Source organism: Chitinimonas sp. (assembly GCF_036568685.1).
Classification (GTDB): domain Bacteria; phylum Pseudomonadota; class Gammaproteobacteria; order Burkholderiales; family Chitinimonadaceae; genus Chitinimonas.
Window position 1 is genome coordinate 1 of record NZ_DATCSC010000067.1, and the last position, 56,924, is coordinate 56,924.

A 56,924-nucleotide genomic window follows, 5' to 3' on the forward strand; every position below is an offset into this window, starting at 1 on the left:
CCTCCCCACCTGGCAGCGTGCCGCGAAAAGCGACAGCACCTGCCTCATTCATGGTCGGGCCTAAGGGGCCTATGCCCTTGAAGCTATCCTGCACGCCGGTCGCGGTCATCTCACCGCCCGCATACAGCAGCAGCGCTTCCTCGCCCCCCTTGAGCTCGGCATAGACCGAAAGCACGCCGGCCCGGTTGATATCTGGGTGGCTGGCAAAGCGCTGCACCGGGCTATCTGCCGCCGTAGTCACGGCGATATCGGTCGTCGTTGTGCCATTGCTCACAAACACCCCGCTATGACCATCCGCCAAGGTCGCCTGAAAGGCCACCACACCTTGGTCGTTGATCGAAGCCACGTAGGGTGCGAAATCGACAAAGCGGCCGTCGTTGGCGGCGAGGATGGTCAGGGTATAGGGCGTGTAGCGCACGGCGGTTCCTGGCTAGCGGGGAGGTATGGCCAGAATTGAACCATACTTTCGGTTTGCGTTTCTGGTTGGCCAGCTACGTCGTGCTACCAGATGCCATAAGCGCCGCTAGAACTTCTCGCTGACCACTACCCCTTCATAGCGCAGGCAGTCTTCCACCCGCCGCCGCTGTACCGGGGCCAGCTCATCCAAAGGCGCATAGCGGTACTCGGTGTGCTCGCTACTGAGCGAGATGCCGGCGCTTGCCGGCAAGCGGCAGCGGAAGATAAAAACGTGCGAGTTGTGCGAGGCGTGGTAGTACACGCCGGTCAGGTGCTGGATATCCACCGCCTGCCCCAGCTCCTCCTGGCATTCCCGCGCAAGGCACTCATGGATGGTCTCGCCAGGGTCTATGGCCCCACCGGGCAGACCCCAGCTCTGGTTGGCGTAGTTGGCCTTGAGCAGCAGGATGTTGTCCTGCTCGTCGGTGATCACCGCGTGCACGCTCAGGCGGTAGTGGTCGCTGTAGGCCATCGTTTTCCTTGGTCAACGCAAGCGAGGTTGGGCTGGGCAGAGTCAGCCAGGCTAAGCGTAGACATAGTAGACCACGGCCAGCCGCCAAGAAGCGAACTGCGCGTACAGCCATACCTCCGCTAAAGAGGGAGAAATGGCTGTACGCGCCGGCGGTCACTCACGGGCCAAATATGGGCGCTCGAAGTACCGCGATGGTTTTACTTCAATGGCCCACCCGGTATACCCGGCCGCTCTGCACGCCTTCCACGCTACGTCGATAGGCCTTGGCCACCATCGCCGCCGGCACACCTTCGTAGCCGGGAAAGAATGGACCAAACCTGTCCATGGATTCGATCAGCACGGTCGGGCTGACGGCGTTGATGCGGATGCCCCGGTGAAAATCGCAAGCTGCCGCACGCACGAACCCTTCAATTCCGGCGTTCGACGCTGCAGCGTTGGCGCCCTGCGCAATCGGGTCCTCGACGGCGACACCGGAGGTCAACGTAATGGACCCACCATCGCTCAGGTAATGCTGACCAATCAACGCGACGCGCACCTGGCCGAGCAGTTTGTCTTGCAAGCCCCTATGGAAATCGGCCGTGGTCATTTCCTCAATGGGCGCCAGGATAACGTTGCCTGCGGCAACAACGATGGCATCGACAGTGCCGATCTGCTTGAACAGCGCGCTCACGCTGTCATCGCGGGCAATATCAACTTGATGGTCGCCCCGGGTTCGACCGACACGAATCACTTCGTGTTTGCCCTCACGCGCAAGCTCATCCGCCACAAAACGACCCACATCCCCGCCAGCACCGATTACGACAATCTTCATAAAGTACTCCTTTTCGAATTCAGGTTGAAACGCCGCCATTCTTCCTCGAACCAAAACAACCATAAATGTGCTTTAATTTTTGATACTACTAATCAATAGTTCGTAATATGGACAGACTACGTGCCATGGAAACCTTCGTGACGGTCGTGGAGGGAGGCAATTTCACCGAAGCGGCGAAGCGGCTGGACATATCGGCGGTAATGGTCGGCAAATATGTTCGCGAACTCGAAGAGCGTCTCGGTGCTCGCTTGCTGGAGCGCACCACACGGCGCCAGAATCTGACCGATGCCGGTCGCGTTTTTTACGAGGACGCAAAGCGTGCGCTCGAGCACATGCGTATCGCCGAAACATCAGTCGAGCAGCTACGTGCCTCACCATCCGGCACCTTGCGTATCAGCGCACCCATCACCTTTGGCGCCTGTGTCATCGCGCCGTTGGCCGCGACTTTCCGGCAGCGGTATCCGCTTGTGCGCGTAGAGCTGGAATTGAGCAATCGCAACGTCGATCTGATTGACGAAGGTTTCGATCTGGCGATCCGCATTGGTGAATTGGGCGATGCCGACCTGATTGCAAAGCCCTTGACCATGTATCGCATGGCGATCTGTGCATCGCCAGACTATCTGGCGCAATACGGGCGTCCTGATACGCCGCAGGATCTTAGCGCCCATCACTGCCTGTCTCACACGCTGTGGAATAGCCGTAGCGGTTGGAAGCTCGGGGATGAAGGCAACCTGCGCTGGCCGACGGAATCGGTGTTCACGTGCAACGACGGCAACGGCTTGCGCATGGCTGCCATCGCAGGCGCAGGGCTGTTGCTGCAACCAGAGGTTCTGGTGGCACACGATCTGGCAAATGGAACGTTGGTGCAGGTGCTGCACGCCCATACACCCAAGCCCCGCCCGGTCCACATCGTGTATCGACACGACCGGCGCCCCCTGCCTAAGCTCACCGAATTTGTTGCACACCTGCTCGAGCATGTGGCGGAGCAAGAAACGCCCTAGCGAGTCCCTTCTGGCTTGATCCCTACCCAGTACCTTGCGCAAGGGCGGGTAGCGCGAGATAGCATGAATGCCGGCTCAGGCGGGGCAGCACACCTACGGCGCGCCATTCAGCCAAACTCGTCGTACCGTGGCAGATCGTCGGTAATCGTGTACCAGGGCGCCTTGGAGCCAACAAAGATATGCGCCGAGGGGCGGATGCTCGGGGTATCCATCAGGGTGCCGAGGGTCACGTGCACATACTCGCCACCCCGCACCACCGAGTACAGCAGCGAGCCGCAAGCGCGGCAGTGCACGTCGTGGTCGGCCGTGGCATCGCCATAGACCATGGCCTGTGCCTCGCCCTGGGTGATGCGCAGCGCAGAGCGAGCTATACCGCCAAAGGGCTTGAAGGCCGAGCCGGTCGCCCGCCGGCACTGGCTGCAGTGGCAGTTGAGGGCGTAGCCGAAGTCATCAAGCACCTCGTAACGGACTGCGCCGCAGAGGCACTGCCCGGTGAGCTGGCGAGGTTGGGTCATGGCTTACCTCTTACCGATAGGGATTATTCATCCTAGTCGACCGGCATGGCCGCCAACCGGTTTGCTTGCTGTTGCATGCCGTCAAAGATGGCCTCTGCCAACCCGGACGGGAAACCGGCCGGCAACTTGGCAAGGACCATCTCAATAGCGCTTGAAGTTTGCGCCAGCACTTCGGCCACCAGCGCTTCGCCATCCAGCCCGAAGCGGGTTGCCATGGCATTCCAGTGGCGGCGCTGAATCTTGCTGACCAGGTAAAGGTTGTCACCGCCCTTGCCTTTAACCGCCATGGCAAGCTTGAGTTTCTGTGGGGCGATCTGGCGCGCGCCACGGCCGGTGATGGGGTGGGCGGATAGCACATCGTAGAGTGGGGTGGCCTGGTAGCGGCTGCCGGGCAGATGGGCAATGCTGAAGTTCTTGGCGTGGCCATCAATGGCAGCCAGCAGCCAGAAGACGAGCTGGGCCTTAAAGAAATTGCGTCTGTCCTGCTCTGCCTGTTCAGAACCCAGCAACACATCCATGATATCGGCCACGCCGGGGCCGCCATCGGCCTGGTATTTGAGGTGCGGCGGCAGGCCCGTTGCCTGGCACAGGTCCTCCTGCGGCAGCCGTACTATCCCTTCCCCCGTCGGGGCCAGTCGCCGGTCAAAGCGCTCGACTACCAACACCTTCTGGTCCTCGAAGTGGGCGATCTCGCATTGGGCGATAGGCAGGCCAAAACCCGCCACCAACTGCGCGCACAGCCATTCATTCTCTACCGAGGTGCGCATATCGGCCTGCATGCCACCCACCAAGCCCATAGGCAGCTTGAAGATATGGGTGGTGGGGGTGCTTCCCCGCGGCAATCGCCATTGCCCACCATGCCACAGCAGTGCGGTCTTCTCCTGTGCCCCAGCAATGGAGAGCCGCAGGTCTTCGCCCGCCTCGCTATCGCGCCCTAGTGGTTCACTGGAAAGCGTACTGCGCAGCAGTTGTGCGATTGCCGCTTCGCTCATGGGGTGGGCCTGGATGGTGGCCACATCGCCCGGCTGCTCGCCCTCCGGCAATAGCTGCACCGCACCCACGCAGTCGCGGCCCAGGGCAGTCAGCAACTCGAAGGGCGCCTCACCCTCGGTACGGTAGCGTTGCGCCAGCCGGCGGCGTATGGCGGCGCTATCGGGCAGCAGGTTGTCGAAATAGCTGCCGACCAGCGGCCCTTGGTAGGGCCTGTTACCCGGCGTGAAGGGCAGGGAAAGCGAGAGCGGTCGTCCCTGAGGGCTTTGTACCCATTCTTCGGCATAGGTCAACCGCTCCCCTGCCCGCTCGCGCAGCCAAGCGCCCACGCGCACGCCGTTCATCCAGATATCGAGCTGCCGTACCGCTCCCCGCCGCGCCATGCTTACCAGCTCCCGAGCTTGTCAGCGCCGGAGGCGGGCGGCGGGGGCGTTGTACGGCTGGCGGGAGCCAGCGCCACATTCACGTCCAAGAGGCGCAGCACCGTGAACACGCGCTCAAAGCTCGCCGTGCCCGGGTTGGCTTCCAGCGCCGCATAGCTTTGCTGGCTGATGCCCAGCTTCTGCGCCATGGCGGCCTGGGTGAGCCCTGCCTGCTTGCGAAAGCCCTGCAGCAGCGGCCGTAGCTGGCTGATGGTTTTTACCGGGTAATCCATGGCGGGCCTCCTGGGGGCAATACTTACAACTTATAGGCTGCAATCAAAATACATACTATAGCTTGTATTTCGCAAATACAAATCAAAGACTGTATTTTCAAAATACAACCCTAAGACTGTAACTAGCACTCACCCCCGCGCCGCAAGCGCCTGGGCAACAACAACCGCTGGCTCATTGCCAGCGTCAACTCGGTACTGTGCGTGGGGGTGGAATACGGGCTCAACCACATTGGCGCGCTTACCTGGGAATGGCCCTGGTGGAACTCCGGCGCCCCTACCTGATCTGGCTGCTGGGCTATATGCCCTTCTTTATCGTGGGCTACTGGGTGCACGACCAGCCCTCCCGCCGCAAGCAGGTGGGTGTGGTGGCGGGCCTGGCTAGCGTGGTGGCAGCGGGGCTGGTGGTGTTTGGTGGGGTGCTGGGCTGGATTTAGAACCGTCGGCGGAATCTAGCACCGCTAAGACAAGGCCAGCAAAGCTGGCGCTTAGGCCGCGGGCTGCACCAGGTTGATCAAGTTCCCGCAGGTGTCCTCAAAGATCACCGCGGTGATCGGCCCCATGGCCTTGGGTTCGCTGCGGAACACCACGCCCCTGTCCCTCAGGCGCTGGTACTCGCCGGCAATGTCCTGGGTCATAAAGGCGGTGGCCGGGATACCGGCCTCGAACAGCGCCTGCTGGTAGATATGTGCCGGTGCAAAGCCCAAAGGCTCCAGCACCAGCTCCACCCCGGCTGCGCCCTCGGGCGAACTCACCGTCAGCCAGCGGAAGGGGCCCATGGGGATGTCGTGCACCTTCTCAAAGCCCAGCACGCGGGTGTAGAAATCCAGCGCCTTGTCCTGGTCGTCTACGGTAATGCTGGCGAGTTTGATCTGCATGCTTGCCTCTCCTCCTCGGGGCGTCCAGCGCCCTCGGCGTCTACGCGCGTATCCGCAAGCAGCGTAAGACACAAAACCGGCAGCGGTCTAATCAGCGCACCGTTTCAGTATGTCTGGCTGGCGATTTCCCTGTCTTCACAAAGCCGTTGCCGCTCAAACGAATCCCTTACCTGGTAATGACGGGGAAATCGCCAACCTGCATAAGGAAGGAAACGCTTGGCACTATGGCGCTCAGAAGGCGAAATTCGTCGTCACGGTGACGTTGGAATTGATGGTGATGGTGGCTGTCTTGCTCACACCGCCCATGCTCGCGTTGAGCGTGTAGTTGGTCAAGGCCTTGGCATCAGGCGTGAACATGTAGCCGCTAGCGCTGGCGACGAACTGGGCCACGTTCGGCGGAACTGCCGGCAGACTCATGCCATAGGCGCCAGAGATCGAATCTGCCGTCGTCTCCGCGACGTTGATCATGTCACCGTTGGCCAGCGTCTGCATAGCGCTCACCGAGGCCAGGATCGGTGAACTTGATGTGGTGATGAGGCCGGCCGCCGTGCCGGATGCCGCATTGACCAGGGTCAGCGGTGCACTGCTTGCGCTGATCAGCGTGACCGTATTGCTACCCACTTGCACGCCAGTGATCACGGTCGTTGCCCGGCCCGGTGCGCTGAGGACGAAGTCATACGTCCCCGGCGCCACTGGTGCGAGCAGGAACTTGCCGGCACTGTCGGGCACCGTTGCCTTCACCACGGTACCGGACTGCTGCACCGTGACCACGGTGTTGCCGTTGCCCAAGGTGGCATCGACGTAGCCGCTTACGCCCGAAATGAACTTCGGCGTGACGGCAATGACAGGCTTGAGCAGGTACTGACCCGACGCACCGGCACGCACCACCGACTTGCAGGCGTTGAAGTCCAGCACCACATCGGTAATCTGGTTCGCCGCTATCGCGATATCAGCTTTGAGCTTCAATCCACTCTGTTGCGCACTGGGGGTCGTCAGCGGCAGTTCAGATCCACCGCTCGGCACCACCGAATTGGCCAGCGGCGCGGTCGAGTTGTTGGCTGCCAGCACAAGAGCTATCTGCGAATAGTGGCCCGGTGCCAAGGGCGTCTGGCCCAAGCTGGCCAGTACGCCGTTGCTGAGCGACAGTAGGTCGAAGCGTTGCGTGGGGCTGACTGTAATCTCGGTCCAACCCGAATCGGTATCGGCCGCGGTGGCACTGGCGTGGATACGCACCTTCTGGATGGTGACGTTGACATGGTCGTAACCGCAGGCAGGCGCATCTGTCAGGCTTACCGATAGCATCCCCATGCTACTGGGCACGCTACCCCCGCCGCTATCGCTGCCGCCTCCGCAGGCCACCAGCACCATCGAGAGAACTGCAGCCATGGGCAGCGCTAGCAGCGACTTCACGGTTTGCATGTCCATGGACGTACTCCTTCTATCTGGCGGCACCTTGGGCGACGGACAACCCCACGCTTTGGCCTTGCCAACACAGTGGTCCTCGCAATGTGCTTCTTGCTTTAGACCGCAGTGATCTTCGAAGTATTTGTCTCACAGCTCATGCTGTTCAATATTGCGTGACAGGCGGTTCACCGCGAAACGGAGAGGGTATGCGCGGTCGAGGCAATTCGTGTCGAGGGGGGAATATCGCCCTCAACTTGAATGCAGGCCTCGGTCTGGGAGCGCCAAGGTGCGCGAATGGCCGAAGCCCATCTCAACTGCCAAGTGTTCCCGGGGCTGGTCGCACTGGCATCCGCAGGTCCACCCGGCATTGCCGTCAATGGGTGTAGCGGTGCCAGCCGTCGAAATCTGCTTTGCCAACCGGCACGCCCTGCTGCCGCAGGATGGCGTAGGCCATGGAAAGGTGGAACAGATGGTTGGGCAGGCCGTATTGCAGCAGGTAGTCGCCGGCGGCGATGGTAAAGCGCGCCTCGCCAGCTTCAGCCTCGATGAGGCGTTCCCCTGCCAGCTCAAAGTCTGCCGGCGGCAAGGTTGCCAGCAAGTCCTGGCTACGGGCGATATGCGCCCTTAGGCTCGCCAGATCGGCCGGTACCTCGCCATAGGGCGGGATGGCCCGCCCGGCCAACGGGTAGCAGACGCGGAAGCTGAAGTTGGCGGCGATCTCCACCTGCTTGCTGAAGGGCGCCATGTCCGGCGCCAGCCGGCATTGCAGCAGCTCGGCCACATTGCGGCCAGTGGTCTGGCAATGGGCCTCGGCGCGGTCCAAGAGGCCGGCGAGCTGGCCCAGGTAGCGTTGGAAGGTAGGGACGGCGGCGGAATAGAGCGAGAGCGACATCCCCACACACTGACGTGTGCCGCGCCGGAACGCAATCCTGGCGCTTGGCATATGTGGCGGGCGGGCTGCCGTTCATCACCCAAGCCATTGATTGCTTGGCAATAAGCCCGGGCAGGCATATACCACACCACAAAGCAGACCCGCCGCCTTTGAGGCCGGGCGCGACAAGAAACAGGGGCTCAGGAGGAACCATGCCAGCTTTGCTTTGGCCTGCGCCCCGCCATGCCCCGGGCGTTCCACCTTGCGCGCGCACCGCCCGCCCACCACCACGGTGCGCCAGCCTCAAGCACCCAGACCTTGGCAGCCACATGGCAGCCGGTTCGCGCCTGTGCGCCTACCACCGGCCTGCCAACAGGAGGAATGCACCATGAGCAATCTGTTTACCGGTATTGAAGACGTCAAACGCCTGCAGCGGGCGCTGCAGCAGGCCGGCTTTCCACCGGGCGAGATCGACGGCGTATATGGTGAGGGCACCCGCGCCGCGGTACGCGCCTACCAGCTGAGCAAGAACCTGCTGGCCGATGGCGTGGCCGGCCCGGTCACGTTGACCGCGCTGGGCTTGGTCCAGGACACGCCGCTACCGAGCGTGACCGGCAGCGTGAATGCACAGATCGTGGCCAAGATGTTCCCCAGCACGCCATTGGGCAATATCAACGCCAACCTGCCCATCGTGCTCGATGCCCTGCAGCGCTACGGCCTGCAGGACAAGGTAATGACCCTGGCGGCGCTCGCCACCATACGGGCAGAGACGGCCAGCTTCCGGCCGGTGACCGAGGGCATCTCGCGCTTCAACACCTCGCCCGGCGGCCATGCCTTCGATCTTTACGACAACCGCGCCGACCTGGGCAACAAGGGCGCACCGGATGGCGCAAGCTTTGCCGGGCGGGGGTTTATCCAGCTTACCGGCCGCGCCAACTACGCCCACTACGGCCCGCTGCTCAACCCGCCGGTAGACCTGGTGAACAACCCGGACGCTGCCAACGACGCCGCCACGGCAGCCAGCCTGTTGGCACTGTTCCTCAAGGACCATGCCCTGGCGATCAAGACCGCGCTACTGGAGGGCGACTTCAAGGCCGCCCGCAAGCAAGTGAACGGCGGCACCCACGGCTGGGAAGATTTCCAGTCCGCCTACCAGATCGGGGACAAGCTCCTGTCTTGAACCAGCCGGCCTGCGCCCTGCAGCAGCCTGCCGGTCTAGCAACTTGCGTGGGGCGCCCCAAGGCGCACCCACGCTATCCAACCTGTATCCCTTCGCAGTGGCTGATCGGCTCCAACCGACAACTGCATTGCCACACGGTCAGCGGCTGACCAGCACCCCGCTTCACGAAGGCCAGAGGCGCATAGTGGTGCAAAATGCCCTCTGGCGGCAGCGGCTGCGGGTTCAGTGCGCCGGTTTCTTCCCTGGCCCGGGGCCACTCGATCTCCCCCGTCGCCACGCGTGCCGGAATCAGCCAATAGTCTCCACAGCGATAATCGCCCAGCGGGGCAAAGGCCACGCGCAGGCCATCTTCAATCGCCACCCAGGGGTTGGCGTTCAGCGTAGCCGTGCTGACCTGGATCACGCCACCAGTCAGCGCCTGCTGTTCGTTGGCAGTCTGGTTCCAGCGCCGGATCTTGGGGTGGGTGAGCGCGAAGCTCGATTGCCAGGTGCCCGGAATTCCGTTCGGCAAGGTATCGGCGGCAGCGAGCAGGGTATTGCCATCCACGCCGGCCAATTGGAACACCCAGCCAGGCTTGCCCAGCAGGTCATGTTCATCAAAGGTCATTTCTACCCAGTCACCGGTCTCAAAACCCCGGCTGTCCGTCACCTCGAAGCCCCCCTGCGCCAGGCCGACCACCCCGGCCGCCACACTGCCATTATCACGGGACCACTTGAAGGTGAACACGCCATTCGCGCTACCGTCGTGTATCTCAACTCGGTAGAGCTGGTTCTCCAAGCCGCGATAGCGGGACTCCGGCGCGGTAATACAGGCATTCACGGGACCAGCCACCGGGTCCAGGTCGGCCGTCAAGGTGGCGCCTGCCCTTCGGTTGACTTCCGCATTGGTCAGGCGAGCATATTCGCCGGTACAGAGCTTCAAGGCCCCCTCGCCATTCACCGGTGCCGGGTTGGTGGTATAGGCCTCGGCCTTAAGCTGCCAGACCACCTGGCTGCGGCTACAGGTATCCGGACCACCCAGGGCCACCTCGCGGGTGTTTGGCGCCTCGATGGCCGTGACATGCCGCTCCCACACGTCCAGGTACAGCAGGAAGGTGCGATCCGGGTTTCCATTGCCGGTTAGAAAAGCCCCCAGCCCATCTGGATCACTCTTGCTCACGTCCAGATAGGGTTGCTGGCGCCAACTGGGAGCCTCCGCATCATTCTCGACCAGAAAGCCATCCACATAGCACCGGCCACGGGAGATCTTGATGTCCTGGCCATTCTCGCTTGGCGTCAGGGCAAAGCCCCCCTCGGCCGAGACAGGGATGCCAAATGGACCGATCAGGTCCTTGGCCAAGGTGCGCAGATAGTGCAGCAGAATGGCTGCCTGCTCGTTGTAATCGGCATCCAGGGTGACCCGCCCCTGCTGCATCAGCACCCGGCTGAAGTGGTGCTGGGGGTCAAAGGTATTGCGGGTGAAATCGCCTTTCATCGCCTTCTTCCTTCTCTCGCGTGATTTGCCTGGCTCTGCGCCATTCCCACCCCCCAAGCAGATCGGTAGCGGGGCGAAATCCCAAGCCATGCCTTATTGTCAGGTCACAAAGAACATCCCTACTTCATAGTCCGCTGGCGTGTATTCATCGAGCCGCGCGCGCAGATTGGCCTCCCGCTGCGGTTGGTACAGATCGTGGAAGGCCCCCATCTCCGATTCGTCCTCCGCCCCGCGGCAGATCTCCTCGGCACAGTGTTCAGCCAGCTGGGCATAGCCTGGTTTGCCGTAGCGCACCGCCGTAAAGCGCGGCACAACGCGCACGCTCTCCAGCGCGATCAATGCCGCCTCTACGGTCGGGTCCAGCTTGCGCTCCCTGGCCGCTGCCACCACCCCGTCGGGCTGGCAGTGATAACGCCGTGGCGTGCGGCAACGAGGTGGTACATAGCAAAACCGCATACACCCCAGCTGCCGCCGCGCCACGTTGACGCAGCTGGTAAAAAGCGTGTTCTCCGCCAGTACCACGGCATGCACGTTCACAATGCCGAAGACCGTGCTGTTGCGCAGGGTGAGCAAGGCATGCGCCACCGCATCGTCGTCCGTGCCTATCGCCACACCATCGGCACCCGTGGCATCCACTATGCTGTCGCTGATGCTGACCGGGATGGGGTCGGTATGCACCTCATCTTCACTGATCTGGACGGCACCGACGATGCTGCGGGTGATGGACACGGCAGCACGGACGTTGACCAGCACCAGGCTGGGTTCCTCGGGCTCGTCCGGCTCGCAGTTGCAGTCCATACCCCAACCAGGCACCAGGGTGCAGTGGCGTATCACCACCTTGCCGTCACAGCGGGGCAGGGCCGGGCAGGGCTGAGCCTCGCGGTTGCCAATCTCGTCTGGCGCCGCACCTTCAATGCGCAGCGGGCGGCCTGCGATCAGCAAGCCGTCGAGCGTGAATTGCGCGCCGGGCGCCAATGTCACCAGCAAGGGATCGGGCCGGTCGGTGTTGTAGTCGAGCAGCCGCAGCGCCGGCCTGGCTCGGTTGGCGGCCCGGATCTGCAGACGCTGCGCTGACGCGACCGAAATATTCAGGGGCTCGGCATAAACATTGCTGTCCAGCAGCTCGATCACCGCATCGTCCGGCGCATCTGCCCTCCAGCGGGCAAGGGCCGCCCCCAGCGTGGCATAGCGCCGATCTGCAGGGACGTTCTGCGCGCGGCTATCGACGGTATAGCGCACCAGTGCTTGAGGCACCCCGTCTGCATCCAGCCGGGGAGATGGCTCGTAGAGGGTGCGGCCATATTCGCCACCACCCATGTCAGTACTGAAGCCGTAGTGGTAGCTCACCCGGACCCCCTGCTTGGGCGGTTGCCGGCGAGGAAAGGCAAAGCGGCCCAGCTCAGGGTCAATCGCCACCTTGCCGTGCGGTACGGTGTAGCGCCAGTCGCTGAGGTCCGCCGCCACAATATGCTGCAAGGGCACCGGCGTCTTGCCGTCAGCACCGAGCCAGCCCTCCGCCCACAGCGCCAGGCTTTTGCCGGCACCATAGTAACGCTCGGGGTGCTGCGAGAAGGCCAGCCGGCTGATCGGCACCGGCATCTGCAACTCACCCGGCAGTACCCCCTCTTCCCGGCAGGGGCCGGGCCGGTTGAACAGTGGTGTATCCTGCCCCAGGAAGCTGAAGCTGTAGCGCGCTTCCGCCCGCTCCAGACAACATGGAGGCACTTGGCTCAGGCCGTAAGCCTTGAGCCGCCACAGAAAAACACCCACCGAGGGGATGTTGTAGCGGCCGGGCTGCCGATGCGAGCGCGGACGGCGCACCTCTACCGTATGCGCCAGGGTATCGAAGGGTCCGTTGAGCGTGGCCGCGCGGTCCAGCTGCCGCAGATCTACCGTACGGGCCCGTTCCCGGTGCAGGTGGTTGATGTTCTGGTGCCAGCCCAACAGCCGGTAGAACTCCACCGCCTGTGCCGGCCAGCCTGCAATATCGTGCGCCAGCTGCGTCAGCAAACTGAGCGTGCCCTTGCGCCGGCGGTAACGGAGGGAATTGGCCACCTCGCGGCGCGGCACCAGCACCCGGTTGAGTGCACGCCCAGCCGGCGTATGACCATCGCCGGCATTGCCAGCCCCTTCGACCGGGCGGTAACCCACCAGATCGGCCACATAGGGCACAGCCCAATCCTGGGCGGTTTCGATAAAGAAGTTCTCGTAGAGCTGGGCGATGTTGTCTTCGACCAGATCCGCCTGTTCATTGATCACCCGCAGCAAGGCTTGCAAGGGGTAGCCTTGCTCGGCGTCCCGTATCTGGTAGATAGCGGGTAGCAGGTGATAGAGGCGGTCGACACGCGGCACATTGCTCATGGCGGCTATCCGATCTGATTGAGGATCAAGGTATCGGGTACATCAGGCGTGAATAGCGCCAACTGGGCCGGCAAGCTCTGCCCGCCCCGTTGCTGCGCACCGTATACGGGCACATAGGGTTTAGGCAGCCCGGACGGTACGTTGGCGGCGTTGGCCTGCCCCTCGCTGCGCGTGGTGTTCTCCGGCGTGCTGGTAAAGGTGTCCACATCCACATAGGCCACCCCTTCAACCCCCTGGATCAGGCTGATCACCTGCCCCAGCGAAACAGACTGGCCCAGTGCCTGCCGGGCAAAACCGAAGCGCGCCAGCAAGGCCGCGCGTATCTTTGCTGCGACTGGTTCCCACAGGTAGTCCGGTTTGAGCCGTACATTGGCGCTCAGCACCAGAACAAGCAGTTCACGTATCGCCAGACGTACCGGTAGCGAGGGGTCACCAAAACGCCGCAAGGCGATCTGCAGATTGAGGTACAGATCGGAATTCGGGTCGATGGGAATATCGTCGACACCGGCGATGGTGACCAGCACCAGGGCACGACCACGGTCGTAAAGCCGGCTGGCAGCGGATTTGCCGATCCCGGCGAAGGTACGGGCAAAATCGGCGTAGTCCTGGGTCGATACCAGGCGGTCCAGCGCCAACACCGCCAGCGGTGCACTCTCTCGGGCGAGCGCCAGCCCTTCCCTATCCGCCCCACCTGAGGCGCGCACCGGGTTGTTCACCTCCTTCACCCCAAGCGGCCTTGTCTGCAGCAGCGTGATCTCGCCGGCTTTCACATTACCGGCCCGACCGATGCCGTTGCGGTAGACCGCCTTCACGTTCTCCACGCCGGTTGGCAGGCGCGCGCCTTGCTCACCGTTGCCGAAGATCAGGCTGGTGACGCCTGCGTCATCGGTCTTGGTCGTAAAAGCCCGCTCGCGCGGTCCTTTATCGGCGAGCGTATCGGCCTCGTGCCATTGCGTATCGTTGACATAGACCTTGAGGGAGCTATCCACGCCACTCGGGGTGGGGGACGACACAAAGGTCAGTGGAGGTTGCTTAAGCGCGAATGCCTGCAGCGGCACCGCCCCATTGCCACTCCCCAGGGTCTCGTTACGCGTCTCGCCGTGCGTCGCCTTGACCACGTTGCCATAGATGCGCAAGGTCTCGCGCTGATAGGCGTAGGCCAGCGCATTGGCCAGCAGCAGCGTGGTGTGGACCGCATCGCCCGGCAAGCTCGCGTCAAAACTCTGCTCCACACCTGCGATCATCACCAGCTCAGCCGCCATCACGCCCGGCACAGGCTTCCCGTCCACCACGATATCGGCCCGCTCCCCGGACACGATGATCCAGCGACCGGTCTTGAGTCCATCGTAAAGCCGTGCCAGATCGATCCGCTGACCTTTGACCACCTCGGTCAGCGGTACCTCGGCCAGGGTCAACAACTGGCTCTGCGCAAAGACGGTAGTCGACCTGACATCGGCCAGCAAGAATTCATGGGCACCATCGCGCCAGGCACGGCTCAATCTCAGCTCGGTGGATTTGCCGGTAATACCGAATCCCGAACGGGCATTGGTGGCCGTACTCAATACCAAGGCCTGTGTTGCCAGACGGCCACCGCGCATCACCAGCGAAATGCCACCAGGCACAATCTGCTCATAGCTGCTATCCAGCGCCAGGCGATGGCTGGCAGCCAGGACGCTGGCGATATTGAGATGATTCGCATCAGTGAATTGGGCGCTGAGTAGTTCCGTAGGGTCGGTACCGACCGTCTCTCGGCTTCCTGCAGCAACCTTGAGCGTCAACCCAGCGCAAGACACCGTCGCCGTAGCTACGCCTGCCACTGGCTGGATACGAACCGTCACTTCGCGCGACGAGCCATCCACAAAGGCGAAGCGCAGACGCCCGCCTTGCTCCGGCTCGCCGAACAAGGTCAAGGTCACAGCGTTTTTTCCGATGACCTTGGGCTTGAACTCAACCGGGTCTATCTGCTCCAAGACACCATTCCAGCTCAGTTTCAGCGCAACAAACCACGCAAAGCTACCGTCCGTGTTGGCCTCTCGCGCCAGCGCGATACCGATGGAGACATCCGGCTCCAGCGGCCAATCGTCATAGCGGGCGATGCCCCCCTCTCGATCTGGAATCGGTTTGAGCGGCGAGGTGCTGCCGAACGGTGCGGCCCTCACCCCAAAACCATAGACCTGCACCCCGCTCTCGGCCGTCTTGGCGCCCGCCGACCACGCCCGGTAGAGGTTTTGCTGTATTGCCGGATTAAGCACCCCCAGCAACTGGGCCTGTACATCGCTCCCCTCGCTCAAGCTGTCGCTCAGATTACGCTGCAAGGCCGCGCTGGAACGTGCCGCCGGCAGGGCCGGCGGGATGGACAAGGGGGTACTCAAATTTCGCAATATGCCCAGTGCACCGGGCTTGGACTGTACCTCCGGTTGCGTCGCAGATTCCTGCTGGTCTCGCAGCAAATCCAAGAGATTCAAGGAAACCAGGCCTAACGCGGTGCGCTGCTGCTCAAAGTCAACCTGTACGCTGGCAACATAGCGCAGCAGCGGCTCCTTCTCCCCTGGCAACAGGAACAGTAGCGGGTCATTGGGTTTGAGCTGCGTAGCGGTACCGCTCAGGTAGAGCGTCGTCAACTTCCTCACACTGTCTGCCGTCAAGCGCTGTGGCTGGGTCTTACGGACCTGCAGATCATTCCATTCGGCCCTCGCCAACAAGGCTTCGCTGGTCTCGAAGGATTGCGGCAGCTCATCGGGACCGGGCACGCTTTGCGAGCGGGTACCTGCCGCAATCATCACTGGCGCAATCTGGTTATCGTCCAGGGTGTAGGCCAGATAGACGCTGGCTGCCACGCCAGGGCGCAGGGCGTAGCCCACCAGCCGTGCCAGCTCCAGCACCGAGCGCCGTTCCGTGGCCGTACGCAGATAGGCTTCGTTGGCCAGGCGCTCCTGGTAGAAGCTCAGCACATCGGCCACGCAGGCCCAGCCATCGAGCAGAGCCATGGCCGGGTCGGCCGGGTCTCGGGTAGTGAGCTGGGCGAGCGGCGTAATGGCAGCGGCCGTCGCGCTGTCATCGTCGGCCTCCTTCAAGCGCAGGCTGCTCAAGCGAGCCTGCATGGATGCCAGAAAGCGTCCGTGAGTACCCACCCGGTAGGCGATGGCATCGAGGCCAGGTCGGTTGGTGATATCGACCGGCGTCATCAGCTGCACGCCTTCGCAGCAACCGCAATTGGCCGTGGTACAGCCGCAGCTTTTGCAGGCCATGTCAGCGCCCTCCATCCACGATGATCTCGATCACCCCGTGTTCCGGGTAGTTCGGGTCGTTGTCGAGCCGCGCGATCTCCCCGCTGCGCAGTGCCAGAAAACCTTGCTCCAACTCATGATTGGGAGCCTCAAACTGCCGCTGCAGGACCAGCACGCTGGCGTCTTGCACCCCCGCAACCGCCATCGCGGCAGCCACGATCCCGCTGACGGTGACCGGCTCGCCAAAACTCAGCCGGTCCGGGTGGAAGTAACCCAGCTTGCCCCCCGCCAGCAGCCGGTTGCTGAACGCCGCCAACAAGGCCGCCCTGACCTCCCCCCTGGGCGTGTGGGGCATGGCGCAGGCATGGAGCTTGAGCCGCAGCGGCACATAGTCCGCCTGGTTCACTGCCAGGTCGTGACCAATACGCCGGTAGGCTTCGAGCCGGGTCGTCATCGCATGCTGCTGGTCAGCCGTCAGGGTCTCGCTGCCCTCCGGGTCCAGCGCGACATCGGCCTCGTACCAGCTGCCAGTCCACCGGAATGCTGCCGCAGCCCGCTGTATGCCCCCCGCCTGCATGGCAAGGGCCTGATAGTCGGCAGGGGTGATCGCCCGCTCCAGCTGCTTGCGAAAGCGATGTGGTGCATACAGCTTGGCCTCGGCCAGCGGTTCAGGCTCGGTACCGCCGCGGGCTGGCAGCGGGTTGCGGATAGACTGCAGACCCGCAGTCGCAGCGGGACCATCACGCAGCAGGTGACAGATCGCCCCCGCCCCCACATTGCCAGCCTTGCCGCCGCCCACCCGGTAGCGGGCGGCGTAGCGGCTGCCAGCCTGCGGCGCACAACCCAGCTCGCCATCGCCAAAGCGCAGGTGGGCCACCCGGTCGTCGTCTATTTCCACCACGAATTGCCGGTCCTCCGGTCCACAGGCCAGCAGGTCATGGACAGGCTGCCAAGACAGCGTAGCCTGGCCTGGCGTGCTGCTCAGCAACCAAAGCTGCGGCAGGGCAAGGCGTACGTCCTGATCCCCTCGCCTCGCAGCAGGTTGCCACTCACCTGCAGCCGGGTCATCCACCGCCAATGGCTGGCTGAACACCAGCCCGGTGCGGGCCAAGGCAGGGCGAAAGTCGCCGGCTTCGGTGCTGGTCTCACCCGGCGTCGCGATGCAATCGCAAACGGCCGAGGTGTGCTCGGTCGGTACCACGCCCAAGTCCTCCCAGCCCTCTGGCGGCTGCGTGTGTCCATGATCTACGAGCACCACGTTGCCGCATGCGACCGAGACATCCTCCAGATACCGACATAGCGGCGGTGGCCCCATGGCCGACAAGCAGAGCGTGAACGGCAGGGCATCCACCTTGCCCCATTCCACTTCAAGCAGCCGGGTCGGCCTGCCCTGCTGATCACGCACCAGTTCATCCTGGCCTGGTGTCACGCGGGTCAATCTGACCACGTGTCGCCGGGCGGGGTCGGCATCGGCGATCTCGCCCGTACGCGGGCCTATCACCTCCTCCAGCACCAGCACATCACCCGCTTGCAATTGCAGGCCAGATTGTCCTGTCACGGCTTCCTCGCCGCGATGGTTGGCAACCTCCCCCGCACCACCTTTGGTCTCGGGATAGGCATCGATCAGCGTTGCCGAGGTGCTCCCCCGTTCCAGGCAGCACAGCTGCCCGCCCCAGGTATGAAAGCGGATCCGGCTGTGCGCTGCCCGTACGGCCAACGGTGTCATGCTTTCAAAGACTTCATAGTCCGACTTGGGCAATGCAGCGAGCAGACCCGTATTGACCACCACCTTGTCCGCCGCACGCTCATCCTGCAAGCGGGTCACGAAGGCCGAGCCCTTCTCCAGCGTAAAATCGCCCGTGCTGCACAAGCACACCCAGGCACGGGCATTGCAACCCTCGTGCAGCCGGTAATCCACCAGGCGGGTATGCCGTCTGACCGAAATGCGCAATCGGGCGGTATCCAGGTAGGCTTCCGTCGCTACTGCGTCCTGGTAGTAGCTGAGGTAGTCCCCGACATAGGCCATCAGCTCCACCAGCGTGATTCCTACGTCTGTGGCGTGGCGCTCTTGCCAGTTCGGCATCAAGACGGCCAGCCGGTCCAGGATCAAGCTTCGGAAGCTCTGATAATCCTTGGCCAGGTAGTTGATCTCAGGCTCCGCCGGCGGCGCCTCAACACAATCGCAAGCCGGCACACAATCCAGATCGGAGGGACAGTTGACCTTGAAGCTGAAGGCCAGGCGGTCGTAACGTGGATCGATCTGTTCCAGTCCTACCAGGCGCAAGGTATAGAGGGAGAAGTCGCCATAGCGGTCCAGATGAACGATCAGACTATCGTCCCGGTCTGGGTCGGCCGCCACAACCGGCTCGATGGCCGTGATGCGTATGCCGTTTATACGCTGACCGCCCGCTATCTGTAGCCAGGGAATATCTCCGCGCTTCGGAACACGCAAGGCGGCTGGAAGGCTGCCGAGAAAGTACACCTGCAAAGACAACTGGTCGTCGGCTACCTCGAGATAATCGAGCCCATTCAGCCCCGGTTTTTGGCGGACGGCCTCGCGGCGTCCATCCCGTTCGCAAGCGTAGCTCATACCCCCTCCCCTTGGCCCTGCCGCTCGAAGTACGCGTCGTGCACCTGGCTATCGCCGCGTAAGGCGTATTTGATCGCCACACTCAAGGTGGCTTCATCGGCAACCACATCCACCGCCAGCACCTCGATCACATCCCCCAACCAACGCAGCAAGGCTGCCTGTACGGTGAACTGCAAGGTCGCTGCCGACTCTCGGCTGTTGGGTGCGAACACGTGTGTCGGCAATCCGCAGCCGAAGTCCGGCCGGTTCACACGCTCACCGGCGCGGGTGAACAGCAATTGCTCGATCATGTCGCGGATATGGTCCAGGTCATCCGTGCTCGCGGTAACACCACGACCATTGAAATGCAGGGGAAAGTCGATATTCATGCAAGCAGCTCCTCGGATACCGTTGCCAGCTAGATGGCCGTGACCCGCGTCTGTGTCACGGTCGCCATCATCGGCGTACCGGTCGGCGTGCAGATGGAAGTACCCGCGTTCACCACCAGCGGCTGCCCGCCAGACAGCACCCGGGTCGTACCGCTCAGCCATTGACCAGTCACACAGGGACCGTTGCCATTGGGTGGCGGCGGGAAGGCACAGCCCGCGATCAGGTAAGGCGCAGTCAGCAGCACCGTGGGCTGGCCACTGACCATGACCCGGGGGTTGGGTGTGCTCGGCTGTGCCTGGCCACCATGGCTGCACATCACCGTCGCCCCTACCTGCACCAATAAACCAGGCATGACTTGCTCCCCCCGCTCAGATCACCGTCAAGGCACCATTGTTGATGGTCACGGTAGGGCCGATCAGCGTGATCGTGGCGCCCTTGCCATTCGAGATGTAGATGCCCGAATCGTTGACCACGATCATCGCCCCGGTAGCGCTCTTGAGCATGACCCCACCGGTTGCCGGCGTAGGCGGCATATCGCTCAGCACCACCGCATGCTGCAGCAGTGTCTGCAGCACGATATTCGGGTCGGCCGGGTTGCCAAGTAGCGCAAGCGGCGGCACATCGGCCGGCGAACCGAAACGGCAACCGGTCCAGATCGGAAAACTGGGATCGCCCTGCTCGAACTCCACCCATACTCCCGCCCCGATCGGCGGCACCAGATAGGCACCCATGGGTGGCCCGGTCGGCCCGGCCAGCGGGGCACAAGCCTCACACCAGCTTGATGGCACGGCCCCCAGCACATCAGGCACCATGCAGACCAGCCGGGCACGCCGCTCGGGGTCGACATTGATCAGCACAACGCCGCGATACTTGCCAAGAAAGCGCTTGGTGACCGGTGCCTCACTCATACCGGCACCTTGGGCGTAAGCGAGACAAGACCGTCACGACTGAGCTGAAAGTTCTGCTTGTACTCGCCGCGCTTGATGTTGTGGGTCACGCTGTTGACGTAGTAGAGCCCGTCATAGGCATACCCGGCGCCCCTCACGCCCACCAACATGCGGGACCGCAGTACCCGGCCATAGCGGACCACGTCGAGCGAGCCGGTAGCGCTCACCGCATCCGAGGCATTGAACAGGATGCCCAGGATCTCCTGCGCCGCTTTGGCAGGGTTGTTCCTGGCCGCGCCATCCTGCTGTTCAAAACGCCAGGGCACCGGCAACTTGGCCCCCAGTGGCGGCCGCAACACCGCGATATTCGGCACCGGGATCGGAATCACCACCCGGTTGGTGACCGGGTCCAGTATCTTGTAGAGCACAATCTTCTTTTGCAGGCCGTCCAGGCTGAAGCTGAGCGATTCCACATTGGTCTCGGCATCCATATTCACGCTCAGCGCCGGCTGTGGGACCGGAATACGGATATCCGGCCCGAAGTAGGCAATGCTCTGCCCCGGCGCCGGCCCGGGCTCGACATAGAAGACGTAGCCCGCCTGCCCGGCCAGAAAGCGGATATAGCTACGGTCAGTACCGCGCTGAGCGGGTGTCGTGTGGGTGGGGATCACCACGTCCGGCGGAATGGGAGGAATGGCAATCGGTACCACGCCAAAGACTGCATATTTGGCCAGGATCACGTAGACCCGGGCCACCTCGGGCATGGCCGGGAAAGGAAGGCCGGTCAAGTCCGCCAGATCCATCAGCGCACTCAGATCCTCGCCGGTTATGGTCAACGTCGACTGCCCCGGGTCATTGCTCGGACCCAGCTCCTGCCGGGTGACCACGCCATCCATCAGCACCTCGGGCTTGCCGCTGACGGTCGCCACGATGATGACCCGGGTCGAAATCGGATCGAAGAAACCCGCCGGCAACAAGGTGGTCAGCAAAGGCGACTTCTTGCTCACCGCAAAGCTCAACTGAAAGCCGCTGGTATCGCGCGAGCTCGTCACCTGCACACTGAGCAAGGCGTCGACGACCGCTTGCGGGGCCGGTACAGGTACCGCAGGGCCGATAAGCAGGGTCAGGTGGATACCTTTAAGCATTCGGTAGCCCCGGTATGCCCTCGGGCAGGGTAATGCGCAGCACCCTGCCCACGGTGGCGGTCAGCACATCGGGCTGCAGCGCACGGTTGGCATCGGCCATGCGCCAGAAGGCCTCCGGATCACCCAGGTAGCTGGCGGCCAGGTTGTCCAGCCGGTCGCCTTCCACCACCTTGTGGTGCTGCATATCGGCAAAGCGCTCTGGCGGTGGCACAAATCGCCGCCGCAGATAGACGATGCAACGACCATCCGCCGTAGTCAGACTGGCAGTTTCCAGACCGTAGTAACGGCTGGTTGGCGGAAAGCTGTACTGTGTCCCCATGACCGGGCTCCTAGATGCCGGATATGCCAAGGGCACCAAAGGTGCCTGCCTGATAGGCCGCCGCCATCTGCTCCTTGGCCCGCAGATAGCTCATGAACAGCGCACCGCTCTTCTCGTTGAAGCCCACGTCATCCACGGTCAAGACCCGCATGCCCAGGCTCAGCTTGGCCCGTATCGGGTTGAGCGAGGTATCGAAGGCCTCTTCGGTCACGCTGAACTCGGTAAACCGTACCGGTGCGATCCGTTTCGACCCGAACACGAACACCGTCAGCAGCGCTTCAGCCGCCACGATCTCCAGGCTGCCCGATGCAGCCGCGGCGTGATTGGCCTGCAATGTGGCGCTGCTCGGGTAGACCAGTACCTCAAGTGCCGCCAGCACAGGATGCAGCCCCGCCGTGGTCACCTGCCGGTTGGCGACCTCCATCTGGTCGGTGGCATCGATTTCCGCCTCAAGCTTGAACGATTCGGTCGGCGGCCCCTTGAGCCGCAAGGCCTCGATCCGGTCCCCGCTCTCCGCCCCCACGCCCCTGATCTGCAAAGTACGGGTCAACGTATCGGGGTTGTACTGCAGCGGAATCACCCGCTGCGTCACGCCGCTTAGCGGATCGATAAGGACGATGCCGCCTTTGAGGAGGCGGGGAGAACCGGGGAAGCTGCTCATCGCTATATGCCTTATCTCGTGTATCGGAAGATCAGAGATGGCGGTCGGAGCCTCAAATCACTCAAACCACCTCGGTCATGCAAATACCAATGGCCAAAGCAAACGGGCCAATTGCGAGAAGAACGCCGCAATGGCCGCACCAATTTCGGCAAGTGCTGCCCCCGCAGCAATTGCCGCTGCAACCTCCCACAGCGCAATGGCAGCTATCACTATGCCAACTGCAATGGCCAAGTACTTCAAGGCCTCCAGCAATGCTTCGCCGGCAGCAGCCAGCACCCGGGCGAGAACGGCACCTAGCACGGCAACCACGGCTACAGGGATGGCTTGCGCGACCATTTGGTTCATGCGCCGCCTCAGCTCACGCAGCACCTCATCCGCCGTAACCTGTGCCGCCGCTACACAAAGTGCATTCAGCGCATCCTGTAGTGCACGTCTGACCTGCTGTTTAACGGTCCTGCGGATTTCCGCAATAACCTGGTCCTTCATGGTCTCGATCGCAATCCGGACTACCCTGTCGGCCTGACCGTGTATCAGTGCATCAAGTTGATCGAGCATGGGACCGGCTCCATCGAGTACGTTGATCAACGATGCTGCCGGCCCCAGCATGTTCTGCAAAAGACGGTTGAAAGCCGGGTCCGCGCGCAGACGCTCAAGCGCAGCCCGGGTCGATGTAGCTTGAATCGCCCGATCAATGGCCGGTACGACGCGTCCGTCAATGACCTGATCAACAATCAGTTCAGCTCTTGAAACCAACGAATCAACAAAGCTGTCTGGGCTTCGCGTCGTTGCACCACAGACAAAGATATTCGCATCCTGACTACCAATGGCTTTAAAGGAAATCACGCCATCCCGGCACCAGGAAACACTGGTGGGCGTATTATTTGCGCCGAGCCGAATCGGGGACGGAATATTGAGCCTGGTCGTAGGCATCGCACGAACTGAGGTGATTACGGGTGTAACACCGCGCCGTCGACCCCAACGTTCCTGAACGAAAGGCAGATTCTCGCCGGCCTTTTGCACATAGTTTTCTAACTGTCGCTCAGCCTCGGTAATCAGTTGCCAATCACCACGTTTGACTTCCGCAACCTCCAGCTGTTGGCCACGAAGCAAGGCCAAATCAGCCGAGCCATCGCCCGCTCGACCGTAAGGTTCGAATATTTGGGGGTCAACTTGGCGGGGCCTCCTGCGATCGGTTGTGCGGTAGGGGTCGAAGCTTGCAGCGGGAATCGGTAATTCGCGCTCGACCGGACCAGACGCCGCGAGCCGCGTGGCCAAATCCCGCTGGACCGTAGACTCTGGAATCACCTCCTCTTCTCTGGCATCGAGGATGGATCTGCACATCGGAAATGCAAGCAACATGCTATGTGTACGCAATTTCACGTCAACGGATTGGCCGCTTACCGCTCGGCCAGCACCCACATCCGCCTCATGCTCAAGCGCATCTATCGGTTGTTGCGCTCCATCTCCATAAGCTTGTGGACCCCGCCCCCCACCCGATTGCTGCACCACATGGGTCAGCTCATGCGCTAGCAGCCAGCGGCCACTTCTTGTATGGGGTGCGTATGCGCCATGACGGAAGAAGATGTCATCTCCAATCGTGAAGGCCAACGCATCCTCTTCTTGGGCCCGCCGATCAGCATCACCATCGGCGTGTATCCTGACACCAGAAAAATCATGCCCAAAGCTGCTTTCCATATCACCACGGACAGCGATATCGAGTGTTTCTCCCGCATTGCCTGAAGCGGATTGAAGCTCGGCACCTCGCGCGCCAGGTTGAGTGAGCGGCTCACTTGCACGTCTCTGCAGCTGTGCATCAATCGCGCTGATGTGCCCCGGAGCCAGCCCCCCTGCGATCTGATCAGCGGAGCGATCTGCCTCTGCCTCCAGCATATCGACCGCGCCGCCATCGGCCGCTTTCCGCTGCAATTTCTTCTTGCCGCACTCTTCGCACTCCCCTCCAGCCGTGGTGTGGTTCCCACAGGCGCACTTGCGCTGCAGCAGCCCGCCCCCTGTCGGTTTGGCGGGTGCCTTCGCTGTTACTGCGGTCTGTGTGGCAGCATTGCTCACGATGAAATCTTCAACCTTGGTTAAACAATCTACGGTCTAAGCCTTGGCTCGGCACCACTCAGGGAAACGCCGCAGCAAAGTCGGCCGCCGGCATGACGATGGCGCCCGACTGCCATTGCCACTTTTCCAGCGGCGTGGCCTGGATCACGTTCGGGTCAGTCGCCGGGAGATCCCAATGGACCTCGTAGACCTGGCCATTGATCAGCAGCGTCATATGCTGACCACCCCGTGCGGAGATCACGCCCAAGGGGACCTTCTTGAGTTGGTCCAAGGCAGAGAAGGTCGGCGCGGTCTTGGGGTTCTTGGGGCGGAAGTCGACGACAGACTTGGTCTTCTCGACCAGGACATCATCCTTGGAGTAGCGTCCTTCCTTGCGGACACGCTTGTAGGCAGCCGGGTGCTCGGAGGTTCCGTCCTCCGGGTTGCGTGGGCTCGGCGCCCAGAACACGCCCTTCCAACCCGCCTGAGACTCCAGCGCCGCCTGCAGTGCCGTGCCGCGCAGGCCACCACTGCCGCTGCTCTTGGCTGCGGTCGTCGCCACCTTTTTCCAGGTCGCTGCATCGCCCTTGGCACTGAAGGCATATTTGAGGATGTCATACACATACTGGGTGCAATCGGACTGCGCAACGCCGGCGACCGGCGCGCTGCACTGATTGCCCTGCAAGGTACCGGTGCCCGTCTTGGCGATGGATTCCTGGTGCTCGAGCATCATGTCTCTGGCCTTGGCCGCGGCCACCTCGCCCACGCTGAAACTGCCCGGCGCTGCACCGATTGCGGCCAGCGCAGGCCTTGCCTTCACCGCCACGATGTCGTTCTTGTTCACAAAGAAGCGCTGGTCCGCATAGGCGAGCGGGGTACCATCCTTATGGGCCACACAGCGGACGGTACAGCGTCCGTGGCCCAGGCTGCCGAGCAGGGTGGTGCCAAGTGTGTACGGCGCCGTCAACGCCTGCTTGGCCGTAGGCTGGGTGCTGAAGCCATCGACCATGCTGTCGGTTGCGTCGTAGAGCTCCCAGGTGAGGTGGTTGGCGCCGGCGGCGCTGATCGTGGCAGTGACCGTCTGCGCAGCCGCCTTGCCGCCATTGGCCAGATTGATGTCGGCAATCGGTGTCACTGCAACCTGGGAGCGGTCATAGACCGCAACACTGCCCTTCCAGCTTGGGGCAGCAGGGGTACGCTGCAGCACCCCGGTCGTCATGCTGGCCTGGACCGGCAAGGTGGTGGCCGCGTGCTCGTTGGCTTGCGCTTCCGCCTCATGGATTGCGCTCTGCGCCAGGCGGATGGGCCCGCTGCGCGTACCTGCGCCCTGCTGCCCTACGTGCGTCAGCTCATGTGCCAGCAAGCGCTGGCCTTCACGGTTGCCAGGCTGGAACTGCCCCTGGTTGAACACCACGTCCTGGCCCACCGTATAGGCACGTGCCGCCACCGCCTCGGCCGATTGCGCCGCCTTGCCGTCGGTATGGATGCGTACGCCACTGAAGTCCCGCCCCAGCTGCAGCTCATAAGGGTGGCGTACCGCCTCAGGCAGCGGGGTGCCGGCACCACCCAGCACCGCTTCCACCACGGGTGGTGCCCATTGTGGCAATGACGTCTGTGCCGGAGGGCGAGTGAGCGCCGCGCTATCTCGCCGCGTACGCTCCTTGAAGCCGGCAGTCTCGAACACCTCACTCATGCCTGTCTCCGCTCGACAGCACGTCGATCCGCCCCATCACCGCCGCCGCGATCTGAGGCCCGAGCTGCTCAGGCCGCAGACTGCCGATCTGCAGCGGTCCGGTACTGCCCGACAGTGGCCCGGACCGCTCGGCGGTAACGGAGCGGCCTTGTTGTCCGCTCAACAGCGCAACCAGTTCCTGTTCGATCGCCGCCTGCAGGCGCCGGCCCTGCCGTGGGTCGATGTCCAGCCCGTCTATGATCAGCCGCTCGATGTGGAGGACGACGTTCATGGTGCGTGCCCGCCGTTGAGGGCCATCCGGAACTCGGACTCATTGACCTGTTTGTCGAGCTTGCGCAGCTCGGTACGGGTAGCGGACAGCAGCATGGCCATGCTCACCGAGCCTACTTGCTGCCCCACGCCCGCAGCACTGAAGGCCGCATTGAGCGCAATGCTCTGGATATTGCCGCCCGACAGGTTGAAGCGCGCCAAGCGCTCGAAGTCCAGCACCTCCTTCGGCACTGCGGGCGCCAATGCCTTTTGCCACATCAGCTTGCGCTCTGCCGGCCCTGGGAAGGGGAAGTTGATGATAAAGCGCAGGCGCCGCATAAAGGCGGTATCCAGCGCGCTCTTCATATTGGTGGCAAGGATGGCGATGCCGGAAAAGGCCTCCATGCGCTGCAGCAGGTAGTTGACCTCGATATTGGCGTAGCGGTCATGGCTGTCCTTGACCTCGCTACGCTTGCCAAACAGGGCGTCCGCCTCGTCGAAGAACAGGATGGCGCCGCCCTGCTCGGCGGCATCGAACAATCTGCGCAGATTCTTCTCCGTCTCACCGATGTATTTGCTGACGATGGCCGACAGATCAATACGATAGAGCGAGAGCTGCAGCTCGCGGGCCAGGACCTCCGCCGCCATGGTCTTGCCGGTACCACTCTCGCCGGCAAACAGCGCACTGATACCCAGGCCACGTGCCGTCTTTTGGGCATAGCCCCACTCCTCATAGACACGGTAACGTCCACGTACCTGGGCCACGAGCTGGCGCAGCAGGCCGGCCGCTTCGGTCGGCAGTACCAGGTCATCCCAGCCGGCCTTGGGGTCCAGCCTTTGCGCCAACAGATCAAGCCGCGGCTGACTCAGCTCGCAACAGCCCTGCCAGACCGCACGCTCCAATGCACTGCCGGCCAGCATGTCCTCGACAGGCGCTAGTACGGTCTCGATATCACGCAGATTGAGCGAGAACTGCCCGGCCAGCATGGTGGCAGTCGTAGCCCAGTCACTGGTCGGGTCCATCCGACTCAAGGCATCCAGCCAAGCTTGTCTTTGCTCGGTGGTTCTGGGCCGCTCGACCGTCACACCATGACTATTGGCCAGCCCCCAGGCGGGCCGTTCATGCAGACCCAGAAATACCAGGCCCAAGTCCCGCTTAAGCAACCACTGCAGCGCGGAAACCTGCTCCTGGCTGGCGGTATCCAGCTCCTCGGCGTCGATATATAGCGCCACCGGCAGCAATAGCGTCTCGCGCTGCCAGAGGCGGGCAAAGGTCTCAAGCTCCGCATGCGAAGCAGGCAGGTCCGAGAGCGCCATAGGGTACAGTTGGCGCTGCACTGCCCCTGCAACATGGGCGGCCAGGCAAGCCTTGCTGCCGCGGTCTGCCCCCAAGAGCAGCATGATCGGTACCGTCACCGCCGCTGCACCCTGCCTCAGCCGCTCGGTCATCTGTTCCAGCACGGCCAACTGCGAAGCTGCCAGGCGCCCACAGTCGGCATACGGCATGCTCACCAGCAGGCTCAGGCGCTCATCGAGTACGTTGAGCCCCTTGATGCAATTGACGATGCGTTCATCGGCACGCAAACCCGCCACCGTCAGCGCCGTTATACCCGGCTGGTTGATCTCCAGAAGACGCAGGTAACGCAATGGTCGATGCGGCGACAGTGCCTCCCAGGCGGGTTCGCCCAGTATCTGCATGGCCAATGCAAAGGTCGGATAAGCGCGGCCGACATGGCCCGGCAGCGCGGCGAACAAGGCACCCAGGCCTGGATCAAGCTCGGCTGCTACACATAACAGCAAGGTATCGCGTTCAAAATCTGAGAGACCGAAGCGCTCGGCCAGTTGTAGCAAGGCCGGCGGTGGATCACAGCGACCGGCCGCGAGCCTCTCCTCCGCCGCTTGCGCCAGGCGGTCGGCACTGCTGGGGGGCGGCAGCGCCTTTTGAAGCGGCGGTGTCTCACCCTTATCTCCCCGCCTGAACCAATCGAGCAAGCCCGGCGCTTTGACGGGGCCGGCGGAATCCGGCGCAGCGGCAGCAGCCTCGGGAGGTACCAGTGCCAGCAGGCTTAGCCGCAGCCACTGCAAGGAGGCCGCCAGATAGCGGTTGTTGGCGTCATGCCAGTCGACATCGCTCATGGCAACCTCAACTTGAGATGGTCATCAAACTGGATGCGCCCTGTCGCTGCATCGACCTTGACCGGTAAGCTGTCTATCCCCTCCACCCGCAAGCGCAGCAGATAGGTGCCGGTGCCAGCATCCGGCACCTTGAATGACACCACGCTAGGCAGACTGGTATCGGCCGGCGTGTCGATGTCCAGCACGGGCACGGTCAGGCTGCCGAACAGGACCTCGGTCAGAGCCAGCTGACGCGCCTGCAAACGCGGTGCACAGCTGAGCCTTACCACATCTCCTACCGCGCAGACTGCCGATTGATCCGGCGCAGCCGGTGGCACTGGCGACTGCAAGGCAACCAGCGGTGCCAGCGCCAGCGGGACGCTGTTGGAACGCAAGGCCAGCTGCGGCTTTGCCGCATCCAACCGCAATGAGAGGCTCCAGACCCCCACACTCCAGGCCTGCATGACGTCGCCCCCCTGATCGAAGGTGGGCAGTTGCACGAGCAAGCTGCCGGCCACCGGGCCCGCGCTGACCGGTAGCTCATTGCGCTGCCCCGCCATGGTGTGATCCAGCACGGCGACCATGCCGGGTGCCGGTGTCAGGTTGCTACCCAGCACCACCAGACCGTCACCCAGCCGCACCGCCGGGAAGGTATCAGACACTGCCGAACGTACGCCGGACAAGGCAGGCGCCAGTGCGGCAGTAGTGACTGGTCCTCGGTCATCCTCGCCCCGTCTCAGCACCGGCAACGGCGCCTGCGCGGGGGAGGTCGCCTGGATCAGCACCACCGATACCGTATAGGCCATGCTGGGCCGGTACCGTGCCTGCATGGCCGTCCAGAGCTTGGACAGTTCGTCGGCGGAGAGGTAGACCGGCGTGATCTTGATCAACTCGACCTGGTCCGCCAGATCGACGGCCGACAGGCTGCCAAACACCCCGGCAATGCTGCCGGCGGTGCCGGCGCCGTCCAGATCTGGATCAACGAACAAGGGGCTGCTGCCCAAGCTGGTACGCAGTTGCTCGCGGGTGAGAATGGGGTTCTCATGCAGGAGCTGCATGGCATAGCCCAGCAGAATCTCGGCATTCAAGTCCCGGCTGCCATAGGCGCTCAGGAGGTAGTGCAGATCCAGTGCCAGAGGTGGGTTGCTTGAGCGCCCACCCTGCGGATCGCGGCTCGGCAACCCGACATTGCGCCAACCGGGGTTGGGTGTGACCTGGTACAGGAACAGGTTGAGCTGATTGGGTTCCTCGCTGCCCACGGTGATCCGGTCGGGCGGCGAGGCGGACACTGCAAAGCTGCCCACCACCGACAGGTCGTGATTGACCAGCCCGTCGCTGAGCAGGTCCTTCAGTGTCACCGTCACCGCGGCGATGGCCAGTGGCCCGCTCATCGGCCGCCTCCATTACGCGCCTTCAGGTAGGCCTCCAGGCTCAGCCTGGGGCCAGTGGGCTGGGCCGGCGGCGTACCCTTGTTGGCTGCCGTGCTGGCCCGGATCTCGATCCGGCCTATGCTCACATGGATGGTGGGGGCAGGCTGCGGCGATGGCGCAGCAGACTGGCGCTGGTCCTTGAACGCCGCTTGTGGTCTGGGCAAGGGCGGGAACATGGGCTGCACCGAGGGCCGGTTCGCCCCCCGCCGGCTGGCCTCGCCCGCCATGACCTCAACGTTGGTGGAGCTTGATCGCAGTGCAGCGGGCGGCAACGCGGGCGTGGCGGTGGGGGCTGCCCAAACCCTCCCTTCCCCACTCGCTCTCAGGGGAATGAGCAAGTCCTCCGAACCCAGCGCCTGCACCTGGCTGATCTCCAGCGGTCGGGGCTGCATCGATTGCGACGGCCGCACCAGTGCCCCTGCCGGCTCAGGCCGGGTTAGCGGAGGAGGTTCTGCGGGACCATCCTCGGCTTGTCCGGACGTCACCCTTGCCTCCAGGATGGCCACAGAAGCCACCGTGCTTGCCGGAGCAGGGCCTGGCGTAGCAGAAGGCCCCGCCCCACGTTCCCCTTGTGGTGCGGAGGACAGTGGGACGGCATGCCTTGGCGACATCACCGCAGCATCGGCGTTTGCGCCAGCCACCGTCTCACTCGGTGCAAGCGGCGCATCGCGCAAAGTCGCTGGTTGGACCGGCATGGCACCGCTATCAGCCTGTGGCGGCGCCATCGCCACGCCCCAGGGCGGCGATGGCCAAGCAAAGGCTGGCTCGGCCATGATCAGGTCTGCATCCAAGAATGGGCTCGCGCTTGTGGCCAGCAAGGTGCGTGACGCATCACCCTGCAGCCCAGCCACGTGCGTGACCAGTGGCTCAAAGCGGCTGGGACGGCGGCGCTCCAATACGGTGCCTTGTACCGTGGCGCGATCCAGCAAGCTGGCGAAGAAGTCGCTCATCTAGGCCCCGATCATGGCCAGATAGCGCTGCCGCCGCTGGGGGGAGAGGGCAAGAATATCCCGCTCGCTCCAACCATAGGCCAGAGCCAGCGCATGGATGTCCAGCAACAAGCGCTCGCCCCAATCTTCGATCTCGCCCCAGAGGTAGGAGAGAATGTCGAACAGGGTCGACCACTGGTGTGCACAGCTATGACACACCAGGGCCAGCTCGACCGACGCTTGCGGGTCTAGCACGGCCAGATGGTCAGACAGCTGCGCCAGTAGCGCATCGGGTAGTTGCGCTGCCGCCACTGCTTCGCCCTGCTTGCTGGCCGACATCACGCAGCGCACCATCAGCCGCCGGCACCGCTGAGACTCGGGCTGTTCCAGCGCGTCGAGCAGATCGCCACTATTAGGCAACCGGAAGCTCAGACTGTAGCCGTCCGCCTCCATAGCCAGCGGAAGCGCCGGCAGGGGAGCCGACGCACGGATCTGCGTGGTCTCGAAGCTCAATTCCAGCGCCTGCGCACAATTTGGGCAAGTCGCCACACATTGCAGCTGCTGGCCGAACAGCCGCTCCCGCAAGCGCAGCAGGTACTCGTCACGTTCGCCTATGCTGACCTCGGCCCAGCCGGCATAGGCGCGCTCCGGCCAAGCCGCGGCCAGCAGACAGAGCGCCCGTTGCACGGGTGGCTGCCCACAGCCCTGGTCCCAGAGGGTAAAGAGGGTCGCGGTGTCCATACCGGGCTTTCAGCGCCACTTCATCAAGCCGGGTTGGTGTAGCTGGGTTCCTGCGGCTCGGCCACCTCGACATCCCGCTCCCAGCCCTCGTTCTCGATCTTGATATGCTGGATCGCAACCGCGTTGGCATTGGCATCGAGGTCGGGCAAGGCCTGAAACTCACTCACCCAACAGCGGTAGAGCTTGTAGGCCAGCGCGACCTGCCCAGCCTCGTTGTAGACCTTGATGATCAGATTCTTGCGAAAGTCCTTGAGCGAGACCTCCATCCCCAGGCCCGCACCAAAATTCCAGACCTTGTTGGCCCATTGCTCGAATTCCCGGTCGTGTGTCACGCCGCGCTCCAGCGTGACCGCCTCATACTCGCTGCGCCCAGGCGACTTGCGGCTGCTGCTAGGGTCGCCGCCGTCGCGGTGCTTGACCACCTCGGTGGTCCGCTTGAGGCCGCCGACCTTGCTTATTCCGGCCACCGGGGTGGTGCTCCCTTCAAAGAACACCTGGAATTTGAAGTTCTTGTAGGGATCGAAGCGCTGGGTGTTGACGGTAAACTGTGCCATGACAAATATCCCTTCAAGACCTAGACCGCGAGCTGGCCAGCGATCTGCTGCAGCCGGATAACCACGAATTCCGCTGGTTTCAGCGGCGCAAAGCCGACCACGACGTTGACGATGCCCAGATCGATATCATTCTGGGTGGTCGACTCCCCATCGCATTTCACAAAGTAGGCCTCCTTGGGCGACGCCCCCTGGAAGGCCCCCTGGCGGAACAGGTTGTGCATGAAGGCCCCCACACTCAGCCGCAGCTGCGACCACAGGGGCTCGTCATTGGGCTCGAACACTGCCCACTGGGTACCGCGGTACAGGCTCTCCTCGATATACAAGGCGGTACGCCGCACCGGGATGTACTTCCACTCCGACGCCAGGCGGTCGTCACCCTGCAGAGTACGTGCCCCCCAGATCACCCGCCCCGCCGCCGGGAAGGCCCGCAGGCAATTGATGCCCAGCGGATTGAGCTCACCATTCTCGGCATCGTTCAGCGGCACACTCAATTGCGGTACACCCACCAAGGTGGCCTCCAGCCCGGCCGGCGCCTTCCAGACACCGCGGTTGGTGTCGGTCCGCGCAAACAGGCCGGCAACCGCACCGCAGGGCGCAAAGTCACCCACCTGCCCGTCGCGCATGGGGTCCGATTGCCTCAGCCTGGGGAAGAACAACGCAGCGTTCTTGCTCTTGGTCCCGACCCCATCCACCCCACTCTTGGCAGCGTCCTTGTTGACCCAAGTGCTGGGCGGGTCCACCAGCAGCATGGCGCGTCTGCCCTCGCAAAACGTGGCGGCAGTTCCCACCAAGTCTGTGTCCACGCTCCCGTCATCCTTGTAGGGTGGCAGGCAGAGGATATTGAAGAGATCGGCCTTCTTGAGGGCATAGAGGCCTTCCTTCTTGTCCTCCTTGCCGTTACCGGTGAAATCGTCCTGAATCAGGGCCGCACCGTCCACCGCCTTAGCGGCATCGGCGACCTTGTCATTCATCCCAGACGCGTCACTCCAGGTATCGCTGGCCGAGGTCGGCGTTGCATGGGCATCGGGTCGACTGGAAGGCAGGGCGCCCGCCACGACGACGAGCTGCGATTCGTTCGCCAGTACCTTGTCTACCCGTCGAACATGGCCGGAGGCTACCGATACATTGCGGAACAGCTCCACCTTGCCTGTCATGCCATCGCGGATGGCGAGGTTGAACAGCGTAGCATCCGCCCCGGCAACGTCATGATCAATGCGTGCACGCAGCTGGTTTCCCCAGCTCCCTTCATAGCGCGCCTCCAGCGGCAGTCCTTTCACCGACAGGGTGGCCTTGGTCGCCGGCGCTGCCACATCGGCCGCGGCATTGGCCGCAGCGCCCACCGTTGCAACCGTGGCACCGGCCTTACTACCTGCCAACGCGGCTGCGTCGGCCACAGCCTTGGCCGCGTCTTTCTCACCTGCGGTGGTATAGCTGGCAGCCTTGGCCGCTGCAGCGCTAACGGCCGCCGCCACATCCGCCCCGGTGGCGGCGGCGGCTGTCGCCGTCGCCGCTGCCTGCGCGGCCGACCTGGCGTCGGCATCGGCATAGCGAGGGTGGTACAAGCGGACGATCACCGCCTGACTCCCCCCATTCTGATAGAAGTCCCGCACCGCATAGCCAAGCGAACTGGGCGCCCACAGCCCACCGAAAATACGCTCGAAGTCCCCATAGCTATTGATGGTGATGGCCTCGTCGACCGGGCCACGCAGCGCACGCCCGACAAAGGCGGTGATCGATGTCGCCACCCCGGTTATCGTCCGCACACCGCTGCTGATTTCTTCGATGTACACACCTGGATAGGTCAGGGTACTCGGCATGACAGCTCCTTTCGTAGGCACCAAGGCACAACACGGGCATCAAGGCGTGGGGGCTCTCAGCACGCGCCTCACCACCACAAGGGCCAGGCATGCTTCACCGCGTTATCCAGGCTGAAAAGCCAGCCGCAGACAACAGCTCGCCCTCCGCCCCCAAGACAGACCTTGGAGCAGCAGCGACATGCCGAACTTGTTGCAGCGTGATAGGCCGACGGCTGGACCACCGCATCATCCATTTGGGGGATAGCCGCCTGGACGCCTTATTCCACGGTCAGAATGCCGACGAACGGCTTTGCATGAAGAGATAGGCGCGTTTTACCGGGGAGTGAACGTGAGCGGTCATCCCGTTTGGATTCTTGTCGGCAGTTGCACACTCAAACACTCGCCCGGCGAGCGCCATGGGAGCCTTGTGGAGCCCGGGGTCAGGGCGATGACTGATATGGCAATGCCGGGCAGGTGAGGTGCCCCAGCGCCGATAGCTTGCGATCAAACACCGAGGGCTGTGCTCAGTTGCCCAGTGCCTCACGTTGCGCCAGCAAGGCAGTCGCCGACAGCGCGCGCCAGCTCACCCAGAGCAGCACCAGGCTCACCAACAGGTGGGTGCCGGTAGGCAGGCTGGTGACCACCATGCAGGCGATATTCCACAGCACCGCCAGCGCAGCCAGAACCGCCAGCACCAATGCTGCCTTACGGCTGTGGTGCTGCTTGAGCGCATAGCCCAAACCGGCAAACAGCAACGCTGGCAGCAGCTGCCAGTAGCCCAGCACAATCGCGGCCAGCAGCTGTAGGGCGGCAAGCACATAGAGGCCGCTACCGGCGCGTTCCAGCTCGGTCAGTGCCTCGTTACGGGTCTCTATGCGGGCAAACCAGCTCTTGTCGTTCATGGTGTTCGGGGTGGGTCAGATCGGGGCGGCAGTCTAAACCAGACGATGGTTGCGGCGCTGCGAACTATTGCCGCCGGGGAGCTAAAGCAGGGACTTAGGAAATTCGTCACCACTATCGGTCTGGCGGGGCGCCTCGCACAGCTCGGTCAGCATGCGCCGGGCTTTGAGCGCCTCGGGCCAGAAGCCAGCGGAGACCAGGCCCAGCCCAAAGGCGATAAAGCCCAGCGGGATTAACCTTTCCCAGCCATGAAATGGCGCCGAAAACAGCATAAACGTCGGCAGGCTGAGCCAGAAAAGCATGAAGATGATCACCACGAGGTGCGGCGACATGCCAACCACAACCCGGCTGCCACTCCCATCGGCACTGATCTGCCCGCTGATCTGCGGCAAAAACGAATTGCGGTAGCGTATATGCCGCCGCAGCGCGAAGGCATCCGCCGTCACCTCACCAATAAACAGGTAGCCCGGCGGCACCTCCGGCCAGGCGCGCAACAAACTGAACTTGGGTTGGCAGGAAACCGCCTGCAGGCGCTGCACCAATTCTGGCGGCGTAACGGGCGCATGCAGTTCAAAGCGGTAGAAGGCCATACCCAGTAGCATACACCGGCCTTGGCCGGTCCCATCAAAGCGCCTGGTAGACGCCAAAATCCGGCCGTATGCCGTGTTCCTGCATAAAGGCCGCCGGGTTAAAGCCCTGCTCGGCATAGTGGCGTTGGGTAAAGGCCTTGGCGGCAGCCATGGCGGCCTCGCTCTCCCATTCGACTATGGTCACCATCTGGGTGGCATCCAGCCCGGCCGGCTGGGTGAGCACCAGGTTCTGCCGCACGCCGGGCTGGCCGGACAGGAGTTGCTGAATGGTGCGCAGCCGCTCGGTAAAGACTGCCACGGCGGCAAGCGGCACGGTGAACTTGTCTACACGGTAGAGGGTGGTGCTGGTGGCATGGCTCATGGTGTTCGCTCCTGGGTAGCAGATGGCCGGGGCATCTGCCCCAGCGCTTGTACCGCAGCCTAGAAGCTCAAGCCTGCTTGAGCGCAAGACCTTTCTTGCGGGCACCGTGCCGCCCTGTTGCAAACCTGCCCATCAGGACGCACTACTCTACTACCACCACCGGCTCAGCCGGTTCGGCTGGCTCAGCCGGCTTGCGGCCGTGCTTCCACAAAAAGACCAAGGCCCCGACCGGTATGCAGAAGGAGATCAGCCATGGCCCGGACCAGCCCAGGCGCATAAAGGCGGCGCTGAAGAGATTGAAATAGAGCGGGTTCACGCCGATGGCACCGGTGGTCCAGTTGAGCGTGACGGCGCACACACCCACCAGGATAAACAGCACCCACAACCACTTGCGACGCAGGCCACGGGTACGGATGCACAGCACCAGCGCCGCCAGGGTGATGAGCATGGCGCCTAGGGTCATCAGCAAAAAGAAGTAGTGCACCGGCCCTTTGCCGGCCAGCTTGAAGGCATGCAGCTGCGCCATGGGCATGGGCAGGGGTTCGAGCCTGAAGCCCACAATACGGAAGCTGCCGGGCTCGCCCGATAGCTGGGCCGACGCCACCAGCCACCGGTTGCCAGGGTAGTGGTACTCGGCCGCCACCGTCGCCATTCGGCCGTGGGTGTTGCTCAGCATCACCTGCCAGGTGACTGGCGATACATCCAACGGCGCCCCCTTGGGCAGGCTGGCCGCCATGCGCTCCAGGCCGGAACGCAGGGTCTGGGCATCGAGCTGGGCATCGCCCTGCCGTTCCAGCGTGGCATAGTCGTGCGCAGCCAACCAGTCCACCATATTGCGCAGAAAGCGCGCCTCGGGCGTCTGATTGAAATTCGCCTCGGATAAAGGCACGCTACAGGCCGCCAGCAAGAGCGGTAGCAGGCAGAGGGTTCGGCGCAGCAAGGCAAGCAGCATGGTGATCCTGATGGAATGTCGCCACCCGGCGACAGGCAGCCACCTTTATAGCCGCACTCCCCGCGCGAGACAAAAAAAGAGGCCCACGTCGCCGAAGCGGGTGGGCCAGAGGAGGAGGAAGGCTTCAATATACAAGAATTAAATAAGTTTGTACTGATCCTCTTGTAAGTATTTGTTACAAATCAAAAACCGCCGGCCGGCACCATGCCTAGACAACTTTTGCTTTAAAGTTAATGGTTTAGCTTCACGCAACCCTAAGTTGCACGAAGGTCCTGTTCATATTTTGTATCACTTTCCTTCTGCCGCATGCGCCTCAAACCCACCCTGATCTTCCTGACCGCCACCCAGTTTGCTGCCGCCCTCCTGACAACAGGTATCGCTTGGTACCGGCACCAGATAGCAGCCATCCCGCTCGCTAATACCGGTTTCTTCGTCGCCATCGGCCTCTGCGTGCTGGGCCTCTTGATGGCCAGGGGAGCGCGCCTAGGTGACAACCCGGCCGCCACCGACATGGCCCACTCCACCAGCAGCACCCCCGGCGCCGTCCGCGCTGCAGACTATGCCGACATGCTGGCCGGGGTAAACCAGGGTGCCCTCTTGATCGTGGGTGGGCTGTTGTGGCTGGGCTTGGTGGCGTTGGCTTACCAGTGGCTGGCGTGACCTGCTGACCATGTCTAACCAAGCGCCAGCCCACCTCATCAGTGCTCGGTTACATCGGGGAGAAGGCTTGGGTGACCGCCTGCTCAAGGTCAACCATGCCGGCGAAAATGGTGCTGTCGCCATCTATAGCGCGCAAATATGGCTGGCCCGTTGGACAGCGCCCTCATTGGTTCAAGACCTGCATCAATTCCGTGCCGATGAACAAGGGCACCGAGCGCTCTTTGGTCACGCCCTACAGCAGCGCAATCTACGCCGCTGCCGCAGCTACTGGCTGTGCTGGCTTGGTGGGTGGGTGTTGGGCTGCATAACAGGGTTGGCCGGTGCACGGGCCATACACGCCACCACCGTGGCGGTGGAAAAGGTTGTACTGCAGCACCTGGAGCAGCAGCTGGCAGCCCTGGCCGGCGAAGATGAAAACGCCGCATCTATCATTGCGCAAATCGTGACCGAGGAGCAGCTACACCACGATCACTCTGCAACCCACAGCCGTGATTCAGGATGGGACCGAATAATCCACCCCATCGTCAGCCGCGCTACCAAGTCCGTTATCTGGCTGGGCATGCATCTCTGATGCGCTCAGTAGCCTCGCGCAGGAACGCCCCAGATATTGACCTGTCTTATACTGGCCGTCATACAGCAAGACTGGACACCCCCATGCGCCTTATCGCCCTCACCCTGACCACCCTCGCATCCCTCGTGGCCCTGGCAGCCCCCGCGCCCTGGTATATCTGGCAGAGCCCGTCGGACCGCACCACCGTTTGCGCCCAGACTTCGCCGGGTGATGGTTGGACCCAGGCCCGCGGGCCGTTCAAGGACTCGCTCTGCCGCCAGCTTGGCCAGCCGGGTTAAGCGCCGCCAATAGAGCCCTTCTGGCGCTGCGGGCAACCTTCACGTTCGCCGCCCGCCACGCCATAAACCAACGACCGGTCCACCTTGCGAGGTAGACCGGCCGTTTTGTCTATGGGCTACTAATCAGGTGGACCCGCTTACCGGCCGCCGTGTGCCCCTTCGTTACGGTAAGCCCAACAAGCCCAGGCGGCGCTCAGCCACAAGATCACACCGGCCGCCATGGGGCCGTAGGGGTTGGTCGGTCCTTGGGTGCCCAGCCAGGGGTAGATCAGGGCAGTAGCGATCATGGCCCAGCCGGTCACCACGTGCGCGGTCGATTTGAAGACCTTGGCCAGCGGCAGAAAGTGCGCACCGACGATCAGCATGATGACCGGGGCGATCCACTGCGGCATATGAGCGAAGTTCAGCCCGATCACCGTGGCAAAACAGGCCTGCCCCTGCCAGCGGTTGACGCGGTAGAAGGCCTTGTCGCGTTCCTGTTGCTCGGCGGCCAGCTCGGGTGCCGTATCGCCCGGCAGATTGCCGGCACGGTGCATGCGCACCTGCCGCAGAGCGACCAGGGCCAGCACCAGGCCCACGGCCACCACGGCGGCCACTTGCCAAGCGCTATGGCTGGCAAACCAGACCCCCATGTCCAGCCAGACAGCGCCAAAGAACGAGAAGACCAGCGCCCCCACCCCGCGCCGGCGGCGCAGATCGCGCAGACGGGCGGCCTGCAGGGCTTCTTGCGAGTCAACATTGCTGAAAGTATTGAAAGCGAAGGCGGTGGTCATGGCGGTGTGTGTTGTGGGTTGATGTGCCGCCATTGTGCAAACCCGCCGCCCGCCGCTGTAGTCACAAGCCTCACCACTTGAGGGTGACAAACGTCATGTGGCGGAGATGACGCCCATGCGACACCACACCGACAGCCCTTGTACCAGCGACCGCGTCTGGCACTACACTGGGCAAGCTTCAGACTACATATCGGTAGCGAGGGGACCACTCATGATTGAAGGTAGCTGCCACTGCGGCGCTGTTCACTGGCGCTTCGACGCCGAACCGGACGGCGCCACCGCCTGCAACTGCACCGTCTGCCGCCGCTACGGCGTGCTCTGGGCCTACGACTACGAAGGCCACGGCATCCACATCTCCGGCCCCACCCAGGCCTATGTGCGCGGCAAGGCCATTGAATTCCACTTCTGCCCAACCTGCGGCTGCGTGGCCTACTGGCGCGCCCGGAAGGCCGACGACGACGGCCGACGCCGTATCGCCGTCAACCTGCGCCTGGCCGAGCCAGCTGCGGTGGCGCATATCCCCATCGACCATTTCGACGGTTTCGATACTTTCGACGACCTGCCGCGCGATGGGCGCTGCGTAAAAGACTACTGGTTCTGAGAGCCGCTAATAAAACCCTTCTGGCGTTGTTGCGCGAGCTTGCCGTACTAGTTGTACTGTCTGCGCTCGCACGCCTAGCCAGAATCGCTTCGCTGGGTTTTTTAGCGACTCTCGAGCAAGGCCAGTCCGGCAGGCTGTTGCATCCACCCCGCAAGCCGCAACTGCCGCTATGCCCTGCCCCGCCGGCTGGCATACCATCGCAGCCGACATGCCGGCACCAGCCGGAACCGGCCAAAAACACGGATCGTCCGCCGAGACGAGCTATGGGGAGGAACCATGGACAAGAACCCGATACCGCAAAGCGAGCTCAATGGCCCGCTGCTCGCCCTGCTCTGCCTTTTCTTCGGCGTCTTCGGCGCCCACCGCTTCTATGCCGGCAAGAAGAACACGGCCATCGCCATGCTCTGCACCCTAGGCGGAGTGGGCGTGTGGGCGCTGGTGGATCTGCTGATCATCCTTGCCAATGAGTTCAGGGATAGTCAGGGTAACAAGGTACATGTTTGGGATTAGGCGCCGCTTGAATTCGGCCTCAAGTGGAGGACCATCACCGACTATTCCTCGGCCAAAGCGGGCGCTCACACGCGCTGGCCGGGCTGTCTGTTTCAGCCATATTGGAGTCGTGGCAAGCCGCCGCAACAACACGACCCACGATTTGGGTTTGCTCAACGCGTTGGCAGACCTGGCTTCAATGTCGGCGGTACTGCACCAGGCCAGCAAAGAGGTGACGGCTCGGCTGGGCTGAGGCCGCTTTCACAGTCATTGCCCAGTTACTTCTCGGCTTCCCTGAACGCCATCGAGCGCAACGCTGAGGAGGTCTTCGTCAACAACGCTGCTCACATGAGCCATTCGGCCCTGTCCATTTCTATCTATCTCAAGGACGTAATCGCAGGGTAAGCCATGCTGGTGTCGAAATGCATAAACCGACCTACGCGAACCGGAACGCTCAGCATCCCCTGTGAGGTTAGGTAGTTCGAGCAAGCAATTGCGCATCAGACTCAACCGGCGCTGATGAGACGGCATCGATTCGTTGCTATTGATCGCAAATTGGTATCAATCAATTCAAAAAATGCACTTTTGTTTGTGAGTCTCTCCGGGGAACATGCCCAAAAACGACAATCGGCCGGGCCACGGCCTTTTTTGGACTCCTGGAGACACTTCGATGCACACCTCTTCCAGCCCTTCGAAAGGGCATTCAAAGATCTCACAGGTCTTCCGCGTCACTGCCGGGAATTTCCTGGAGCAGTTCGACTTCTTCCTGTTCGGTTTCTACGCTACACAGATCGCAAACGTGTTCTTTCCCACCGCGAGCGAGTTCGCTTCGTTGATGATGACGTTCGCGGTTTTTGGCGCCGGCTTTTTGATGCGACCACTCGGCGGGATTGTGCTTGGTGCATATATCGATGACGTGGGCCGCCGGAAAGGACTCATTGTCACGCTCTCCATCATGGCAAGCGGTACGATCTTGATCGCATTCGTCCCAGGCTACGCCACGATAGGCCTTCTAGCGCCCGCGCTCGTATTGCTTGGGCGGCTCCTGCAAGGCTTCTCGGCAGGTGCGGAGTTGGGCGGGGTGTCGGTATATCTGGCCGAAATAGCCACGCCCGGCCGCAAAGGCTTTTTCACAAGCTGGCAGTCCGCCAGCCAGCAAGTCGCGATCGTCGTCGCCGCAGGTCTCGGTTTCGCCCTGAATCAATGGCTGAGCGCAGCCGCTATTGCCTCGTGGGGATGGCGCGTACCGTTTTTCGTCGGCTGCATGATCGTGCCGTTTATTTTCGTACTGCGCCGTAGTCTTGAAGAAACGCAGGAGTTCAAGGCCCGCAAGCATCGTCCAAGCATGAAGGAAGTATTCGGTACGTTGGCTCAAAACTGGGCCGTCGTTATTGCGGGCATGATGCTGGTGGCTATGACCACCACGAGTTTCTATCTCATTACCGTGTATGCGCCAACCTTCGGCAAAACGGTGCTGCACCTTAGTACCGCCGATAGCCTGCTCGTGACCTTGTGTGTCGGTGTGTCGAATTTCCTGTGGTTGCCCATCGGCGGCGCACTCTCAGACAAGATCGGCCGGCGGCCGATTCTCGTTGGCATGACGGTGTTGACGATCACCACTGCCTATCCGGCACTCTCCTTGCTCGCGCACGCGCCGAGCTTCCTGAACATGCTGTGTGTGCTGCTCTGGCTCTCTTTCATGTACGGCATCTACAACGGCGCGATGATTGCCGCGCTCACGGAAGTGATGCCAGCCCAGGTACGCGTCGCGGGTTTCTCGCTTGCATATGGTCTCGCGACGGCTGTCTTCGGTGGTTTCACTCCCGCAATCTCGACCGCAGCCATTCACATGACCGGGGATAAAGCCGCACCAGGCTACTGGATGAGTTTCGCTGCCCTGTGCGCACTATTGGCGACTTTCGCGCTTTATCGTCGCCGCGAAGCGATGACGCTGACGCCGGCACATTGATACCCAGCTCTTCCCGCGTGCGTACTGATGTTTACGACTCTGCGAGGCAATCATGATGAAGAACCGGCTTTTAAAGCTATGTGCGGCAGCACTTGCAGCAACAATGGTAACGACGGTAAACGTACAGGCCGCCGATCTGCATGTCATGAGTTCAGGTGGCTTCACCGCCGCCTACAAATTGCTCGGGCCCAAGTTCGCTTCGCAAACGGGCAACGAGCTTGAGACAGCGCTCGGCCCGTCAATGGGCAAATCACCCGAAGCGATTCCGAACCGGCTTACGCGTGGCGAACCTGCAGACGCCGTCATCATGGTGGGCTACGCACTTGACGATCTGATCAGACAAGGGAAAGTGATACCGGGGTCGCGCGTTGAGCTAGCCGATTCGCGCATCGGCATGGTCGTGCGCGAAGGTGCGGCGAAGCCCGACATCAACTCGGCGGAGGACCTCAAGCATGTGCTGTTGCACGCAAAGTCGATTGCCTATTCAGACAGTGCAAGTGGTGTCTACATCGAGCGTGAACTGTTCAAGAAACTGGGTATCGAGGAACAGGTGAGACCCAAGGCGAAGATGATCCAGCGGATACCGGTCGCATCCGTCGTAGCAAATGGCGAGTACGAAATCGGCTTCCAGCAGGTAAGCGAACTGCTTCCGATCCAAGGTGTTACCTTCGTCGGAAAGATTCCCGAGTCGCTGCAGTCCGTCACGCGCTTTGCTGCCGGGATCCCCGTCGGTGCGCTGCACGCGGGGGAAGCCAAGGCGCTGCTTGAATACCTCGCGTCCCCTGAGGCCCAAGCTGACGTGAAATCGACTGGACTGGATTCTGTGCCTGCAAACTGATGCCTGGCCGGGACATTGTGTCGCCGCCCACCCTTTCGGGGTCGCTGATCAAGGCTGCCGCAAAATTCCAGCTCGACCAATCATGAGTTGGCGACCTAGCGTATTTGCAGGACGAACTGCACTGTTTGATGTCGCGGTGAAGCGCCCAGGTTTTTGAGTAGGCTTCAACTCTTGAGAGAATAGAGCCATGAAGAAACCCGTCAAGTATTCCCCCTAGCCGACAACGCAAGTACACCCCGCCCATTGTCTAGCAGGGTGAGTTGCTGCCCGCTGGCTAAACCTGTCACGGTACCGCCAATGCTATAGGTTGCCCGTTGGTATCCGAGTGCCCGCTTCCGCCGAGTCTCACGAGCAGCCCAACGCTTCTGCTAAGCCTTCAGCAAAAAGACGTTCAAACGTGCCGTACGGTTCAAATGTTTGATGTCACTGCAAGGTGAATGGGTTCACGTTATCGATTACTGCTTGTGGCGGTCCCGCGCTTCGCCTCAATGATCATCCGGTGAAGTGCCTCTGCAGCAGGCGTGAGCGGTCGTCCGCGCCGTTTCAGGATGCCCACGCGCCGTTTCACCACCGGCTCGACGAGAGGGACGCTCGTGAGGATAGGGTGGTCGATCCCCGGCATGGCCATCGATGGCACCGCAGCAACACCGAGCCCGACTTCAACCAACCCCAACATGGTCGTGACGTGCCGCGTCTCACATACGCTTGGCTTGCGTGGTGCTACGGCAGACAACGCCTGGTCGAGCAACAAGCGGTTACCGGAAGTCTTGTCCACTGACACGTAATCGTGCTCATAAAGATCGTTCCAGGTCACCTGTTTGCTGCGTGCGAGAGGATGGTCCCTGCGGCAGGCTGCAACAAACCGCTCCTGCAGCAACACCTTGAATTCAATCTCGGGCTCTTGGCTGCCCATGAAACTCACGCCGAAGTCCGCTTCGCCGTTGATGACAGCACCAAGCACCTCGTTGGCGCTTGTATCCAGGAGCTTTACTCTGATGCGTGGGAAACGGCTGTGATAGCTCGCAATGATGTTAGGCAGGAAGTAGTAGGCTACCGAAGGCACACACGCCACAGTCACGTGACCGAGGCGGCTGGATGAAATGTCACGGATGCTGAGCAGTGCAACATCGAGATCATCGAGCAATTGTTCTGCACTGCGGGCGAACACGCGCCCGATAGTGGTGAGCGTCACTCTGCGCGTGGTGCGTTCGAACAAAGGTACGCCGAGCGCGTCCTCAAGCTTATCTATCCGGCGACTCAAAGCCGATTGGGAAATGCTGATCGCCTCCGCGGCCTTCCGAAAGCCGCCGAGATCCACCACGGCACGAAATGCTTGCAAGTCGGTCAAGTCAAAGTTGATGCCCACAGGAAGGCCTCCACATCTTAGATGTGGTGCATTTTGCGAGATATTTTCACATCCGTGGTAAGCATGCGGGCGCTGGTGCCTGTTGACCGCCATGCTGGTTGCAGCTGACCAGTGCAAAGCGGCTGCTCATTTATTTAGCATTGCGGTGAGCGACGTCTTATTGACCGGGAAAGATCAGACAAAAGCCAGCAATTTGCAGTCAAGGCAAAACATCCACGTTGGTCGAACCTCCTCCCTTTGGCTCACTTGCGGAAGCGGAAACCGTGGTGTGCGCTGCAAGCCGACCTTAGTCAGTATTGACCGCACGCGTGGTCAACCAGGCTGCCGGTGACATCCCCGTAACGACGCGAAACGCACCATAAAACGTGCTGGTTGATCGAAAGCCAGCCTGCTCAGCCCACGCTACCACGCCACCTTCCACCGGCATCGGCACCGCTTGCAGCAGATATTCGACGCGAATTCGGTTCAGGTAATCAAAGAAGCTGACACCCTTGACCTGGTTGAGGGCGAAGGAAATTTGATTACGGGTGTAGCCCGTTGCAGCCGCGACCTGCTGCAATGACAACGCGGCATCGCAAAATGGTCGGGCCGTCTGCATCCACGCGTCCAGGTCCGCCAGCAAATAACCAATTTCCCGTGCCGACAAACCGATCTTCTCCATCCGGTTACCAGGCTCTAGCGCACGTTTTTTTGCCGGTCGACTGACTTGGACAGGCTCAGCCCCCTGTTCGGGGATCGCATATTCATCAATGGCAACAATCAGGCCATGCTCAACCCTTACCACATCACACGCGGTGACCGTCAGCAGTGCGTCGCCGCTTGCCGAGCGGATGGCCTCGCGATACCGCAAGGTCGCAGTATCGCCATCGACCCGAACTCGATCGGTATAGGTAAGCGAGTCGAGCTTCGAACGTTTGATGACCGCCGTCACATGGGTGCGCAATGCCTCTCCGACGTAGCGATGACCTGTGTAGTGGTCGGTAAACACCATCTCGGGGTGGTACAGCGCGAACAGACCATCCAGGTCTGCCGCCGCCCACCGGGCGTTGTGCTCGGTAACCAGTTGCAGGGTTTCAGCTTCCATTCCGACAATGTAGCACCGGCACACACCGCGGGATCAGCGCAGGGCGAGCGCGGCGGCATCCTGTATGTCTGTCTTCTCGGCCGGAGGACATACCGCGACCTCGCGGATGGCTGCGGCTATCTGCTCGCAACTATGCCGGAAGACCACCGGCGCCATGGTCAATGCCGGTTGTAGCCGCAAATGCCATTTGCCACGCTGTGAAATACCGAGAACACCGCGACGCAGGCTCGCGTGGTGCACGGCATACTGGAAAGCTGGTGCCGGCCGGTTGCTGGCCTTGTCCATCACAAACTCGATGGCTGCCATGGCACCGACGGCGCGCACATCCCCAACCTGCTCAATTTCATGTCGCAGTGGTTCCAGCACCTGTTTGAAAATGCGTTCCAGTTCCAGTGCGTTGTCCAGCACTCCGCCGGCCTCGATCAGGTTGACGCCGGCCAATGCACCCGCGCACGCTGCAGGCGCAAAGCCATAGGTGCTGCCCAGATGCAATTCGGTGTTGGCCATCACCGCATCGGTACCGAGAATGGCGGCAATAGGCTGCCCACCCGCAGCAAATGCTTTGCCCAACAACAGCAGATCGGGATCGATTCCCTGCCAGCGCTGCATGGCGAACATCGTGCCGCAGCGCCCCATGCAGGTCTGCACCTCGTCCAGGCACAATAGCCAGCCCCACCGCTTGCACATGGCGCCCAGCCGGTCCCAGAATCGCTGCGACGGCGCATGAATGCCGCCCTCGCCCAGCACAGGCTCGATCAAGACCCCGGCCACCTGCCCCGGATGCACCTGTTGCACCAGCAGATAATCCAGGTAGTCCAGCACTTCACACTCATCTACCGGACCTGGACCACGCCGGAACGGGGAGCGGAAGCGATTGGGATAGGGCACCATCACCACGCCAGAGACGTACTGGGTCCGACCGGAAGAAACGTTAGACAGGTCGCTGGAGGCACCGGCGGTCAGGTAAGTCGATTCGCCGTGATACTGGCCGCCGAAGGTGATGATCAGCGGGCGGCGCGATGACTCCCGCATGAATTTGACCGCCGCTTCAACCGCCAGGGTGCCAGAGACCGAATACTCCACCCGCGATAGCCGTCCCGGCGCAATCTCTACCAGCTTGGCCACCAAGTCCAAAGCGGCCTGATTGGGCAACCAACCACTGATTTGCATCCCATGGCGGTCCCAGGCGGTATCCATGGCCGCCTTCACTTCGGGTGGCGTCGGCCCGAATGGTGAGGCTCCCCATGCCGACATGTGGTCGGCAAAGGTATTGCCATCGGCATCCTCAATCAGAAAGCCCCGCTTGCCTGCTTCGAGCAACGGGTAGATTTCATGATCAGCGTTGGCCCCAGTCAGGTGGGGGTCGTGGCGGGCAAACAGTTCGGCAGACTTCGGTCCGGGCAAGGTAGTGTTGACCTTGGGCAGTTCGTGGCGTGGATCATGGGCTAGCATCATCGTCCCCTTGTTGATGCAGCCAGTCTTCCACGCACCATCAAGGGCTTGCCATCCGCGCGGACCCGCGCGAAAGGATCTGTTCAGGGCTGTTTGACGAAGAACTTACGGCCAGACATCCACCGATGTACAAATGGGATTCATCGGCGTGATAAGCATGACCAGGATCGTGCCTTGCAATCACACATAGTTTCTGGAGTTGCAAGACGCAGCCCAAATCCGGCCGCGCAGAGCGTTGTCTCAGCGCGGTGCTGGTTTCTCGTGCCCGACCTGAGGCGCAGCAGTTTGCTTGCTGTTGTCCAGCGAGCCTTGTCTGCTGGCCTGGTTCACAAAGTTGCGAGCTACGGCAGCTAGCCACCTGCCCATTGGGAGCTCCGGGTCGAAGATGTTGTCGTTGACGGGAGTAGGTAAGGGGCAGACGTCCTTCATGCGTTTGACGATATCGTTGGCCAGGTCTGTGGCCTGATCGAAATCAAGCGGCTGCTTGTAAGGCAGGCCAGCGGCATACCCGGCTGCGCATGACAAAAGGCGTACATCCAGATCGTTGGTCTTGGGTGGCAGAAACTCGGGTGGCAGGCAGGGGAAATTCCGCTCCAGGAAGCGGACTACCTCGGCCTCGGTCGCCATGCGAGGTGCTGCACCATCTGCCGCGCCGTTGGATGAACGAACCAACGCCTGAAGTAGCACGTAAACCTGTTCTGGATAGGTGCCGACCATGCAGAACCTTTTGCCCAGATAGGGGGCTGCAACATGGAGTATGGCGCCGGCCCGCATTTGCGTGACAGGTCCCTGACCGGCCGCCGCGAGGATCTCTGCCGTCACATCGGGATCAGCCTGGTTGGCTTTCGTTTCAGGATATTGGGCAAAGGAAACGACGCTTGCACAGGCAAACGCAATGATGAGCAGGAGTTTCTGCATGGTGTAATCCTGGAGTGGCGACAATGGTTTCTCGGTACCAGCCCATACCGGTTCAAACGCTATATGGCGCTTGGTTGAGTATCTGCGGTACGGCACGCTTCTTGGTACCTTTGCTCGTAATCATGGCATCGTCAGCAACACGATTCCACGATAAGCGGCTGCCTACCAGTATGAGTTGAGTGTGAAGATTACAAGCGCTGATTCTCGCCGTCCGGCAGCGATGAGGCTTGCAACTAATCCCCCGCCTCACCCCAATCATGAAAGCGCAAGATCGCCAGGCTGGCCGCAGCGATCAGCAATTTCCACTCCTCGGCAGCAACGGCTAGCTCGTAGGTCTTACCCATCGTCGAGCGAGTGAAGTGCCAAGACTCACTAGCCGGCTGTTGGTACCACTGGCTGACGGGCGCCAGCACTTCACCCTTGGACTTGAAGACATATTTGCTGCCGCCGCCCTCGCAACGTATGTCCATGACGGGCTTCCCGGCCATGTCTTCAACGATGAGGCGGCTCCCAAATATCAGCCAGGACGGCGGGACCAGCTTATAGCGCTGCCCCTGGTGAACGAGCTGCCACCCTGCCATCAGCTTGTCCACGGCCAGTTCTGTACCGCGCTCTGCGTGGACAAGGTCAAAGCCTTCGCCGTTGGCATTTTCCTTGTCACGAATCTCAAACTTAAAGCTTTCATCAGCACCATCAGCAATGTATTTGCTGATACGAGAAAGTGTGAAGCTCACGAAATATCCTTCAAGTTAATCCTGACATCGCAACCTAGTCCGGGCCAGCCTCCAGCCCAAACAACTCCTCCACCGTCACCCCCAAGGTCCTCGCCAGCTTCAGCGCCAGCAAGGTGGAGGGCACCATTTGCCCGGCTTCGATGGCGCTGATCGATTTGCGGGTGATACCGGCGCGCTCGGCCAGCTCGGCCTGGGTAAGGTCCAGCCGGGCGCGGTGCACGCGCATCGTGGTGGTCAGGCGTTCCATAGGGGCCTCATCAACGGTCGTACCAGAGCAGGCTGGCCAGCACGGTCAGCACCGCCATCACGGCTGCTTCGTGCTTGACCGATACCCAGATCAACGAAACCACGAGCAGGGGTTGCAGCCCCAGCGCCACCAGAAAGCCGTTGCGCCACGCGCGCTGCAGGCTGAGCTGACGCAGCTCGTCTTGCTGCACGGCCTGCATGCTGCCTTTGTCGCTGCGCTTGGCTAGCCCCTGCAAGACGGCGACGGTGATCGCAATGACAACCGGCAGGCCCGCCGACAAGGCTTGCGCCTCGTACGCAAAGGACTGCGTGCCGAGCCCCAGCAGGGCGATGACGCCGATCACCAGCGTCAGCCCCAGGCCAAGCTGCGGGTGTTTGTGCGATACGCGCACTGCTTGTTCGATCGCGAATTGCTGGTCAGCCATGTTCTGCATCCACGGTTGGTAGATGCTTCAATGTAACGCATAAATCCCAAAAAGAAACCTATAGGTTACAAATTCACGCAGGCAGCGTTGTTTTTGCGCTGTGAGCCATGGCTCCCCTCCCCTGTCGCTCGCTAGCCCCAACCACACCCTAAACATACCAATCAGATTGTTTACCACCCTCCCGCCGTCTAGACTGCGGTTTTTCTGACCGCACTATCCGGGAGACGGAATGAGTACACCCACCGCTCGCCGAGGGCTTGCCCTCGGCTTCCTGGCCTTACTGGCCCCGCTTGCGATCCAGGCGCAGGAGACCCAGCCCAAGGCCCCCATCCGGCCCGTTACCGACACCTACTTCGGCACCGAAGTGGTCGATAACTACCGCTACCTTGAGAACCTCAAAGACCCGGAAGTGCAGGCCTGGATGAAGGGCCAGGCGGGCTATACCCGCAGCCAGCTCGACAAGCTGCCAGGCCGTGAAGCCCTCTTGGAGCGCATCCATGCGCTGTCGAACAGCGACGCGCGCCGTGGCGGCTTTATCCAGCGTGGCCAGCGCTTCTTCTACCTCTTGACCGAGCCGGGCGCCCAGCAGCCCAAGCTGTATTACCGCGACGGGGTGGATGGCAAGGAGCAGCTGTTGCTCGACCCAGCCAAGCTGGGCGAAGGCACCACCACCCACTATGCGCTGGACTACTACACCCCATCCTGGGACGGCAAGCTGATCGCCTACGGCGTATCGGCCGGCGGTTCCGAGATCAGCGAGCTGCGGGTGATGGACGTGGCCAGCGGCAAGTCGCAGGGCGAGGCGATCAACCGGACCGACAATGCCATCGTGAGCTGGCGGCCGGACAACCGCTCCTTCTTCTACCTGCGCTTCCCCAAGCCCACGGCCGACATGGCCGCCTCCGAGACGCAGTTCAACGCCCGCACCTATCTGCACGTGGTGGGCAAGAACGCCAATGGCGATGCCGACCCGGTGGTGTTTGGCCGCGGTGTGGCCAAGGGCCTGAATGTGCCGGAAGGCCAGGGCACCTGGGTGCTCTCGTCCCCCGATACGCCCTACGCCATTGCGGCGGCCAACCACAATATGGACGAGAACCCGTCCACCTTTTACGTGGCCCCGCTGGGCAGCGTAACCGGCAGCAACACCCCCTGGCGCAAGCTGGCCGATGTGGCCGACGGCGTGACCCAGGTCGAGGCCCGTGGTGACAAGCTCTACTACCTCTCGCAGCTCGGTGCCTCGCGCTTCCGCCTGCTCGCCACCCCGCTCAGCAAGCCCGACCTCAAGCACCCCGAGGTGATCGTGCCCGAGGGCGAAGGCGTGCTGACAGGCTTTAGCTTTGCCAAGGAAGGCATCTACGTGCGCGAGCGCGCCGGTGCCGTATCGCGCCTCAAGCTCGTCTCCTACGACGGCAAGCAGAGCAAGAACGTACCCCTGCCCTTTGAGGGCGCACTGTACGGCCCCACCACCGATAGCCGCGAGGCCGGTGCGCTCTTCAATATGCAGAGCTGGGTGCAGGCCCCCGCCATCTACCGCTACGACCCGGCCAGCAACCAGGTGCGCGATACCGGCCTGATGCCGGCATCCAAGGTCGATACCTCCGCCCTCACCAGTACCGAGGTGCTGGCCGTGAGCTACGACGGCACCCGCGTGCCGCTGTCCATCATCCACAAGAAGGGCCTGCCGCTGAACGGCAACAACCCCACCATCCTGGATGGCTACGGTAGCTATGGCATCTCGATCGAGCCGCGCTTCAACGCGGCATCGATCGCCTGGATCGAGCGCGGCGGCATCCTGGCCGTGGCCCATGTGCGCGGCGGCGGCGAGTACGGCGAAGCCTGGCATACCGGCGGCCAGTTCCGCAGCAAGCCCAACACCATTCTGGACTTTATCGCCTGCGCCCAATACCTGGTCGACAAGGGCTACACCAGCCCCCGCTACCTGGCTGGCACCGGCACCAGTGCCGGCGGCATTCTGGTGGGTGGCGCCCTGACCTGGCGGCCGGACCTGTTCGGCGTGATCCTCGACGTGGTGGGCATGTCCGATACCCTGCGCTCCGAGACCGAGCCCAACGGCCCGCCCAATGTCTCCGAGTTCGGCTCGGTCAAGACCCAGGACGGCTTCCACGGCCTCTACGCCATGAGCCCCTACGTTCGCGTACGCGCAGGCACAGCCTACCCGGCGGTGATGTTTGTGACCGGCGCCAACGATATGCGCGTGGCCCCGTGGCATATGGCCAAGATGGCGGCCAGCGTGCAGGCCGCCACCAGCAGCCAACGCCCGGTGCTCTTGCGCATCGACTACGACGCCGGCCACGGTCTGGGCTCGAACCGCTCGCAGCGTGAGCAGCAGCTGGCCGACCAGTGGGCCTTTGCGTTGTGGCAGATGGGCGACCCAGCCTTCCAGCCGGCGCGCTGAATGTCACCAACAAAGCCCTTCTGGCGTTGTTGTGCGAGCTTGCCGTACTAACTGTACTGTCTGCGCTCGCACGCCTAGCCAGAACCGCTGCGCTGGGCTTTGTTGGCGACTTTAAGATTTGCGCGGGCAATGAGAAAACGGCCACCCTTCTGGGTGGCCGTTTTATTTGGCAAAGCTGCAGTGCGGTTTAGCTATTGCTACCGCCGCAGAATAACCGGCCTAGTGCTGGGGCCTGATCTAGGCGGCTGACCAATAGGGTCTACTGGCCTATCATCTTGGCCTCCGGCTCGGCTTTGAAGGGCGGGCTGATCTGTACCAGTACCGGTCCCAACACCTTGCGCAGCACGGCCTCGCTGCCCATATCCTCACCGGCATTGGCTACCGCCAGTACGCCCGCGCCCGATTCTGGAAACAAGATCACGTAGGCCAGCCAGTTGCCATCGGAGCCCGCATGGACCAGTACCGGCCCCTTGCGACCCATGATGCTCGGCTGTACGCCCCAGTCCATCGCCGCGGGCCCGCCGGGCTGGGCGGTCTGCATCAGCTTATAGCTGGCGTCTGACAGGAGGCGTCCCTTGCCTTGCGCGCCGGCTAGCTGGTCAAGATTGAACCGCGCCCAGTCGGCCAGGCTCATTCGTACAAACCCCGCAGGGGCGTAGATCGCCGGCAAGCCATCGTCGACATTGCGGGGAGCCCGCATGGGCTTGCCATGCTGATGACCCATCGGCTCACCGGCAGCCGGTGCGCCAAAACTGGCGCCTTGCATGGCCAATGGTGCGAATACTTCGTCCCTCATCAACGCCTCAAAGCTCTGGCCAGTCGCCCGTTCTGCAATGGCAGCCGCGACGATAAAACCGGTGTTGCTATAGGCAAAGCTGCCGACCTCCCCCTCTGGCGCGTCTTGCAAAGCGCGGGCGATAAATTCGGCCCGTTGAACCCGTATGTCCCTTTTGTCTTTGAGATAGCGAGAAATAACCCGCAGGTCGCGCATATCCCGTGGCAACCCAGCCCGGTGCGACAAGAGCTGTGCCAAGGTGACCTTGCGGTACTCGGGGCGCATGCTGTTCGCCAGTTCAGGCAGCATTTGCGCCAGCGGGCTGTCCCAATCAAGTCGCTGCTGTTCGACCAGCCGTGCCATCAAGGCAACGGTCATGACTTTGCCGGTCGAGCCGATCAGCCACTTGTCATCCAGCGCAACCTTGTCGGGTCGATCGTTACGCTGCCGCCCCAATACCGCCTGCCTGTCCACCTGCCCATCCTTGAGTACGGCGACCCCAACCGCAGGTACCCTGCTGGCCATGAGGGCGTCATGCAGCGTCTTGTCCAAGTCATCCGCCTGGCTGTAGACACCGCATACCAATACCAGCGCGCAAAGCCCAATTCGCAACAATCTACTCATCTCTACACTCCCTCTTCTATCCAATTGAAGCACCAGTCTAGAAACCGGGATCAGACCCTGCATTGTGCTTCCGACAGAATGCGGCAAAGCCAAGACCAGTTACCGCCAGGGCCGATAGTCGTTATGCCTGAACCATGTGAGGGCTAGCTGTTCGGCCTGGGCTGCAACGGCTCGCAGCACGCGCAGAAGATGATTGACCAGTGGACGTTGGCGCTTTGATAGTTGGTGACCGGGCTTTCCTACCCCGCAACTATGTTGCCTGGTTCGCGAGTAAACAAAACAGCCGCGTTTCGGGGCGGTCGTTTTGCTTGGAAAAACTGAAGCGCGGTTTGGTCCTTTGTGAGCGAGCTGTTGGCGGTTGACCAGTAAAGGCACGTATCTACCAATTCGGCCAGCCAGACCGCTTTCAACCCGAGGTGGTCGTTGGCCGCAAGGGAAAGCAGCCGTTAACGTTTGAGGCCGGAGGCGCGACACTGTTCTATCACGAATCGTCCCCCGCACCGCGGGGCTAGCCCTCGATATCAGGACGCATTGGTACATCATCTATCATCGCTACGCGAATCTTCCCATACGCTTCATCTGGTAAGCGATTACCTTCTTCCGGAAATTTTTCCTCTACATCCAGAATTGGGTATCGGTAGCGAGGTAGCTGAACTAGCAGATCGAAGTTTTTAGTACCGAGCAAAGGCACATATTGCCTTAGGTCATCAGGTTCGACACTGTTCCCTAACCAAAAGAGAATGGGAAAGACGACATCAATCTGTTTGCGGCTTAGCTTTCTAGATTTGATAAATTCCAGATGGCAGGCAGCGATATGCTCCCACCACTCAACTTCATTCTCTGGATGTAGATCTCTCTTAAATCCATCAACCCAAGCATCCATAGAATGTGTGTGTGCTCCCCAAAGTGCAGCACGCACAAGCCTTATACGACCAATCAGCGAAGGCGCCAATTCCTCATGAATTATTGGACTGTGCTTTATCTTGCCCAGTTCAACATCAACCATCTTTGCCGACTTCAGTTGTTCTTCCCACCGAAGCTTCCGATGAATACTCGTAAAAACGTCGGGTCGAATTACCTTGATTAGTTCAAGGGCAATCGCCGCAATGTCCTTTCGGTCAGCGTTAATTGCAAATTTATCGGCGAGAGTAGGGCTGTAGGCGAGCAGATCAGCCTTCGAAACGTTAAACCAAATAGGGAGAATTACCTTTCGCCCCTCAAACTCTTTCGCAGTAAGGCCCTTCAGTTCGTATTCAGGCCAATCTTTGCGCAGAAACGAAGGGGACAATACGACGACCCCATAGTTGCTTTTTGCTAGGCCTTTATCAATGGATCGACAGAGACTATCTCCAACATGCAAAGAGAATTCGTCATACCAAATTGATAATCCATAGAAGGCAAGTGATTCCGCAAGTGGCCTTACGAAGAGATCTTTATCCTCGCTTGCGTGGCTAATGAACACATCCCACATGCATTGATCTCCATCGATTTGTGAAGGCTAACTTGATTGTATACGGCAAGAGCGTCACCTATCCCGCTCAAAATCAGCGGCAACCCTTGCCAACGCTTGATCCACGGAACCAAAACCGGCGAAAACACCGCAGCAGCCATTTTATATACGTTCAGGCGACTGCTTTCTCCTGCATGCCGACCGGCAGCTACTTATCGGTTTCTGACGCAACACCGCACCACCTGGCGAGCAGCACATCAACCTGAAATAGCCGCCATCTCCATGGCATGATCGAAGCAACAATGTGTTGCTATGGGCAGTCAGCTACATCGGTATACGCACCTACCAGCAGCCATTACTCCACCGCATGCGGCAACAACATTTCATACGCCACCTTGATCGCCGCCAGCCGCTCTTCCGCCAGCGCCTGCAGGTCGGGCGCCAGGCCGCTGGCCCGGCCAGGCTCGTACTGCGCCAGCTTGCCGTGGTAAGCCGCTTGCAGGGCGGCGTGGTTGAAGGGCCGGGCCAGGCCCAGCTCGTCGCAGTAGCGGGCCAACTGGGCATCGGCCGCGGTGGTGCCGGGCAGCGCGGCCACCTGCCGCAGCGGCGGGGTCTTGGCCTTGCTCTTGTTCAGGGTTTCCAACAGCCAGCTGATCACCCAGTAGCCCAAGAGGCCAAACACAAATAGCGTCAGCAACTTCAAGTCTTGTTCTCCTTGGCTTGCAGGCTAGCGATCTGGGCCCGCAAACGGTTCAGCTGTTCCAACTCGGCCGGGGCATCTTGCATCTCCAGCAGTTCGGCCAGCTGCCGGTCCAGCGCTTCCAGCACATCGGGCGGGAAGTGCGCCTTGGCGCGCAGCAGGTCGGCCAGCGGTACCGAGGGCTGCATGCCCAGGTGCAGCTTGCGCAGCAATTGCCCGGCGTAGGGCAGGCAGAGAAAGGGTTCGAGCACCAGCTTCCAGCGCGAGCGCACGGTCTGCACAAAGGCCCGGTCGGTACCCAGCCAGAGCGCAAGCACCACCAGCACTTGCAGACCGTAGGTCAGCGCAAGCAAAAGCAGCAAGCGGTTGCCGGGCAAGCGCAACACGAGCGAGGCAGGAATAGCCAGCAAGAGGTAGAGCAGCACCAGCAGCAACAGGCTGCGCACCGCAAACTGGCTGCGCTCCAGCCGGCGTAGCCGCGCCAGCGGCTGGTTCAGGCTGCCGGCCGTGGGGGCCAGCATGTCCACCAGCAGCATGGGCCGGAGCGAACGCCAGGGGTGGAGCAACGCCACCCGGCGACCCAGAAAGGTGGCCCGCCAGGAGGGGAAGTCCAGCCGGACAGTATCCCCCGCCAGGTAAGCCACGCCCTGCCCCGCCGCCAGCGGCAGCAAGAGGCTGCCCAGGTAGAACAGCCAGATGCCGCCCGCCAGCAGCAGGTTGTAGTCGAGTACCACGCCGGCTTACTGCGACTTGCGCGAGAACAGCGACTTGATCATGCCGCCCAGCGCGGCCAAGCCCACCAGGATCAGCTTCCAACCGGCGGCCAGGGCTGCGCCTATCCACTTGAAAAAGCCGGTCTTGGCGGCCACGGCGGCGGCGCCACCAACCATCAGGCCGGCCAGGCCGTATTCGGCCACCTTGTCGCCGCTCTTGAATTCGTTGTAACCCTGCCCGGCCTTGAAGTCGAAGCCACCCAGCTCGCGCTTGAGTTCAGCCACCGAGCTATCGAAAGATTCCGGGTCGGTCACCAGGGTCACGTCGGTCACGCCGGTGCGGCCCAGGATCTTGGTGTGGTAGTTGATGACCTGATGGCCGCTCGACTCTGCCAGGGTGGCGTAGGAGAGGCGCTTGGTGTCGGTCTCGTAGTGCGGCGCCACGCGCCAGCCTATGATATTGAGCGGTGCCCAACCCTTGGCGGCGCGCTCCTTGTTGGCCTCGGCCGTACCTTCCTTGATGCTCTTTAGCACCGAGTCGGCGTCGATCTTCTCGTCGTCCTTCACGTGGCCGGTCTCGCTGTATTCAAAGATCGCGAACCACTTGTTGTCGCCAGCAGGCGCAAAGTACCAGGCGTTGGTCACGCCAGGGTTGTGCATGGCTTCCATGTAGCGCTCCGTATCGCCGCTGTCGAGCGAGAGAAAGTTCTCGCGCAGCTGCAGCTCCGCCACACTGCCGATGTTCTGGGTATAGGGGCCGTAGTGCGGGCTGTACTTGCCCTGCTCCTCGGCGCCTGCCAACACGCTGGCAACAGCCAGCACCAGTGCCCAACCACGTTTACGCAGCAGCATATTTTCCTCTCCCTGAGGCCTTATTGATTATTTTCCCGTCCAGGCCAGCGCCCGGCAGGTGGCGCGCATCTTAACATCGCCCCGGTCGGCCCGCGCCCGTACCGGGTGGCGCAGTACCCCTCTGTTGCGATTTATCCTGCAACACCCCTGCAAACAGACAAAAGGCCGCAGCTGCGGCCTTTGCGGGGGTCTTTGCTATTGCCCGGTCAGGCAGCCGCCTCGGCCTCGCAAGCCGCCATCATGGTCTCCGCCAGCAGGCTGTAGACGTCCGCCCAAGCATCGGCCACCTCGGGTGTGTAGTCCTCACCCAGGCCCTGGCCCAGGGTCATCAGCAATGCACCGCCCACGGTGTTGTAGTGCTCTTCGCGCAC

General features: G+C 61.9%; 56 protein-coding genes. 11 read left to right on the forward strand and 45 right to left on the reverse strand.

Going from position 1 to position 56,924, the window contains the following annotated elements; translation table 11 throughout:
* The 3 genes from VIM95_RS10125 to VIM95_RS10135 form a co-directional block, all read right to left on the reverse strand.
* Positions 1-418, reverse strand: a 418-nt coding sequence (locus VIM95_RS10125; RefSeq protein ID WP_331985229.1) for a hypothetical protein, incomplete at its 3' end; no start/stop codon positions are given.
* 105 nt (positions 419-523) lie between these two features.
* Positions 524-928, reverse strand: coding sequence for an NUDIX hydrolase (locus tag VIM95_RS10130; protein WP_331985231.1), 405 nt, complete (start codon positions 926-928; stop codon positions 524-526).
* Between the two features lie 202 nt (positions 929-1,130).
* Positions 1,131-1,739, reverse strand: coding sequence for a short chain dehydrogenase (locus VIM95_RS10135; protein ID WP_331985233.1), 609 nt, complete (start codon positions 1,737-1,739; stop codon positions 1,131-1,133).
* Positions 1,740-1,864: 125 nt separating this feature from the next.
* On the opposite strand from VIM95_RS10135, the gene VIM95_RS10140 reads away from it, so the two are divergent.
* Positions 1,865-2,740: a LysR family transcriptional regulator gene (locus VIM95_RS10140; protein WP_331985235.1), complete on the forward strand. Its 876-nt coding sequence runs from the start codon at positions 1,865-1,867 to the stop codon at positions 2,738-2,740.
* Between the two features lie 107 nt (positions 2,741-2,847).
* Here the strand turns inward: VIM95_RS10140 and VIM95_RS10145 are convergent, their stop codons facing one another.
* The 3 genes from VIM95_RS10145 to VIM95_RS10155 are packed head-to-tail and all read right to left on the reverse strand — an operon-like array spanning position 2,848 to position 4,900.
* Positions 2,848-3,255, reverse strand: a complete 408-nt coding sequence (locus VIM95_RS10145; protein ID WP_331985237.1) for a GFA family protein — start codon at positions 3,253-3,255, stop codon at positions 2,848-2,850.
* 32 nt (positions 3,256-3,287) lie between these two features.
* Complete coding sequence (locus tag VIM95_RS10150; protein ID WP_331985239.1) at positions 3,288-4,628, reverse strand: type II toxin-antitoxin system HipA family toxin; 1,341 nt, start codon at positions 4,626-4,628, stop codon at positions 3,288-3,290.
* A 2-nt stretch (positions 4,629-4,630) separates the two neighbouring features.
* Complete coding sequence (locus tag VIM95_RS10155) at positions 4,631-4,900, reverse strand: helix-turn-helix transcriptional regulator (protein ID WP_331985241.1); 270 nt, start codon at positions 4,898-4,900, stop codon at positions 4,631-4,633.
* A gap of 257 nt (positions 4,901-5,157) precedes the next feature.
* Between VIM95_RS10155 and VIM95_RS10160 the strand changes: the two genes are divergently transcribed.
* Complete coding sequence (locus tag VIM95_RS10160) at positions 5,158-5,334, forward strand: hypothetical protein (RefSeq protein ID WP_331985243.1); 177 nt, start codon at positions 5,158-5,160, stop codon at positions 5,332-5,334.
* 51 nt (positions 5,335-5,385) lie between these two features.
* On the opposite strand, the gene VIM95_RS10165 is transcribed toward VIM95_RS10160, so the two are convergent.
* From VIM95_RS10165 to VIM95_RS10175, 3 genes are all read right to left on the reverse strand, one after another.
* Complete coding sequence (locus tag VIM95_RS10165) at positions 5,386-5,775, reverse strand: VOC family protein (RefSeq protein ID WP_331985245.1); 390 nt, start codon at positions 5,773-5,775, stop codon at positions 5,386-5,388.
* A 231-nt stretch (positions 5,776-6,006) separates the two neighbouring features.
* Complete coding sequence (locus VIM95_RS10170) at positions 6,007-7,200, reverse strand: DUF4382 domain-containing protein (protein ID WP_331985247.1); 1,194 nt, start codon at positions 7,198-7,200, stop codon at positions 6,007-6,009.
* Positions 7,201-7,552: 352 nt separating this feature from the next.
* Positions 7,553-8,071 (reverse strand): DUF1993 domain-containing protein, encoded by a 519-nt coding sequence (locus VIM95_RS10175; RefSeq protein WP_331985249.1) that lies wholly within the window; start codon positions 8,069-8,071, stop codon positions 7,553-7,555.
* 367 nt (positions 8,072-8,438) lie between these two features.
* Here VIM95_RS10175 and VIM95_RS10180 point away from each other — a divergent pair, with 367 nt between their 5' ends.
* Positions 8,439-9,230, forward strand: a complete 792-nt coding sequence (locus tag VIM95_RS10180; protein ID WP_331985251.1) for a peptidoglycan-binding protein — start codon at positions 8,439-8,441, stop codon at positions 9,228-9,230.
* Between the two features lie 73 nt (positions 9,231-9,303).
* Here the strand turns inward: VIM95_RS10180 and VIM95_RS10185 are convergent, their stop codons facing one another.
* The 23 genes from VIM95_RS10185 to VIM95_RS10295 all read right to left on the reverse strand — a co-directional run bounded on the left by VIM95_RS10185 (position 9,304) and on the right by VIM95_RS10295 (position 36,619).
* Entirely contained in the window at positions 9,304-10,704 is a 1,401-nt protein-coding gene (locus VIM95_RS10185) for a DUF6519 domain-containing protein (RefSeq protein WP_331985253.1), read from the reverse strand.
* Between the two features lie 99 nt (positions 10,705-10,803).
* Entirely contained in the window at positions 10,804-13,065 is a 2,262-nt protein-coding gene (locus VIM95_RS10190; RefSeq protein ID WP_331985255.1) for a hypothetical protein, read from the reverse strand.
* 5 nt (positions 13,066-13,070) lie between these two features.
* Positions 13,071-16,313: a putative baseplate assembly protein gene (locus tag VIM95_RS10195; RefSeq protein WP_331985257.1), complete on the reverse strand. Its 3,243-nt coding sequence runs from the start codon at positions 16,311-16,313 to the stop codon at positions 13,071-13,073.
* Between the two features lies 1 nt (position 16,314).
* Entirely contained in the window at positions 16,315-18,882 is a 2,568-nt protein-coding gene (locus VIM95_RS10200; protein ID WP_331985259.1) for a putative baseplate assembly protein, read from the reverse strand.
* The gene (locus VIM95_RS10205) at positions 18,879-19,250 is read right to left on the reverse strand and encodes a GPW/gp25 family protein (RefSeq protein WP_331985261.1); all 372 of its coding nucleotides are present in this window, start codon (positions 19,248-19,250) and stop codon (positions 18,879-18,881) included. The genes VIM95_RS10200 and VIM95_RS10205 overlap by 4 nt, the downstream gene beginning before the upstream one ends.
* Positions 19,251-19,279: 29 nt before the next feature.
* Positions 19,280-19,603, reverse strand: coding sequence for a hypothetical protein (locus VIM95_RS10210; protein WP_331985263.1), 324 nt, complete (start codon positions 19,601-19,603; stop codon positions 19,280-19,282).
* Between the two features lie 16 nt (positions 19,604-19,619).
* Positions 19,620-20,159, reverse strand: a complete 540-nt coding sequence (locus VIM95_RS10215) for a phage baseplate assembly protein V (protein ID WP_331985265.1) — start codon at positions 20,157-20,159, stop codon at positions 19,620-19,622.
* Positions 20,156-21,283 carry a hypothetical protein gene (locus VIM95_RS10220; protein WP_331985267.1) on the reverse strand — a complete coding sequence of 376 codons (1,128 nt, stop codon included), beginning with the start codon at positions 21,281-21,283 and terminating at the stop codon, positions 20,156-20,158. The genes VIM95_RS10215 and VIM95_RS10220 overlap by 4 nt, the downstream gene beginning before the upstream one ends.
* A complete protein-coding gene (locus tag VIM95_RS10225; RefSeq protein ID WP_331985269.1) occupies positions 21,276-21,602 on the reverse strand; it encodes a LysM domain-containing protein in 327 nt (108 codons plus the stop codon). Before VIM95_RS10225 ends, VIM95_RS10220 begins: the two co-directional genes overlap by 8 nt.
* A 10-nt stretch (positions 21,603-21,612) precedes the next feature.
* Positions 21,613-22,263 (reverse strand): hypothetical protein, encoded by a 651-nt coding sequence (locus VIM95_RS10230; protein WP_331985271.1) that lies wholly within the window; start codon positions 22,261-22,263, stop codon positions 21,613-21,615.
* A gap of 75 nt (positions 22,264-22,338) precedes the next feature.
* The gene (locus tag VIM95_RS10235; protein ID WP_331985273.1) at positions 22,339-24,330 is read right to left on the reverse strand and encodes a DUF4157 domain-containing protein; all 1,992 of its coding nucleotides are present in this window, start codon (positions 24,328-24,330) and stop codon (positions 22,339-22,341) included.
* A gap of 58 nt (positions 24,331-24,388) precedes the next feature.
* Positions 24,389-26,002: a DUF4157 domain-containing protein gene (locus VIM95_RS10240; protein WP_331985275.1), complete on the reverse strand. Its 1,614-nt coding sequence runs from the start codon at positions 26,000-26,002 to the stop codon at positions 24,389-24,391.
* Positions 25,995-26,273 (reverse strand): hypothetical protein, encoded by a 279-nt coding sequence (locus VIM95_RS10245; protein WP_331985277.1) that lies wholly within the window; start codon positions 26,271-26,273, stop codon positions 25,995-25,997. Before VIM95_RS10245 ends, VIM95_RS10240 begins: the two co-directional genes overlap by 8 nt.
* Positions 26,270-28,387, reverse strand: coding sequence for an ATP-binding protein (locus tag VIM95_RS10250; RefSeq protein WP_331985279.1), 2,118 nt, complete (start codon positions 28,385-28,387; stop codon positions 26,270-26,272). Before VIM95_RS10250 ends, VIM95_RS10245 begins: the two co-directional genes overlap by 4 nt.
* Positions 28,384-29,757, reverse strand: a complete 1,374-nt coding sequence (locus tag VIM95_RS10255; protein WP_331985281.1) for a DUF4255 domain-containing protein — start codon at positions 29,755-29,757, stop codon at positions 28,384-28,386. The genes VIM95_RS10250 and VIM95_RS10255 overlap by 4 nt, the downstream gene beginning before the upstream one ends.
* Positions 29,754-30,746 (reverse strand): hypothetical protein, encoded by a 993-nt coding sequence (locus tag VIM95_RS10260; RefSeq protein ID WP_331985283.1) that lies wholly within the window; start codon positions 30,744-30,746, stop codon positions 29,754-29,756. The genes VIM95_RS10255 and VIM95_RS10260 overlap by 4 nt, the downstream gene beginning before the upstream one ends.
* Positions 30,747-31,466, reverse strand: a complete 720-nt coding sequence (locus tag VIM95_RS10265; protein ID WP_331985285.1) for a hypothetical protein — start codon at positions 31,464-31,466, stop codon at positions 30,747-30,749.
* A 23-nt stretch (positions 31,467-31,489) separates the two neighbouring features.
* On the reverse strand, positions 31,490-32,020 hold the full coding sequence (locus tag VIM95_RS10270; protein ID WP_331985287.1) for a phage tail protein: 531 nt from the start codon (positions 32,018-32,020) through the stop codon (positions 31,490-31,492).
* A 20-nt stretch (positions 32,021-32,040) separates the two neighbouring features.
* On the reverse strand, positions 32,041-33,837 hold the full coding sequence (locus tag VIM95_RS10275; RefSeq protein ID WP_331985289.1) for a phage tail sheath family protein: 1,797 nt from the start codon (positions 33,835-33,837) through the stop codon (positions 32,041-32,043).
* Positions 33,838-34,340: 503 nt separating this feature from the next.
* On the reverse strand, positions 34,341-34,718 hold the full coding sequence (locus VIM95_RS10280; RefSeq protein ID WP_331985291.1) for a hypothetical protein: 378 nt from the start codon (positions 34,716-34,718) through the stop codon (positions 34,341-34,343).
* Positions 34,719-34,799: 81 nt separating this feature from the next.
* The gene (locus VIM95_RS10285; RefSeq protein ID WP_331985293.1) at positions 34,800-35,318 is read right to left on the reverse strand and encodes a hypothetical protein; all 519 of its coding nucleotides are present in this window, start codon (positions 35,316-35,318) and stop codon (positions 34,800-34,802) included.
* A gap of 22 nt (positions 35,319-35,340) precedes the next feature.
* A complete protein-coding gene (locus VIM95_RS10290) occupies positions 35,341-35,667 on the reverse strand; it encodes an antibiotic biosynthesis monooxygenase (protein ID WP_331985295.1) in 327 nt (108 codons plus the stop codon).
* 142 nt (positions 35,668-35,809) lie between these two features.
* Positions 35,810-36,619, reverse strand: coding sequence for a hypothetical protein (locus VIM95_RS10295; protein ID WP_331985297.1), 810 nt, complete (start codon positions 36,617-36,619; stop codon positions 35,810-35,812).
* Between the two features lie 306 nt (positions 36,620-36,925).
* On the opposite strand from VIM95_RS10295, the gene VIM95_RS10300 reads away from it, so the two are divergent.
* From VIM95_RS10300 to VIM95_RS10310, 3 genes are all read left to right on the forward strand, one after another.
* Entirely contained in the window at positions 36,926-37,279 is a 354-nt protein-coding gene (locus VIM95_RS10300; protein WP_331985299.1) for a hypothetical protein, read from the forward strand.
* Between the two features lie 67 nt (positions 37,280-37,346).
* A complete protein-coding gene (locus tag VIM95_RS10305; RefSeq protein WP_331985301.1) occupies positions 37,347-37,850 on the forward strand; it encodes a demethoxyubiquinone hydroxylase family protein in 504 nt (167 codons plus the stop codon).
* Between the two features lie 83 nt (positions 37,851-37,933).
* Positions 37,934-38,128, forward strand: coding sequence for a hypothetical protein (locus tag VIM95_RS10310; protein ID WP_331985303.1), 195 nt, complete (start codon positions 37,934-37,936; stop codon positions 38,126-38,128).
* A gap of 137 nt (positions 38,129-38,265) precedes the next feature.
* Here VIM95_RS10310 and VIM95_RS10315 read toward each other — a convergent pair whose 3' ends face one another.
* Positions 38,266-38,901, reverse strand: coding sequence for a DUF7010 family protein (locus tag VIM95_RS10315; RefSeq protein WP_331985305.1), 636 nt, complete (start codon positions 38,899-38,901; stop codon positions 38,266-38,268).
* Positions 38,902-39,112: 211 nt separating this feature from the next.
* Between VIM95_RS10315 and VIM95_RS10320 the strand changes: the two genes are divergently transcribed.
* The 4 genes from VIM95_RS10320 (at position 39,113) to VIM95_RS10335 (ending at position 42,798) form a co-directional block, all read left to right on the forward strand.
* A complete protein-coding gene (locus VIM95_RS10320; protein ID WP_331985307.1) occupies positions 39,113-39,502 on the forward strand; it encodes a GFA family protein in 390 nt (129 codons plus the stop codon).
* A gap of 276 nt (positions 39,503-39,778) precedes the next feature.
* Complete coding sequence (locus VIM95_RS10325; protein WP_331985309.1) at positions 39,779-40,012, forward strand: TM2 domain-containing protein; 234 nt, start codon at positions 39,779-39,781, stop codon at positions 40,010-40,012.
* Positions 40,013-40,661: 649 nt separating this feature from the next.
* Positions 40,662-41,960 (forward strand): MFS transporter, encoded by a 1,299-nt coding sequence (locus VIM95_RS10330; RefSeq protein WP_331985311.1) that lies wholly within the window; start codon positions 40,662-40,664, stop codon positions 41,958-41,960.
* Between the two features lie 52 nt (positions 41,961-42,012).
* Entirely contained in the window at positions 42,013-42,798 is a 786-nt protein-coding gene (locus tag VIM95_RS10335) for a substrate-binding domain-containing protein (RefSeq protein ID WP_331985313.1), read from the forward strand.
* 448 nt (positions 42,799-43,246) lie between these two features.
* Here VIM95_RS10335 and VIM95_RS10340 read toward each other — a convergent pair whose 3' ends face one another.
* The 7 genes from VIM95_RS10340 to VIM95_RS10370 form a co-directional block, all read right to left on the reverse strand.
* Complete coding sequence (locus VIM95_RS10340) at positions 43,247-44,164, reverse strand: LysR family transcriptional regulator (RefSeq protein WP_331985315.1); 918 nt, start codon at positions 44,162-44,164, stop codon at positions 43,247-43,249.
* A 286-nt stretch (positions 44,165-44,450) separates the two neighbouring features.
* The gene (locus VIM95_RS10345) at positions 44,451-45,248 is read right to left on the reverse strand and encodes a nuclear transport factor 2 family protein (RefSeq protein ID WP_331985317.1); all 798 of its coding nucleotides are present in this window, start codon (positions 45,246-45,248) and stop codon (positions 44,451-44,453) included.
* Positions 45,249-45,281: 33 nt separating this feature from the next.
* Positions 45,282-46,703 carry an aminotransferase class III-fold pyridoxal phosphate-dependent enzyme gene (locus VIM95_RS10350; protein WP_331985319.1) on the reverse strand — a complete coding sequence of 474 codons (1,422 nt, stop codon included), beginning with the start codon at positions 46,701-46,703 and terminating at the stop codon, positions 45,282-45,284.
* 237 nt (positions 46,704-46,940) lie between these two features.
* Positions 46,941-47,618 carry a hypothetical protein gene (locus VIM95_RS10355; protein ID WP_331985321.1) on the reverse strand — a complete coding sequence of 226 codons (678 nt, stop codon included), beginning with the start codon at positions 47,616-47,618 and terminating at the stop codon, positions 46,941-46,943.
* A 233-nt stretch (positions 47,619-47,851) separates the two neighbouring features.
* On the reverse strand, positions 47,852-48,352 hold the full coding sequence (locus VIM95_RS10360) for a hypothetical protein (protein ID WP_331985323.1): 501 nt from the start codon (positions 48,350-48,352) through the stop codon (positions 47,852-47,854).
* A gap of 34 nt (positions 48,353-48,386) precedes the next feature.
* On the reverse strand, positions 48,387-48,599 hold the full coding sequence (locus VIM95_RS10365; RefSeq protein WP_331985325.1) for a helix-turn-helix transcriptional regulator: 213 nt from the start codon (positions 48,597-48,599) through the stop codon (positions 48,387-48,389).
* Positions 48,600-48,609: 10 nt separating this feature from the next.
* Positions 48,610-49,023: a hypothetical protein gene (locus tag VIM95_RS10370; RefSeq protein WP_331985327.1), complete on the reverse strand. Its 414-nt coding sequence runs from the start codon at positions 49,021-49,023 to the stop codon at positions 48,610-48,612.
* Between the two features lie 229 nt (positions 49,024-49,252).
* Between VIM95_RS10370 and VIM95_RS10375 the strand changes: the two genes are divergently transcribed.
* Positions 49,253-51,439: a prolyl oligopeptidase family serine peptidase gene (locus tag VIM95_RS10375; RefSeq protein ID WP_331985329.1), complete on the forward strand. Its 2,187-nt coding sequence runs from the start codon at positions 49,253-49,255 to the stop codon at positions 51,437-51,439.
* Between the two features lie 259 nt (positions 51,440-51,698).
* Here the strand turns inward: VIM95_RS10375 and VIM95_RS10380 are convergent, their stop codons facing one another.
* The 5 genes from VIM95_RS10380 to VIM95_RS10400 form a co-directional block, all read right to left on the reverse strand.
* Positions 51,699-52,838 carry a serine hydrolase domain-containing protein gene (locus VIM95_RS10380; RefSeq protein ID WP_331985331.1) on the reverse strand — a complete coding sequence of 380 codons (1,140 nt, stop codon included), beginning with the start codon at positions 52,836-52,838 and terminating at the stop codon, positions 51,699-51,701.
* A 508-nt stretch (positions 52,839-53,346) separates the two neighbouring features.
* A complete protein-coding gene (locus VIM95_RS10385; RefSeq protein ID WP_331985333.1) occupies positions 53,347-54,309 on the reverse strand; it encodes a toll/interleukin-1 receptor domain-containing protein in 963 nt (320 codons plus the stop codon).
* Between the two features lie 334 nt (positions 54,310-54,643).
* On the reverse strand, positions 54,644-54,991 hold the full coding sequence (locus tag VIM95_RS10390; RefSeq protein ID WP_331985335.1) for a hypothetical protein: 348 nt from the start codon (positions 54,989-54,991) through the stop codon (positions 54,644-54,646).
* A complete protein-coding gene (locus VIM95_RS10395; RefSeq protein ID WP_331985337.1) occupies positions 54,988-55,722 on the reverse strand; it encodes a hypothetical protein in 735 nt (244 codons plus the stop codon). Before VIM95_RS10395 ends, VIM95_RS10390 begins: the two co-directional genes overlap by 4 nt.
* Before the next feature lie 6 nt (positions 55,723-55,728).
* Complete coding sequence (locus tag VIM95_RS10400) at positions 55,729-56,553, reverse strand: DUF2167 domain-containing protein (protein WP_331985339.1); 825 nt, start codon at positions 56,551-56,553, stop codon at positions 55,729-55,731.
* Positions 56,554-56,924: the final 371 nt, after the last annotated feature.

Bases quoted from the DNA above. Each gene is read 5' to 3' on its own strand.
- VIM95_RS10300 (WP_331985299.1), top strand. From the start codon at position 36,926: ATGCGCCTCAAACCCACCCTGATCTTCCTGACCGCCACCCAGTTTGCT.
- VIM95_RS10145 (WP_331985237.1), bottom strand. From the start codon at position 3,255: ATGACCCAACCTCGCCAGCTCACCGGGCAGTGCCTCTGCGGCGCAGTC.
- VIM95_RS10290 (WP_331985295.1), bottom strand. From the start codon at position 35,667: ATGAGCCATGCCACCAGCACCACCCTCTACCGTGTAGACAAGTTCACC.
- VIM95_RS10260 (WP_331985283.1), bottom strand. From the start codon at position 30,746: ATGAGCGACTTCTTCGCCAGCTTGCTGGATCGCGCCACGGTACAAGGC.
- VIM95_RS10380 (WP_331985331.1), bottom strand. From the start codon at position 52,838: ATGAGTAGATTGTTGCGAATTGGGCTTTGCGCGCTGGTATTGGTATGC.
- VIM95_RS10180 (WP_331985251.1), top strand. From the start codon at position 8,439: ATGAGCAATCTGTTTACCGGTATTGAAGACGTCAAACGCCTGCAGCGG.
- VIM95_RS10175 (WP_331985249.1), bottom strand. From the start codon at position 8,071: ATGTCGCTCTCGCTCTATTCCGCCGCCGTCCCTACCTTCCAACGCTAC.
- VIM95_RS10345 (WP_331985317.1), bottom strand. From the start codon at position 45,248: ATGGAAGCTGAAACCCTGCAACTGGTTACCGAGCACAACGCCCGGTGG.
- VIM95_RS10195 (WP_331985257.1), bottom strand. From the start codon at position 16,313: ATGGCCTGCAAAAGCTGCGGCTGTACCACGGCCAATTGCGGTTGCTGC.
- VIM95_RS10165 (WP_331985245.1), bottom strand. From the start codon at position 5,775: ATGCAGATCAAACTCGCCAGCATTACCGTAGACGACCAGGACAAGGCG.
- VIM95_RS10295 (WP_331985297.1), bottom strand. From the start codon at position 36,619: ATGCTGCTTGCCTTGCTGCGCCGAACCCTCTGCCTGCTACCGCTCTTG.
- VIM95_RS10190 (WP_331985255.1), bottom strand. From the start codon at position 13,065: ATGAGCAATGTGCCGCGTGTCGACCGCCTCTATCACCTGCTACCCGCT.
- VIM95_RS10240 (WP_331985275.1), bottom strand. From the start codon at position 26,002: ATGAGTGAGGTGTTCGAGACTGCCGGCTTCAAGGAGCGTACGCGGCGA.
- VIM95_RS10225 (WP_331985269.1), bottom strand. From the start codon at position 21,602: ATGGGGACACAGTACAGCTTTCCGCCAACCAGCCGTTACTACGGTCTG.
- VIM95_RS10185 (WP_331985253.1), bottom strand. From the start codon at position 10,704: ATGAAAGGCGATTTCACCCGCAATACCTTTGACCCCCAGCACCACTTC.
- VIM95_RS10230 (WP_331985271.1), bottom strand. From the start codon at position 22,263: ATGAGCAGCTTCCCCGGTTCTCCCCGCCTCCTCAAAGGCGGCATCGTC.
- VIM95_RS10335 (WP_331985313.1), top strand. From the start codon at position 42,013: ATGATGAAGAACCGGCTTTTAAAGCTATGTGCGGCAGCACTTGCAGCA.
- VIM95_RS10270 (WP_331985287.1), bottom strand. From the start codon at position 32,020: ATGGCACAGTTTACCGTCAACACCCAGCGCTTCGATCCCTACAAGAAC.
- VIM95_RS10280 (WP_331985291.1), bottom strand. From the start codon at position 34,718: ATGAACGACAAGAGCTGGTTTGCCCGCATAGAGACCCGTAACGAGGCA.
- VIM95_RS10320 (WP_331985307.1), top strand. From the start codon at position 39,113: ATGATTGAAGGTAGCTGCCACTGCGGCGCTGTTCACTGGCGCTTCGAC.
- VIM95_RS10265 (WP_331985285.1), bottom strand. From the start codon at position 31,466: ATGGACACCGCGACCCTCTTTACCCTCTGGGACCAGGGCTGTGGGCAG.
- VIM95_RS10365 (WP_331985325.1), bottom strand. From the start codon at position 48,599: ATGGAACGCCTGACCACCACGATGCGCGTGCACCGCGCCCGGCTGGAC.
- VIM95_RS10375 (WP_331985329.1), top strand. From the start codon at position 49,253: ATGAGTACACCCACCGCTCGCCGAGGGCTTGCCCTCGGCTTCCTGGCC.
- VIM95_RS10140 (WP_331985235.1), top strand. From the start codon at position 1,865: ATGGAAACCTTCGTGACGGTCGTGGAGGGAGGCAATTTCACCGAAGCG.
- VIM95_RS10255 (WP_331985281.1), bottom strand. From the start codon at position 29,757: ATGAGCGGGCCACTGGCCATCGCCGCGGTGACGGTGACACTGAAGGAC.
- VIM95_RS10330 (WP_331985311.1), top strand. From the start codon at position 40,662: ATGCACACCTCTTCCAGCCCTTCGAAAGGGCATTCAAAGATCTCACAG.
- VIM95_RS10245 (WP_331985277.1), bottom strand. From the start codon at position 26,273: ATGAACGTCGTCCTCCACATCGAGCGGCTGATCATAGACGGGCTGGAC.
- VIM95_RS10400 (WP_331985339.1), bottom strand. From the start codon at position 56,553: ATGCTGCTGCGTAAACGTGGTTGGGCACTGGTGCTGGCTGTTGCCAGC.
- VIM95_RS10250 (WP_331985279.1), bottom strand. From the start codon at position 28,387: ATGAGCGATGTCGACTGGCATGACGCCAACAACCGCTATCTGGCGGCC.
- VIM95_RS10315 (WP_331985305.1), bottom strand. From the start codon at position 38,901: ATGACCACCGCCTTCGCTTTCAATACTTTCAGCAATGTTGACTCGCAA.
- VIM95_RS10155 (WP_331985241.1), bottom strand. From the start codon at position 4,900: ATGGATTACCCGGTAAAAACCATCAGCCAGCTACGGCCGCTGCTGCAG.
- VIM95_RS10200 (WP_331985259.1), bottom strand. From the start codon at position 18,882: ATGAGCTACGCTTGCGAACGGGATGGACGCCGCGAGGCCGTCCGCCAA.
- VIM95_RS10385 (WP_331985333.1), bottom strand. From the start codon at position 54,309: ATGTGGGATGTGTTCATTAGCCACGCAAGCGAGGATAAAGATCTCTTC.
- VIM95_RS10285 (WP_331985293.1), bottom strand. From the start codon at position 35,318: ATGCTACTGGGTATGGCCTTCTACCGCTTTGAACTGCATGCGCCCGTT.
- VIM95_RS10355 (WP_331985321.1), bottom strand. From the start codon at position 47,618: ATGCAGAAACTCCTGCTCATCATTGCGTTTGCCTGTGCAAGCGTCGTT.
- VIM95_RS10135 (WP_331985233.1), bottom strand. From the start codon at position 1,739: ATGAAGATTGTCGTAATCGGTGCTGGCGGGGATGTGGGTCGTTTTGTG.
- VIM95_RS10310 (WP_331985303.1), top strand. From the start codon at position 37,934: ATGCGCCTTATCGCCCTCACCCTGACCACCCTCGCATCCCTCGTGGCC.
- VIM95_RS10205 (WP_331985261.1), bottom strand. From the start codon at position 19,250: ATGAATATCGACTTTCCCCTGCATTTCAATGGTCGTGGTGTTACCGCG.
- VIM95_RS10215 (WP_331985265.1), bottom strand. From the start codon at position 20,159: ATGAGTGAGGCACCGGTCACCAAGCGCTTTCTTGGCAAGTATCGCGGC.
- VIM95_RS10150 (WP_331985239.1), bottom strand. From the start codon at position 4,628: ATGGCGCGGCGGGGAGCGGTACGGCAGCTCGATATCTGGATGAACGGC.
- VIM95_RS10210 (WP_331985263.1), bottom strand. From the start codon at position 19,603: ATGCCTGGTTTATTGGTGCAGGTAGGGGCGACGGTGATGTGCAGCCAT.
- VIM95_RS10130 (WP_331985231.1), bottom strand. From the start codon at position 928: ATGGCCTACAGCGACCACTACCGCCTGAGCGTGCACGCGGTGATCACC.
- VIM95_RS10275 (WP_331985289.1), bottom strand. From the start codon at position 33,837: ATGCCGAGTACCCTGACCTATCCAGGTGTGTACATCGAAGAAATCAGC.
- VIM95_RS10170 (WP_331985247.1), bottom strand. From the start codon at position 7,200: ATGGACATGCAAACCGTGAAGTCGCTGCTAGCGCTGCCCATGGCTGCA.
- VIM95_RS10220 (WP_331985267.1), bottom strand. From the start codon at position 21,283: ATGCTTAAAGGTATCCACCTGACCCTGCTTATCGGCCCTGCGGTACCT.
- VIM95_RS10325 (WP_331985309.1), top strand. From the start codon at position 39,779: ATGGACAAGAACCCGATACCGCAAAGCGAGCTCAATGGCCCGCTGCTC.
- VIM95_RS10350 (WP_331985319.1), bottom strand. From the start codon at position 46,703: ATGATGCTAGCCCATGATCCACGCCACGAACTGCCCAAGGTCAACACT.
- VIM95_RS10370 (WP_331985327.1), bottom strand. From the start codon at position 49,023: ATGGCTGACCAGCAATTCGCGATCGAACAAGCAGTGCGCGTATCGCAC.